36 protein-coding genes, 2 tRNA genes and 3 pseudogenes are annotated in these 50,149 nt (G+C 42.1%); 24 read left to right on the top strand and 17 right to left on the bottom strand.

The window, feature by feature from the left end; genetic code table 11:
• The first annotated feature begins 506 nt into the window (after positions 1 to 506).
• The 7 genes and pseudogenes from betT (at position 507) to H8A87_RS01335 (ending at position 6,814) form a co-directional block, all read left to right on the top strand.
• Positions 507 to 2,501, top strand: a complete 1,995-nt coding sequence (gene betT, locus H8A87_RS01360) for a choline BCCT transporter BetT (protein ID WP_198688231.1) — start codon at positions 507 to 509, stop codon at positions 2,499 to 2,501.
• A 532-nt stretch (positions 2,502 to 3,033) separates the two neighbouring features.
• The gene (locus tag H8A87_RS20375) at positions 3,034 to 3,216 is read left to right on the top strand and encodes a hypothetical protein (protein ID WP_408646855.1); all 183 of its coding nucleotides are present in this window, start codon (positions 3,034 to 3,036) and stop codon (positions 3,214 to 3,216) included.
• Positions 3,192 to 3,472: pseudogene (locus H8A87_RS20370) on the top strand (IS1 family transposase). Before H8A87_RS20375 ends, H8A87_RS20370 begins: the two are co-directional and overlap by 25 nt.
• Before the next feature lie 321 nt (positions 3,473 to 3,793).
• Positions 3,794 to 4,069 carry a PAAR domain-containing protein gene (locus H8A87_RS01350; protein ID WP_198688230.1) on the top strand — a complete coding sequence of 92 codons (276 nt, stop codon included), beginning with the start codon at positions 3,794 to 3,796 and terminating at the stop codon, positions 4,067 to 4,069.
• A 171-nt stretch (positions 4,070 to 4,240) separates the two neighbouring features.
• Entirely contained in the window at positions 4,241 to 4,636 is a 396-nt protein-coding gene (locus tag H8A87_RS01345) for a DUF943 family protein (protein WP_232370015.1), read from the top strand.
• A gap of 302 nt (positions 4,637 to 4,938) precedes the next feature.
• Positions 4,939 to 5,403, top strand: a complete 465-nt coding sequence (locus H8A87_RS01340; protein ID WP_198688228.1) for a hypothetical protein — start codon at positions 4,939 to 4,941, stop codon at positions 5,401 to 5,403.
• Between the two features lie 634 nt (positions 5,404 to 6,037).
• Positions 6,038 to 6,814 carry a type II toxin-antitoxin system HipA family toxin gene (locus H8A87_RS01335; RefSeq protein ID WP_232370010.1) on the top strand — a complete coding sequence of 259 codons (777 nt, stop codon included), beginning with the start codon at positions 6,038 to 6,040 and terminating at the stop codon, positions 6,812 to 6,814.
• A 245-nt stretch (positions 6,815 to 7,059) separates the two neighbouring features.
• On the opposite strand, the gene H8A87_RS01330 is transcribed toward H8A87_RS01335, so the two are convergent.
• The 8 genes from H8A87_RS01330 to pgaA all read right to left on the bottom strand — a co-directional run bounded on the left by H8A87_RS01330 (position 7,060) and on the right by pgaA (position 17,142).
• A complete protein-coding gene (locus tag H8A87_RS01330; protein ID WP_232370009.1) occupies positions 7,060 to 8,034 on the bottom strand; it encodes a cyclic diguanylate phosphodiesterase in 975 nt (324 codons plus the stop codon).
• Between the two features lie 256 nt (positions 8,035 to 8,290).
• Positions 8,291 to 8,776 (bottom strand): OmpA family protein, encoded by a 486-nt coding sequence (locus H8A87_RS01325; RefSeq protein ID WP_198688227.1) that lies wholly within the window; start codon positions 8,774 to 8,776, stop codon positions 8,291 to 8,293.
• The gene (locus H8A87_RS01320) at positions 8,773 to 10,035 is read right to left on the bottom strand and encodes a diguanylate cyclase domain-containing protein (RefSeq protein WP_198688226.1); all 1,263 of its coding nucleotides are present in this window, start codon (positions 10,033 to 10,035) and stop codon (positions 8,773 to 8,775) included. The genes H8A87_RS01325 and H8A87_RS01320 overlap by 4 nt, the downstream gene beginning before the upstream one ends.
• A gap of 5 nt (positions 10,036 to 10,040) precedes the next feature.
• The gene (locus H8A87_RS01315; RefSeq protein ID WP_198688225.1) at positions 10,041 to 10,637 is read right to left on the bottom strand and encodes a YfiR family protein; all 597 of its coding nucleotides are present in this window, start codon (positions 10,635 to 10,637) and stop codon (positions 10,041 to 10,043) included.
• A gap of 207 nt (positions 10,638 to 10,844) precedes the next feature.
• Positions 10,845 to 11,270 (bottom strand): poly-beta-1,6-N-acetyl-D-glucosamine biosynthesis protein PgaD, encoded by a 426-nt coding sequence (pgaD, locus tag H8A87_RS01310; protein WP_198688224.1) that lies wholly within the window; start codon positions 11,268 to 11,270, stop codon positions 10,845 to 10,847.
• Positions 11,270 to 12,598 (bottom strand): poly-beta-1,6-N-acetyl-D-glucosamine synthase, encoded by a 1,329-nt coding sequence (gene pgaC, locus H8A87_RS01305; RefSeq protein WP_198688223.1) that lies wholly within the window; start codon positions 12,596 to 12,598, stop codon positions 11,270 to 11,272. Before pgaC ends, pgaD begins: the two co-directional genes overlap by 1 nt.
• Positions 12,591 to 14,627: a poly-beta-1,6-N-acetyl-D-glucosamine N-deacetylase PgaB gene (gene pgaB, locus H8A87_RS01300; RefSeq protein ID WP_198688222.1), complete on the bottom strand. Its 2,037-nt coding sequence runs from the start codon at positions 14,625 to 14,627 to the stop codon at positions 12,591 to 12,593. The genes pgaC and pgaB overlap by 8 nt, the downstream gene beginning before the upstream one ends.
• A 10-nt stretch (positions 14,628 to 14,637) precedes the next feature.
• Positions 14,638 to 17,142, bottom strand: coding sequence for a poly-beta-1,6 N-acetyl-D-glucosamine export porin PgaA (pgaA, locus tag H8A87_RS01295; RefSeq protein ID WP_198688221.1), 2,505 nt, complete (start codon positions 17,140 to 17,142; stop codon positions 14,638 to 14,640).
• Between the two features lie 1,626 nt (positions 17,143 to 18,768).
• On the opposite strand from pgaA, the gene H8A87_RS01290 reads away from it, so the two are divergent.
• The 10 genes from H8A87_RS01290 (at position 18,769) to H8A87_RS01245 (ending at position 30,385) form a co-directional block, all read left to right on the top strand.
• Complete coding sequence (locus tag H8A87_RS01290) at positions 18,769 to 19,299, top strand: fimbrial protein (RefSeq protein WP_198688220.1); 531 nt, start codon at positions 18,769 to 18,771, stop codon at positions 19,297 to 19,299.
• A gap of 156 nt (positions 19,300 to 19,455) precedes the next feature.
• Positions 19,456 to 20,136 carry a fimbrial biogenesis chaperone gene (locus H8A87_RS01285; protein WP_332460315.1) on the top strand — a complete coding sequence of 227 codons (681 nt, stop codon included), beginning with the start codon at positions 19,456 to 19,458 and terminating at the stop codon, positions 20,134 to 20,136.
• Positions 20,137 to 20,191: 55 nt separating this feature from the next.
• A complete protein-coding gene (locus H8A87_RS01280; RefSeq protein WP_332460314.1) occupies positions 20,192 to 22,813 on the top strand; it encodes a fimbria/pilus outer membrane usher protein in 2,622 nt (873 codons plus the stop codon).
• A 12-nt stretch (positions 22,814 to 22,825) separates the two neighbouring features.
• Positions 22,826 to 23,710: a fimbrial protein gene (locus H8A87_RS01275; protein ID WP_198688217.1), complete on the top strand. Its 885-nt coding sequence runs from the start codon at positions 22,826 to 22,828 to the stop codon at positions 23,708 to 23,710.
• A 273-nt stretch (positions 23,711 to 23,983) separates the two neighbouring features.
• Positions 23,984 to 25,687 carry a 2-succinyl-5-enolpyruvyl-6-hydroxy-3-cyclohexene-1-carboxylic-acid synthase gene (menD, locus tag H8A87_RS01270; protein ID WP_198688216.1) on the top strand — a complete coding sequence of 568 codons (1,704 nt, stop codon included), beginning with the start codon at positions 23,984 to 23,986 and terminating at the stop codon, positions 25,685 to 25,687.
• A complete protein-coding gene (gene menH / locus H8A87_RS01265; RefSeq protein ID WP_332460313.1) occupies positions 25,684 to 26,454 on the top strand; it encodes a 2-succinyl-6-hydroxy-2,4-cyclohexadiene-1-carboxylate synthase in 771 nt (256 codons plus the stop codon). Before menD ends, menH begins: the two co-directional genes overlap by 4 nt.
• Positions 26,455 to 26,466: 12 nt before the next feature.
• Positions 26,467 to 27,324: a 1,4-dihydroxy-2-naphthoyl-CoA synthase gene (gene menB, locus H8A87_RS01260; RefSeq protein WP_198688214.1), complete on the top strand. Its 858-nt coding sequence runs from the start codon at positions 26,467 to 26,469 to the stop codon at positions 27,322 to 27,324.
• Positions 27,324 to 28,319, top strand: a complete 996-nt coding sequence (gene menC, locus H8A87_RS01255) for an o-succinylbenzoate synthase (protein WP_198688213.1) — start codon at positions 27,324 to 27,326, stop codon at positions 28,317 to 28,319. The genes menB and menC overlap by 1 nt, the downstream gene beginning before the upstream one ends.
• Positions 28,310 to 29,713, top strand: coding sequence for an o-succinylbenzoate--CoA ligase (gene menE / locus H8A87_RS01250; RefSeq protein WP_198688212.1), 1,404 nt, complete (start codon positions 28,310 to 28,312; stop codon positions 29,711 to 29,713). Before menC ends, menE begins: the two co-directional genes overlap by 10 nt.
• A gap of 129 nt (positions 29,714 to 29,842) precedes the next feature.
• Entirely contained in the window at positions 29,843 to 30,385 is a 543-nt protein-coding gene (locus H8A87_RS01245) for a YfaZ family outer membrane protein (protein ID WP_198688211.1), read from the top strand.
• A gap of 65 nt (positions 30,386 to 30,450) precedes the next feature.
• On the opposite strand, the gene tyrP is transcribed toward H8A87_RS01245, so the two are convergent.
• From tyrP to H8A87_RS01230, 3 genes are all read right to left on the bottom strand, one after another.
• On the bottom strand, positions 30,451 to 31,656 hold the full coding sequence (gene tyrP / locus H8A87_RS01240) for a tyrosine transporter TyrP (RefSeq protein ID WP_198688210.1): 1,206 nt from the start codon (positions 31,654 to 31,656) through the stop codon (positions 30,451 to 30,453).
• Between the two features lie 568 nt (positions 31,657 to 32,224).
• Positions 32,225 to 32,300 (bottom strand) — tRNA-Thr (locus tag H8A87_RS01235).
• A 6-nt stretch (positions 32,301 to 32,306) separates the two neighbouring features.
• Positions 32,307 to 32,394 (bottom strand) — tRNA-Ser (locus H8A87_RS01230).
• Positions 32,395 to 32,606: 212 nt separating this feature from the next.
• Between H8A87_RS01230 and rcsD the strand changes: the two genes are divergently transcribed.
• Together rcsD and rcsB are read left to right on the top strand one after the other, a co-directional pair.
• On the top strand, positions 32,607 to 35,330 hold the full coding sequence (gene rcsD, locus H8A87_RS01225) for a phosphotransferase RcsD (RefSeq protein ID WP_198688209.1): 2,724 nt from the start codon (positions 32,607 to 32,609) through the stop codon (positions 35,328 to 35,330).
• 1 nt (position 35,331) lies between these two features.
• A complete protein-coding gene (rcsB, locus tag H8A87_RS01220; protein WP_198688208.1) occupies positions 35,332 to 35,982 on the top strand; it encodes a response regulator transcription factor RcsB in 651 nt (216 codons plus the stop codon).
• Between the two features lie 66 nt (positions 35,983 to 36,048).
• Here the strand turns inward: rcsB and rcsC are convergent, their stop codons facing one another.
• Together rcsC and gyrA are read right to left on the bottom strand one after the other, a co-directional pair.
• On the bottom strand, positions 36,049 to 38,919 hold the full coding sequence (gene rcsC, locus H8A87_RS01215; protein WP_198688207.1) for a two-component system sensor histidine kinase RcsC: 2,871 nt from the start codon (positions 38,917 to 38,919) through the stop codon (positions 36,049 to 36,051).
• A 187-nt stretch (positions 38,920 to 39,106) separates the two neighbouring features.
• Positions 39,107 to 41,746: a DNA topoisomerase (ATP-hydrolyzing) subunit A gene (gyrA, locus tag H8A87_RS01210; RefSeq protein WP_198688206.1), complete on the bottom strand. Its 2,640-nt coding sequence runs from the start codon at positions 41,744 to 41,746 to the stop codon at positions 39,107 to 39,109.
• Between the two features lie 194 nt (positions 41,747 to 41,940).
• On the opposite strand from gyrA, the gene ubiG reads away from it, so the two are divergent.
• The 4 genes from ubiG (at position 41,941) to yfaE (ending at position 46,769) form a co-directional block, all read left to right on the top strand.
• Positions 41,941 to 42,675, top strand: coding sequence for a bifunctional 2-polyprenyl-6-hydroxyphenol methylase/3-demethylubiquinol 3-O-methyltransferase UbiG (ubiG, locus tag H8A87_RS01205; RefSeq protein ID WP_198688205.1), 735 nt, complete (start codon positions 41,941 to 41,943; stop codon positions 42,673 to 42,675).
• 391 nt (positions 42,676 to 43,066) lie between these two features.
• Positions 43,067 to 45,358, top strand: coding sequence for a class 1a ribonucleoside-diphosphate reductase subunit alpha (gene nrdA / locus H8A87_RS01200; protein ID WP_198688204.1), 2,292 nt, complete (start codon positions 43,067 to 43,069; stop codon positions 45,356 to 45,358).
• A 12-nt stretch (positions 45,359 to 45,370) separates the two neighbouring features.
• Complete coding sequence (gene nrdB / locus H8A87_RS01195; RefSeq protein ID WP_198688203.1) at positions 45,371 to 46,501, top strand: class Ia ribonucleoside-diphosphate reductase subunit beta; 1,131 nt, start codon at positions 45,371 to 45,373, stop codon at positions 46,499 to 46,501.
• 1 nt (position 46,502) lies between these two features.
• On the top strand, positions 46,503 to 46,769 hold the full coding sequence (yfaE, locus tag H8A87_RS01190) for a class I ribonucleotide reductase maintenance protein YfaE (RefSeq protein ID WP_232370008.1): 267 nt from the start codon (positions 46,503 to 46,505) through the stop codon (positions 46,767 to 46,769).
• A gap of 775 nt (positions 46,770 to 47,544) precedes the next feature.
• On the opposite strand, the pseudogene H8A87_RS01185 reads toward yfaE, so the two are convergent.
• The 4 genes and pseudogenes from H8A87_RS01185 to H8A87_RS01170 form a co-directional block, all read right to left on the bottom strand.
• A pseudogene (locus H8A87_RS01185) lies at positions 47,545 to 47,844 on the bottom strand (ISAs1 family transposase); the annotation flags it as partial.
• A gap of 17 nt (positions 47,845 to 47,861) precedes the next feature.
• Positions 47,862 to 48,338: an IS630 family transposase gene (locus tag H8A87_RS01180; protein WP_332460316.1), complete on the bottom strand. Its 477-nt coding sequence runs from the start codon at positions 48,336 to 48,338 to the stop codon at positions 47,862 to 47,864.
• A 37-nt stretch (positions 48,339 to 48,375) separates the two neighbouring features.
• Positions 48,376 to 48,693, bottom strand: coding sequence for an IS630 transposase-related protein (locus tag H8A87_RS01175; RefSeq protein WP_198688202.1), 318 nt, complete (start codon positions 48,691 to 48,693; stop codon positions 48,376 to 48,378).
• 60 nt (positions 48,694 to 48,753) lie between these two features.
• Positions 48,754 to 49,586: pseudogene (locus tag H8A87_RS01170) on the bottom strand (ISAs1 family transposase); the annotation flags it as partial.
• A gap of 214 nt (positions 49,587 to 49,800) precedes the next feature.
• Between H8A87_RS01170 and H8A87_RS01165 the strand changes: the two are divergent.
• Positions 49,801 to 50,082 carry a hypothetical protein gene (locus H8A87_RS01165; RefSeq protein WP_232370007.1) on the top strand — a complete coding sequence of 94 codons (282 nt, stop codon included), beginning with the start codon at positions 49,801 to 49,803 and terminating at the stop codon, positions 50,080 to 50,082.
• Positions 50,083 to 50,149: the final 67 nt, after the last annotated feature.

Here is a 50,149-nt window from a genome sequence, read left to right as displayed (position 1 = left end):
GGAAATGCACGATAAAGTGATAGGAACTTTTATTGAACGTGAACATTATTTTCAACACCATGATCTAACCATTTAATACATGACCAAATAATGAGAGTAATTTTAGCCAGTTCTTTCCCACCTATAAGATAAAGTATCAAAGGGATTGTAAAAAAACCTAAGAGAGAGCGATTATCTAACCGACGTAAAGCATTAAGTATTTTTTCGTCATGTTTTTTGATTGTATATCTAGACAACGTAATTACCCCAAACTGGTTTGAATGTATTCATTTCACAATGTAACCAACACCTTCAATGTAAATCTATATACCCCTCTGTAAGTACAGTTGCTTTTACTTTTATGTTAAGGTGGCCTTTAGTGTGGGCTGAGTGAATTATGAACACAAGATGCCTGCAAGGTATATAACCCTTTATCAGGATTATATGTATCTTATCGAAATCTCTGCAAAAATTGCTTATTGGAGTAAATAGGAGATAGTGTCGGACACTAATTTTGAAGGATAATTATGAGTCAAGATAATACTGGTCAGGTAAAGACTAAAACTTACATTAACCCACCAGTTTTTTTCTTCTCGGCGTTTTTAGTCATTGCACTGGTGACATTCGCTGGTTTGAAACCCGAACTTGCCGACCGATGGTTTAAAGCTTTGCAGCAGGATATTTTTATTAACGCCAGTTGGTTTTATATCCTTACTGTGGCTTTGATTTTACTTTCGGTCACTTATCTGGGCTTGTCCAGATATGGCAATATAAAACTGGGCCCCGACCATGCTGAACCAGATTTCAGTTATTTTTCCTGGTTTGCCATGCTTTTTTCTGCGGGTATGGGGATCGGGCTGATGTTTTTTGGTGTAGCCGAACCGGTCATGCATTACCTGTCACCTCCGGTGGAGACGCCTGAAACGATTGCTGCTGCGAAGCAGGCCATGAAGCTGACTTTCTTCCATTGGGGGCTTCATGCTTGGGCAATTTATGCCATTGTGGCATTAATTCTGGCATTTTTTAGTTATCGACACGGTTTGCCTTTAACTTTGCGCTCTGCATTGTATCCGATTATTGGCGATAAAATTTATGGACCGATTGGTCATGCCGTGGATATCTTCGCTGTTATTGGTACGGTATTTGGTGTTGCCACCTCTCTGGGATATGGCGTTCTTCAGGTTAATGCGGGTCTTAACCATTTGTTTGGTTTACCTATCAATGAAACCGTACAGGTTGTACTGATTATTGCGATTACTGCTCTGGCGACCCTTTCCGTTGTTTCCGGTCTGGATAAAGGCATTCGCATTCTATCTGAATTGAATTTGGGGTTGGCGTGTTTATTGTTGATTCTGGTTGTTGCTTTGGGGCCAACCGTCCTGCTGCTGAAATCCTTTGTGGAAAACACGGGCGGCTACCTTTCGGAAATTGTCAGTAAAACGTTTAATCTTTATGCCTATGAACCCAAATCCAGCAATTGGTTGGGGGGATGGACATTACTGTACTGGGGATGGTGGTTATCATGGTCTCCATTTGTTGGCATGTTTATCGCGAGGGTTTCCCGAGGCCGGACAATCAGGGAATTTGTGACAGGCGTCTTATTTGTACCCAGTGGTTTTACCCTGATGTGGATGACGGCATTCGGTAATAGCGCCATCGATCTGATTTCTAATAAAGGGGCAAAAGAATTAGCCAACGTAGTACAGACAGATGTCTCTCTGGCGCTATTTAGCTTCTTGGAACACTTCCCGTTTCCGACTGTTCTGTCATTCATTGCCATGGCAATGGTCGTGATGTTTTTTGTCACCTCTGCGGACTCTGGTGCAATGGTGGTTGACACATTGGCTTCTGGCGGTGCTCATAATACACCCGTCTGGCAACGGATTTTCTGGGCTGGCTTGATGGGCGTTGTTGCCATTGCGTTATTGCTTGCCGGGGGCTTATCTGCCTTGCAAACGGTAACGATCGCCAGTGCGCTTCCTTTCTCGGTCATCCTATTGATATCGATCTATGGTTTGCTCAAAGCATTACGGGTTGACGCATACAAGAAAGACAGCCAGCAAATGACTACGATTGCGCCTCCAGCCAGTCGCAATCCGATTCCGTGGCAGCGGAGGTTAAGAAATATCGTCTATTACCCTAAGCGCTCGCAGGTGAAACGTTTTATGAACGAAGTCATCCAACAGGCAATGGGAATGGTGGCTGACGAGCTAGGGAAACAGAACAAAGTCGCTGTGATCAATGATGAAATGGATGGACGAATTCATCTGGAAGTGGACTTTGGCGAAAACCTCAATTTTGTGTACGAAGTTCGTCTAAGAGGTTATATACAGCCTACATTCGCCCTTGCGGGTTTGGAAGATGATGAAAGAAGTGAGGAACAAAAATATTATCGTGCGGAAGTTTACCTTAAAGAAGGTGGACAGGATTACGATCTGATGGGGTGGACTCAAGAACAGATCATTCATGATATTTTGGATCAATACGAGAAACACATTCACTTTTTACATTTGGTTCGTTAATAAATAGTTCGTTAACAAATAGTTCATTAACAAAAAACCTGCAATCCCCAGACTCACAATCTGGGGATTTTTCATAATGTGATTTATATCACTCTATTGATATAAACATAAATTTTAGGATTTTTGGAGAAAGTATTTATATTTAAAAGCCTAATGATTAATGCATGAAATATCCTCTTGCATTAGGCTTATTTTTTTACCTCTATTTTAGTCTATCTCTCTAAATCAGAAATAATTCTAAAATCAAATATCATTAATGATATTTGTATTTTGTTTTTTATTTCATTTGGTGATCGTTTAATATCACTTCTTGGTTTTTAGGTGATGATATCAATTTGCTGATTATGTATAATACCCCTATTTGGAGAATATTCAGATGGCAAAGATTGATGTTGTTTGTCTATCCTGTCGTGCTGTCAAAGGCATTCACCGCAATGGCCGCTCTCGCTCTGGTCATCATCTGCCAATCTTGTCGTCATACCTGGCAACTTGAATTTACTTATACTGCGTGTCACATCAGCAAATTGTTAAGATGGCTATGAATGGCTATGAATGGGTCTGGATGTCGGGCAACCGCGCAAGTGATGGAATTGGACTCAATACGGTGGTGCTTCGCTACTTAAAAAATTCCAGCCAAAACAAGTCACAGAAGCTATTTCTCCTGGCTCGGAAGTCGTTGTTTGCTGCGAAATGGATGAGCAGTGGTCATACGTGAAATCAAAGGGTAAGCCTCGTTGGCGCCTTTCGAAATTGTGCTCTACATGACTGATGGCTGGCAGGGTTATGAAAAGGAACTGGCGGGGAAACTTCATGTCATCAGTAAGCGTTATACACAGCGCATAGAGAGGCATAACCTGAACTTGCGCCAGCATTTGGCAAGGCTGACTCGTAAAACATTTTCTTTTTCAAAATCCATTGAAATGCATGATAAAGTTATTGGGTATTATTTAAATATTCGTCATTATCAGTAAATTGGAATCAGGATCATATTTAATAAAATATGATCCTGAATTAGATGAAAGTAAAATTCACAATTTGTTAGAGGAAATCGTATTTCTAAGGAATTGATAAAAGTATCTAAACTCAATATGAACTGCTATAACCCGATAAAATCAATATATTATTCTGTATTCTTTCCATTAAAAGAGATTACTTAGGTTGATACTGTCAGAAGACAAGGTGTAGAATAAATATTCTTTGAACCAAGAAAGTTGACTAAAATATTTAGGTGTTAAATTCAAATGTGATTAGTTGTTTCACTACAAATTGAACTTAAAACGAGAGGAAATCAAATGGCAAAAGGAAATTTTTTGACAGTTGGAGATAAAACTACGTGCGGTGGTGCGATCTTAACAGGAACCAGCAACATTAAATTTTACGGAAAACAAGCTGCAATTGAAGGTTCTACTGTGACTTGTGGCAGATATTCGGGAAATTATGCCATTGTGGGAGGGGTCGGATCTTTTTTGGATAAAGGAACTAAATTAGCAGGGACTTTGGATAGTCGGGCTACCTGTCCTTGTAGTGCTGGTCTTATCCATTCTATTCCTGATAGCTATCAAAAATAGACTAATTTTATGATAGGCAGTTTCGCATAATAAGAGCAACATTATTACTCTTGAAGTAAACGAGCACGTATTCATAATAATGAATTATATTATTTAAGGAGGTTATAATTCCCATCTATAACAACAGTCATAAAAAATAAAATAATAAAGATTATTAAGAAAAAAGTATTGATGCTGGCTATTTTTATTATCGCCATTTATATTTCTTATTTGTTTATTTTTGCTGTAGAAATAATCGGTGCCCATGATATGACTCCGGGAAGTGGATATCGTGTTGTGTTAGTAAAAAACTTCCCTTTGACAAATTGGGGTAAAGTGCATTGGTGGAATAAGAATAAAGAGATGCTAAAAGAAAGATATGATGTTCCGCGCCCAGATTATGATGGAAGTTATGAAGTCATCTTTGTTGATATAGAGAATGGATATAAGGTTGATAATGGAGAAGATGAAGATTCAGATCTTCTTTGTTTTGATGATATGAATGCTGAAGATAATTGTGTTGAAAAGAGATTTGTTTTCGAACTTTCAATGTCGAAAAATTTAGGGTTTCAGTATAATTTTAGATGAAATATAACTTTAATATATTACAGAGTAAATAGTTTTGATTGATCATTATAAGTTAATATAATCCTATTTAAATGCCCTTGCCCATGTTGCAATAAGACGTTTTTTGAGTTCCTTGGTGAATATGATATTTTCCTTATTTGTGAATTGTAAGATGATCCTATTCAATATCAGGAGCCTGATTATTCTAAAGGGACTCATTCAATGAGCTTAAATGAAGCCAAAAATGCCTTTAAACCAGGTAGAAATATTGAATTATTTTATGTATTGTTAAATAATTTTTTTAAAAATCAAAGGTACATAGTATGGATGGCTATAAAAAGTACACTATGGATAAAGCTGATTTAATATTGCATCCTATTATCGGTGGAGAATTGATATTACTTAATTACGTCGGCTTTGCACAAGAGAATAGGTTTGCATTTTTAAGTAAGATAGAGGGTTGGGAGCGAATGGATGATTCTGAAATATTAGAGAATATCAATTTCAAAAAATACCTTTCCAGTGATGTTTTTATAATTAATGAAGATTCTTATACAAAAGATAAAGTTTATTTAATGGATATAAATAACATCGATGATTTTGTTGAAAGTTATTTTAAGTTGAACTCGAGTTGTTTTTTTGATGGTGATACATTTTTCATATCACCTCTGAATAAAGTTTTGGTTGAATTTCAACATGATGGTTATGTATTTTTACATAAATTACCAATAGTATTGAATGAACTTGGTAAGTCGAGAATATCAAAGAAAGAAATATGCTATATTTAATTTTTCATTGATGTTATGTATAAAAGCTCAAAAGCCCTAATTGGGGAGAGCGGGGTTTGATTAAAAATAAAAAATATAATGCTTTATTCAAGGAATTTGGGGAAAAATAGCTCAGAAATCAAAAAAAGAGTGGGCAATTTATTCAAAAATCTCATAAAAATTCTTGAGAAATCATTATTGCTGTTTGTCATCACCACCGGAGGCAACTCATTTATCTAAAATTGTCATTATGGTGACAATTTGCGTTATAATTACTGCATTATTGTTATAATAGTGACAGGAGTAACTCCAGTGTTTTCTCTCTACACTGCCTATGATGTGCAGCATGAATTAAAAGACTTTATCAAGCGGCAACGTAAACAACAAAAATTGTCCGTTGAAGACTTGGCCAAGCGTTCCGTATAGCACCATTAGGAAATTTGAGCGTACAGGTAACATTTCATTACGGCAGTTTCTTATGTTATCGGAAGCGATTGGTGAGTTACATCCGCTACATGAACTCACTAAAGAATGTAAGCGCGAGCCAACCTCGATTGCTGAGGTACTAAAAAATGCTTAATACTCCATTGAATGTCAAAAGGAAATTTTCTGATGGCAGCAGTATGCTTGTAGGGCAATTGGCTATAATTCCAAAATGGTGACTGCCTTAGAACGGTTGGCTTATATTGGTGAACGATGTTCTGGTGCACTTTACGATGAGCCTGTAACATCTTTTTCTGATACGGATGAGAGAGATATCGATCTCATCACGCTTGGCAAAGAGGCGGTTAAAGAATTTGAAGGTACAGAAATGGATTTTCTTAGGTCCCTTATGGATGCCAGTGGTTCTGGTGGTGCCGGTCTTAAACTCAATGTGACAAAATGCGCTGATGGTCGATTTTCAACCCATGCTGACGCCATTGGGGGAAAATTGATTATTAAATTGACGTCTGATCGATTTTCTTTGAAGCATTCAGAAAGCCTTGTTGAATATGCCTATATGAAAATGGCTAGAAATGTTGGGATTGAAGTGCCTGATTTTGAATTGTTAGATGCGGAAAATGGGAATTTTTGGTTACAGCAAACTCGGTTTGATTGTTTGGCACAGGGCCGCTATCACATGATTTCAGCTTGTGGATTGCTGGATGCACCATTCAGGGAACCCTCTTTGGATTATATTGATTTGGTCAAAGCCACAAGGCACCTGTGTGGTATAGAAGAAGCGCAAAAATTGGTGAAACGTGCTTTGTTTAACTATCTTACCGTTAATCAGGATGACCACGCTAAAAACTTTGCTTTTCTGGCCGATGATGCTGATAATTGGCGGGTTTCTCCATTTTATGATGTGGTATATATGCCATCACATTATGACGAACATATGACTTCGTTTAACGGAAATGGTAAAGTTATCACTCCGGCAACGTTGGAGTAATTAGCGGGGTAGGCAGGGTTTTCCAGCGTAAATCCTTTAGTAAGTATGTTTGAAGAGATTTACGATGAAACTCGCGGTTTTAAGTCGCTTGCCAATGAATTAGGGATAGATAAGCCATTGGCTGCTACGATTGATCAGCATATGGAACAAAAATGGTCGGAGCTGAAAATATGACACAATAGTATCAATACATCAGATTTGGCTATCTTCAAGTTGTGCCAATCATTCTGACAGGGAAACCCCTATCACAACCACTTCTTCACAAACTCTTCCAATGGCACTGGATGATCAAAGTAATACCCCTGCAAATAATCGACAGAATAGTTTTTCAATTGATTGACTTGTTTTTGGTTCTCGATTCCTTCTGCCACAATTTCCAGATTTAATCGCAGAGCAAGGTCAATAATATTCTCAACAATATGTTTTGAAATCATATCTGTATTCATTTTGCTAACAAAGCTATGTCCAATTTTCACTAAGTTAACGTTAAATTTTTGTAAATAATTGTAATTAGAATAACCCGTGCCAAAATCGTCCAGTGCGATTAATACGCCTAATTCATCCAACTTATTGAATAAACTAATTGTATGCTCGTCTGGCTCCAATAATTCTCGTTCGGTAATTTCCAAAATCAGCCTGATGGAATCTTCCGGAAAGGCTTTAATAAAGTTCAGGCAGTTATCCACCAAATGGGTGTCTTTATAATGTCTTGCGCTGATATTGAAATTGAAATGGAAATGTTCAGGTAATTGATGGGCAATAGGCGCGAAGTAATCTTGTACTTGGATGATTAGGTTATGAGTTAAGGGAATAATGAGATCTGATTTTTCAATCTGTGCGATAAATTTATTTGGTGTTAATAGTCCATGAGTCGGATGTTGCCAGCGGGCAAGGATCTCACATCCAATGATATCGTTGTTTTTGCTGCAAATAATGGGCTGTATGTAGGGAATGAATTGCTTGTTTTTAATCGCTTTTTTCAGGCGGTATTCTGGGAGAGTGATAGTTTTGGTGTATTTATAGAAAAACATCGCAGATAAGAGAGTGAGGAGAGATAGCAAAATAAACATACACTCTAATTCCACATCTGGTTGGATATTATCCTGATAATTGGAAAATAATCTCCAGAATATAAATCCTGTGTTGGCAGTGATGGTGATGAATAACATCACAAACATCCAATACAGAGATCGGGATGATTTCAGATTCAGCCCCATCATTTCTCCTTTTTGATAAAGCTCATTACTCAACAGTAGACTTGTTATCTAAATGTGTAAATTTTTATTAACGTATTGCTTACAAAGAAAGAGATTCTCTCTTTGAGAAAACAATGTCGGCTATGTTACAGGAAGAAATTGGAGACAGGAAATAGCTATAGGGTTATACGGCAAGATCTGAGCAAAAAATTTCTTCATTGGCGGAGGTAATCTAAATAAATAGAATGTTGCTGCCGTCCGTGGCAAGGAAGATAAATTATTATGGTGTCGTTATTACAATGGCAACTCGGCGATTTTCTGCCCGGCCTTTTGAGTTCCGGTTATCGGCGATAGGCTGGCTTGGCCCCAATCCACGGGTTATTAGGTTAGAGCGCTGCATACCTCCTTGTGTCAGGGCATCTGCAACTGTGTTAGCGCGTTTCAGAGATAACTGATTGTTGTAACTTACCTCTCCGTAGTTGTCAGTATGACCATCAAGGCGGGCGTGGTGAATGCCAACTTTGGACAAAATACCTGATAGTTCTTTTAGTTTTGCTTCACCTTCTGGGCGCAAATGAAATTGGTTATTGCCAAACAGCACTTTTTCTGACATGCCAAATAACCAACCTTCATCGGTTTGGTGAAATCCTTGTTGTTTGAGTGCGGCGATTTGTGCGGCTGTTAGAGCCCCTTTATTCTGGCAGGCACTGAGGAAAAGGGTGCCAATAAACGCGCAGATAAATATAAAAGAACGATTTTTGCTCATAATGAGTTCCTTGATAGGTAGTTTAATTTTGCTGTATCAGCGGAATGCCAGCCACCGCCTCGTTGTTTAATGTGATACATAGCTGCGTCAGCTTCAGACAGCAGTTGTTCTGCCGTTAAATCACCGTTGGATAAGGCGATGCCAATACTGAGTGTGATACGTAGGTGTGAGCCGTTGGGAAGAAGAATGGGAGTGTCCATGGCATGGATGATATTTTTCGCGACGCATTCTGCATTTTCCAGATTGGCGGAGGGTAATAAGATGGCGAATTCATCCCCACCAAGCCGGGCGACGGTGTCTGTTTTTCTTACCCTTCTTTTTAAGGTGGCGGCGATAGTGACAAGAACGTGATCGCCAGCAGCATGTCCATAGACGTCGTTGACATATTTCAGTCTGTTACCATCAATAAACAATATAGCTGCACTCTCACGCATGAATTTATCATTCATGACGGTTGAAAGGACACGCTCAAAGGTTGCTCGGTTTGGTAAGCCTGTCAGGGAGTCATGTTGTGCCTGCCAGGTTAAAACGGCCTTTTCTGTTTGCAGGTGATGTTGCCACTCTTCCAGTTCTTCGAGCAGATGGTTAAAAACTTGGCTTAGCTCGTGCAGTTCAGCAATATGGGCAGAGGGCACGCGCCGTGAAAACGCTCGGCGTTGCCGGACGTCATGGGCAACGACCGTAATGTTCTGCAAGGCTCTGACAATACCATCGTGCATGCGCAGGGAGAGGTAAAGTGAAATTACAGCACTGAACAACAGGCAGACGAATAGCACCAACAGAGCCTGATAAATAAATTGGATTATGTGGTCGCTGTTGCCAATTAACCAGACTGCCCCTACTTTTTGCTGATGATGGTAAATTGGCAGAATAAGGGGGTCAGGGAAAAGCCAGCGCTCGACTAATTTTTTGAAATTACCAGTACGGGTTTCCTGATTGGCTTGCCAGCTTGCTAACACTTGCTGTTTGGCATCAAAAATCTTAGCTTCTGTAAAACCATCATGAATCGCAATCAAGTTCAATATTTCGGTTGCGGCGGTTTTATCCTGGAAGACTACGGCAGCTTGTGCCGTATGAGCAATAGTTGTGGAGATCAGCTTCAGGTTATTTTCGGCATATTTCTGCATAGCGAGCAATGCCAATAAAGAGAGAAACACGCCCACTACGGATAATATGATAAACGTAATAATCAGGTGGATCCGGTGAAAAGCCTGGCGCAGGGTAGGGCGTGATGGCATCAGTGAATAACGCTTTTTCATACAGATTATTCCACCTTACGTGCCAATTGCAGGACGTTCGGATTTACGCGTACGCCACTGCGTGTCAGAATATCGAAATTAAGGCTAAATGTTGCCTGAGTGCTGTTAATATTAAGACAAAATGCGCTGCCGATTTCACAGTGCGGGTTACTTTCAGCAATAGTAAGCAGTGGCTTGCCATTTTTTTGGCTAATCACTTGGTGTTGGAGTTGTGGCTCGACTTGACCATAGTAAATAACATCACATTTTTCTATTAATTGCTCTACGTTGAAATTCAGGGTTTCTATTTGCAATTCTGTGTGATCAGAAATCATATTAATGTGGGTTAAGACGCTAATGTAATTAGATGGGGGAACCAGGCATAAACGCAGGGCGGTTGGTGTGGCAGGCCAGTGTGTATAACTGATAATCCCAGAAACTACCCGTGCCACATTTTCATTGAGTTTTAGCTTTTCATTGGTGTCAGGCATGGCCATTACTGTTGAATTACATATCATGTTGATTAAGCACAAGGTCGTCAGTACCCGTAGAAATAATCTGGAAACACAACGTTTAAACATAATACGCTTACAAAGATGATGAGTCCGTTCAATCATTTGCATAACGAGTCCCAGTATTTGCCTTTCATATAATGTCAATAATAGTGTTGAAGTTATTGATAAAGTATGTTCTCAGTTAGAACCTATCCCATCCTGGTGTTAGTGATACCGGCTGAGATAGGTTGTAAAAACTATTGCTAACAAAATGGTATTATTTGGAATTAAACTGGTAACTTTGAGGGATAATATCTATTTGTGATTAATAGATTGTTATCTCTGTATTGATGGATTTTCATTGATACCTATTATATGTCCATGATTGTCATAAGTGATACTGGAAACTTTGCTTTGTCTTAAGGCATCTAATAATTTTTTTTCCAAAATAAAACTTTTTGCCATTTCTGCATGAGTTAAAGCGGGTTGATGGCGGCGACGTTCTATACTAAATCGTTGTTGATTGTATTTTGCCCAGCCAATGAGCAAGAGTGCGTTAAATAGGGCAATAGCGATATAAAGAGTAATTGACTCTAGCTCTAAAGTGGATACTGAAGTAAAGGGGCTGGGGCCATTATGGGGGGAGTTAAATAATCCCAGCGTGAATAAATAGATAAAACCAACCCAAGCCAGAATAGTCAGCAGGATATCAATCAGGCGAGGTGATAATCTTTGTTCAGTAAAAATCAATGGATCTTTCATTATTCGATTCTCTCTATTCCCCGATCAGGGCTTTCCCAGCGGGCACGTTTTCTGCGTACCTTGAGCATCACTTTGGGGAAAGATACCAGTGTCGTAAATAGATTTAGCATCCAATAGACCATCGGATACCAAATCACCCAGAAAAGCGATGATGCAACGTGTTTTTCATAGCGTCGTTCAATCACTAAACTGACGGTAAATTGAATCAGGCAGGTAGCTGCCAGTACCAATCCCGTATATCCGGGTGGAAATAGCGTATAGACGCGAATGTTCTCCGGTAATGTGATGAGCATGCCGAGAAAAAATAAAATGATGGAAAGGGCAAACGTAAATGACCAGATAACAGAACAGCAGAATTCCGCAAATAACACCCACATGCGGCGATATTCCCATGACCACAGTTTACGTAGGTTTTTCAGGAAGACTTCGGCTCCACCCTGTGCCCAGCGTAACCGCTGTTTCCACAATCCACGCAGGGTTTCAGGCATCAAGATCCAGCAAATGGCACGGGGTTCGAAGAAGATAGACCAGTGGTGTAACTGGAGCTTCCAACTGACATCAATATCTTCCGTGATCATGTCATTGCTCCAATAGCCAACGTCAGCAAGCGCCCTGCGGTTAAAGGCAGCTACGACGCCAGAAACGGTAAATACTTGGCCATAAACCCGTTGGGTACGTTTGATCAGGCCAATGATGGAGGAAAATTCCCCAACCTGAACGCGCCCGACTAAAGTGGATCGTGTTCGAACACGAGGATTGCCAGTAACTGCGCCAACACGGGGGTGATCAATCATAGGCTTGACCAGCCAGACGGCGGCATCACGATCCAGTAGGGCATCGCCATCAATACAGACCAGATAATCACTGTTAGCTGCGGCAGCACCTGCCTGAAGAGCGGTGGCTTTTCCTTGATTCTGTTTCAGGTGTATGACTCTCAAGGTTTGATGCTGCTTCGCCATGGCATTGAGTTCATCAGCGGTACTGTCGGTTGAACCATCATTGATTGCGATCACTTCAATATTGGGATAGCGCTGGTTCAATGCTGCCAGCAGTGTTTCGCGAACATTTGGTCCCTCATTATAGCAAGGGATTAAAATTGAAATCAGAGGCTCACCTGCAAGATGCAGGGTTTCTTTATCAACGATTTTCCAATGTCTTTCCCGATAGAACCAGAAATAGATTCCCCCTGAGATCCAAATGGCAGACATGAACAGCGGCCAGAAAAAGACAAAGTTCAGCATGACTTCACCGGTAAAGGTCACAGCAATACCAAGAGGGATGCTCAATACAAGGCAGAGCACGATAAAAGCAAGAATACGATCAATCATTAAGTGGATACCATTCTGGAGAAAGAACAGGGCGAACCTGGTTTATTTCTGGTTGATTATTGAGAAAGTCATCAGGGTAGTAACCAAAACTCTGCGCACCATTGAGTTGTAATTGACGCATCCATTCTGTTAATTGATGTCCGGGTATCGCTCTTTTATTCATCGGCTTGCGCCAATCTACGGATTGGAGTTCAAAAACGGTTTTGTCTAGCGCTTGTGGGCGTTGTGCAATGATTTTCACCAGGCGGGATAGCCATTGATTGCTTTCTGATAGAGGCACATTTTCCATCAATGGCATCGCCATCGGGGCAACCCAATCGTAATGAGCGAGGAAATCATCCAGATTTTGGGCAAACCACTCTTCGCTGTCCGGCTCCAGAATCGGCATGGCAAAAATATTGCGTGCGGTTTTGATCTGATAACCCCGTATTGACTTGAGTTCCTGAGTTAGTTCATGGGTAAAGGCAACCAGATATTGGCTTTTGAAACGAGTCCAACGAGTGAATTGTTCAGGATCCTGACGAATGGCTGGGATGGAAGCAGGTAAGCCAGCCGCTTGATAAGCCTTTATGGCATCTGGGCCGGCATCTTCAAAATCCGACATGACCGCATCATCGTGATACAGGATGCCCTGAAAAATGGCATGGGCAGCCAAATCCTGATAAATCTCTTTAATTTTCTGGCGGTTATCTGGGTTATAGGGAGACAGGCGACGGTATTGCGTTGGATTCACAAACAGCTTGTTATTACTTTCGTCATAGCTCATCACACGCGGGTGTGAAGGTTCTAGCTCAAATGCCAGAACTGGCATCCACGCATAAACGTCAATATTCAATCGACTGTGCAGTTGCCAAGAGACGCGGTTAAATAAATCTGCCCGCATCGGTAGCCAGCGATTAGGGAAGTAGAGCTCACGCACATTGCCATCGCCTTTGGGATCGGCAAAGGCTTGCAGAAAAACGGTATTGACGCGGAGATCGGAAATACGCTGTACGAGTTTGTCAAGATTGCTGGCCTGTTGAACGGGATCAGGATCATAAACATAGTCCAGATCAATGTGGGCAATCCGCAAGATGCGCTTATTCTGCACCTGAATCACCTGTTCGGCGAACTCTTTCAGAGAAGGGTTATTGGTGAGCAATATACGGGGAATGTTATCAAGGTCGTTGACATCCGCCAGCCCATTGTCCAGCGTCAATGCCATCTTGTAGCCGTAACGTTTGGCTATCTCCAGTGTAACACCGTTATCCATGCCATAAGGCCAGACCCAGACGCGTGGCTGCTTGCCAGTGGCGGCGACGATCCTTTGAGTGATCGTGGATATGTCCTTTTCCATCCGTTGGCGAAACGCGTGATCACTTTCATATTTACCTGTTTTCGGATCGTAAATACGAATGGCAGCGGCAGGCTCTGTATTTCCTTGTGGATTACCGGCCGCGCCATAATGATGCTGATAGGTGTGGGAACCTATTTCCACTAAACCAGAGCGAGACATTTCGGAGACTTGTTCCCATGTGGTGAAACGTTCCCGTGGCACCATCAATCCACCAAAATTAACGGGCTTTCCGGCGGGGGCATCGATCCAGATCCCTACAGGAGCCAGAATTGCTGGCCAATTATAGGCTTTAAGTAAAGGAAAGACTCGGCGGTAAAAGCTGCTATAGCCATCATCGAAAGTCAGCAATACCGCCTTGGGAGGCAACGGAGTACCTCCCTGATTGGCGGTAAGGATTTGATCGACTGTAACAGGTTGGTAGCCATTTTCCCGCAACCATGCAAATTGATCGTTCAGTGCGCTGGTACGGACTGACATAAAACGTTGGTCAGCACCATCATCCTCAATATCATGGTAAGCCAGAACCACGTAACCATTTTGTGGCCAAGGGCGTTCGTTCATGGAAAGAGAGCGTTGTGCTGGTGGAACGAAGTCAGGTTTTTCTGCATATGCCATCATGCGGAGCTGGGGAATGAGCAGGCTAATCAGCAGTGCCAATATCATCAACCAATGGCGAAAAACGTTGTGTGTCATAAAAAATCCTTTAGAACCGATAGATTAAGTCAAAAGCAGCTTGCAAATTACTTTCTCGTTTACCGTCGTAAGGTCGTTTATCCAGCGTGATCCTCACTCCTGCATCAATGACGTCATTCCATTTAATGCGCTGGCCGTATCCCACCATTGTGATCAAGCCATTGCCATGATCTTGCTGCCAATATTGCCCCACACCTGCCATCAATTGCTGACTCCAGACGGTTTGATAATGCCGGTATATGATGTGATCGGCTTCCAGTTCAGGCAGGAACGAAAAATCGCTTTTGGGATTGAAATAAGGGGTATTTTGTTGATGGCTATTGTGAGTTGTGCTCAGTTCCAACGTCGCATTAAGCTTAAGGTAAGGTGTGGTATATAGGCGCTGGAGGCCGTTGATACCATATTCAAACCGATGATTGCCATCAGAGAAAAATGAAGGGGCAAAACGCGCTGTCCATTGACTGCGTTCGCTGTATCTCCAGCGAGTATAAATTTGACCACCATTGGCGTGAATATTATTACTCAATGCGCGCAGGGGGGTGTTACGGGCAAGACGTTCTGCCGAGCCGCCCAGACGCCATTGGTCATTGAAATCATGCCATCCCGCAATGCGTAAGCTTACTTTGCCACCATGACGGTAGTCACGAGCGGCAACTTCTCCTTCTAGCCAAAGATCCCGTGAACGCCACTCCACGCCACCACGCAAATCACGGTTCAAACCTTGGCCTTCTGAAAATTGACTGCGGTTGTAAGCACCACCGGCAAATAAGCGCCAATTATCATTAATAGGCGGGCTATAGAGTACAACATCAATATCTGAACTGTGCTTACCGCTTTTCGGACTATCGGAATCAATGCCCCGATTGACCTTGAGGCGCAGTTCTGACATATGATGCACATTGCGCAGGCGGTCAAAGCGTTTAGCAAGCATATTTTCTGGCGCGCGGGTGATGACATCATCGGCCAGCAGATCCATCTGGTGCCATTCTTGCAGAGTAAGTGCGGTATAACCCTGTTGGATTTCCAGCGATAGGTTGCGGGGATCCAGTCCTTCAATCTGTTTCAGTTCGCTTTCTGCACGGTGCGGCCAGCCACGATCTAGCCAAATTGCGGCCAAATCAACCCGCAATTTCTGATTACCGGGAGCGGTACGGGCTAAATGGGTAAAGCGTTTTTCTGCTTCAGGAAGGTCTTCACGTAATTGTGCGGACTCAGCCAAAAACTGCTGACCTTGTAGCCAACCATCATTAGGGACGCGAAGGGGGGAGCCAAAAACATTGACCATATAAACATTGCGTTGCTTGATATGGGTTGCAAGCTGCTGTGCTTCATCTAGATGTTCGCTTTCCACATCAGCGTAGAAAAGGACGATGTCATCCTCTGGAGTGATATGGGATAACGATGCTTTTCCAACCGACGATACTTTCTCCCCCGATGGAATGCTCCCATTGGGGTAATTCAAGGAGCGCAAAATATCCCGTGCTTTGTCAGGCTGACGTAGATTCAGATAGGCTGAGGAGGCCCATTTCTGCGCATATTCCGGGATATTTATCCCCTCTTTTTCTAAGGTCTGATATTCATCGATGACTTCTTGCATCCGATAGCGGGCGAGCAGGGCACCGAGACGATCAATACGTGTTCGTTGGTAATCTTGTTGTGCATCAGGTAGGGAACGCCATTGATTGAGCATATGTTCGTAGCGTGCAAGTGCCCTGTCGGCGATATCAAACCGCTCCTTTTCGCTACGATTGGGAATCATCGATAGGCGAACCAATTCTGCTGCTGCGTCGGTTTCTAGCCTGCGCAGATGTTCGGAGGTAAATTGCGTAGAGTATTGTTGTCCTAAGTGCCATGCAGGGCCACTTACTCGACTGTTTTTCAGGCTAAATAGATAGTCCTGCGTCACGTCTTTATTGTCGGAAAACTGCTCATGAGCGGTAGAGAGCATTTGCATGGCATCCCATCGCCGACCCGCAGCGTGATCAACATAGGCCATTAAACGGTAATTGGCGGCGTTGGGTTGGTGCGCCAGTAAATCCTTTGCCAGACGGCGGGCTTCTTTGTCCTGTTTGGCATCAGCGAGTGTCATGATAAGGCCAGCTTTTATGTCACTGTTTTGTTCTTCGAAAATTAGGGCTGTGCGCCACAGTTGAAGCGCTTGCGGCCATTGACGTTGATTGCGATAAGCTCGTGCAGCGGCCGTAATCCCTCTGACGGGGATAGCCATTGACCGGTAACGTTGCCAGAGGGAAATGACTTCGTCGTCATGTCCGGCCCAGCTTGCAACTTGTAACCCATCGGCAATTTGTGAGGAAGAAAGATGATGCCGTTTTTCTTCCTGACGAATATATTCAAGCACGGGGATAGTATTACCATTTCTGGCTTGTTGAATTAATGCATCGTAATCCGCTTGTGCGGCTTTTGTTGTTATTAAACAACCTAGTGATATAAATAACGATAACAGTTTATACCGATATCTATGATAGCCCATCGGCCGGAAATAAAGATATGACACGGTATCCCCTTTTTATACTGCTTATTGATTTTTCAAGCAGCAGAACTAGACGGAATGAGATTTAATTTTGATTAAGAAAAACTTTTTGTTTCTTCATTTTTGAAGAGGCAGAATAATACGTATTGCGTGAATTTATATCAATGGGAAATTTTCAGAAAATAATTTCGTATATTTGATTTTAATATGACATTATATCCATCAATAATAATACTAATGGATTATTTTGTTGTTATGTTATAAGAAATTAATTTATAAATCATGTGGTTGTGTATTTTTTTATGGCGGAATTTATAAAATTAAAAAAATAAATTACAGTGATTTTGCTAATTTCAATAAAAAATACCCAAACTGAGTATGAATATTTTTCATTGCCATCATAGTTCAGTCAGCAATAAGTGTTTCTGCTAACCTTTTTTCCTATATCCCAATTATTTTTATCCGATTTTTATTACCCCTATGTGAATATCATTTGAAGTTGATATTTTCAGTAAAAAATAAATAACAGGAGCTAAATTGATTGATTGTATTTCAGTATTTAAATCTGCTTTATTCGTCGTGTAATGGTTATATTTTGAAGTTAAATTCTCTTTTTATAGGTGTAATATAATAGATTATATGATTGCATCAATTCTATTGATTAAAATTATGCTTCTTAGCAGTAACTTGGGATAAAACAAATACGTCTAAAAAACCTTATTAATGATAAGTGTTTTCATAATTCGTGGTGGTTCGTATTATTCTGTTTTTTATCATGTTGTTCATGAGGAAGGTATGAATCAGATTGTCGGTATTATCGCTGATGTATGTGAATCTTAGGGTGCCGGAAATGTTAGTGAAATTGGCATTCAATCATTCTCCAGCATGAAAATCTGATTGTTTTCGATGATATTTGTCAGCGTTTGCAGGGAGCCTCGCTTCGGTGGATGTTCCTCCGCCTGATGTGATTCGTTTGCAACCAACGGCCGAAGGATTGCGTATATTACATTACTGTCCGGTATAATTTATGAGTAAATTATTTACCTTTCATCATTTCAAATCTATTAGATGTATCAACGACCATTTATCTTACTTTAATCAATTAATTCTCATCCATTTGATTCTTTGTTTTTATTGTTATCGATATGAATTATAAAGGATAAATCAACATTAAAAACATATTTTAACGTAAAGAAAATATAACTTAATTAATTATTTCATTAGTGAAAAAAACCATAGTCAAAATGTACATAATGATAATAATTATTAGGTTGCTAATTATATATTATTTTTTAATTTATGAATTTTTAGCATGATATTCATTGATTTCATCTATATATAATGTCATTTAGTAAACATTTAGGAAGATTATAGAATAAAGTTCTGTGTATGTATTTTATTCGAATTATTATGTTGATCTATGTAATATTATGGCTATTATGATCTAGTCTTATCCTAAATGTGCGAACGAACCCCACAAAAGGCCACGTAGGGGGACGTAAGCCTGTTTTATTTGGATGAAAAGGCAATTGTTGTAGATGCGTGATGTGTTGCGTTGAAACTGTCTATCAAGTAAGTGAACTTATTTCCATATCGTCTGTAATCAGTCGTAGGAATGTTTTTGTATATTGACTAATGGGGTTTAATTTAATGAAATCTAAGCTGCTTATTTCTTCTCTTTTTGTGTCTTCTTTATTTGCTACAAGTGCAAATGCGGCGGATGGGACAATTAGATTCGAAGGAGAAGTAATACAGAATGCTTGTAAGGTTCATGGCGACTCTGCTGATCAAACCGTTAATATGGGCGTCGTTAGTGCAGATTCATTTAAAAAAGTAAATGATACTGCTGCACCAACAAGATTCCAGATTAAATTGGTTGATTGCCCGGCAGATATGAAAGAAAAGAATGTCACTATTAAGTTTGATGGCCCTAGTGATAGCGATAACAGAGATCTTTTGTCTTTGACTAAAGTAGATAATGCTGCAACGGGTGTCGCCATTGGTATTTATGAAGCGGATACTCATACTCGCGTTTCTGTAGCGGGAGCTTCTGAGCATAATCTGCTTCATAAAGGCGCTGACCAAGAATTAAGTTTTATTGCCAAGTATGTTGCTACGAAGGAAAAAGTAGGTCCTGGATCTGCTAATGCGGTGACTAATTTTACCGTAGTTTATAATTAATAGTTCGATATTCTGAATATTATATATCTACCAGATTTCAAGTTGCAGTGTAACCAATAAAGCTGCAACTTGAAAAATGAAGGGGATAAAACCTAGCAAGGATGCTTGGGTTATTCAATTGAATATAACCAATCCTGAGTGGGCGGAGAAATGACCGTGTCGTGTTACCGTATATTGTTTGTTATTTTTTTATATTTTTTTAGTTGTAATATTGCCGCTGCGGGCGTGATTATTGGTGGAACTCGAATTGTTTATTTAAGCAACAAAAAAGAAGTTTCTATTTCTATTAATAATCCAGAGAAAGAGGCTGTTTATCTAATACAAAGCTGGATTCAGGATGAAAATGATAAAACAAAAACGCCCTTTGTTGTAACACCACCTTTATTTAAATTACCGGCAAACAATGAAAATATTTTACGTATTGTTAAAATCGGAAATCAATTGCCAATGGATAAAGAATCTATATTTTGGATTAATGTCAAGTCAATTCCTCAAACGTTGAATTCAGATACAACTCTAAATCAGTTGCAAATTGTCGTGAATTCACGCTTAAAGTTGTTTTATCGTCCTGTTCAACTGAAAGAAAAGGCGGAGATTGCTTATAAGGAAATAAAATTCAAACAAGAAAACGGTTTGTTGTTAGCAGAAAATCCTACACCTTATTTTATCTCTTTTTCATCTCTTAATGTTGATAATCATGATATTAAACGCGCAGGTATGATTAAGCCTTTTGGTCAAGTAAGTTGGCCTTTGCCGCTAAATAATGCCCGAAAAGTGAGCTGGAAAGTGATCAATGATTATGGTGGCGTGACACAGGCAGAATTTGCGGATCTTTAGCTTAGATCCTACTGAGATAGGCTCTTAGAATCTATACCTATGCCCGATAGATTTCATGTTGCAGCCAACAAGGCCAATTCATCATATTGTTAGAAAATTAAATATGTCAAAGCATATCAAGCATAATCTTGCCAAACGATTATATCGTGGCAGGAATTATAGATTTTTAATTTCCATATTCATTATGGCAGGAAATTTATTTTCTCATTTAACTGCACATGCAGAAAATAAATTTAATATTCATGCACTGAAAATTGATGGGAGCTTGCCTGATGATATTGATCTTTCTATTTTTCAAGACGGTTTTCAACCACCAGCTACTTACTGGGTGAATATTTATTTAAATACAAAGGAGGTGAGTGAGGAAAATATTGAGTTTATTTTAAAGGACGAAAAGTTACAGCCAGAAATCACAGTTAAAAAATGGCAAGATATGGGTGTGAAAATTGATTCATTTCCCGCTTTAGCCAATTTAGCCCCAGAAACTGTGATCACAGATATTGGCAAATATATTCCATCTGCAAGTACAGATTTTGATTTTAATCGACAACGATTGAATATCAGTATTCCTCAGGCAGCTTTGAATTATCGCTCTAGAGATTATGTTTCGCCTAAATTGTGGGATCAGGGGTTAACAGCATTGCTGATTAATTACAGTTATAATGGAGCCACTAATTGGCAGGATAACCACAATTCAACACAGCATAATTATTTGCATTTAAGATCAGGAGTGAACTGGCATGCCTGGCGTTTGCGCCATGACTCCAGTTATTCTGATAATCAAAATCAACGTTGGAAAAGTATCAGCACGTATTTGCAGCGTGATATCCACTTCCTTAAGGGACAATTGACACTCGGTGATAGTTTCACGCCTAGCGAGCTGTTTGGTGGCATTGGATTTCGTGGGATCCAGCTTGTGTCTGACGAGAATATGCTGTCGGATAGCCAAAGAGGTTTTGCGCCTATTGTGCGTGGCATTGCTCAAAGTAATGCACAAGTGACAGTTAAACAAAATGGTTATGTTATTTATCAGACTTATGTTGCACCCGGCGCATTTGAAATTAGCGATCTCTATCCAACGGCATCCAGTGGTGATTTGAACATTATCATCAAAGAGGCTGATGGTCAGGAACGCAGATTTACTCAGGCATTTGCTACCACACCCACGATGTTACGGGAAGGTAATCTCAGATATGCACTGGTGATGGGGCGTTATCGTGCTGTCGGTAATCATAGCCGCAAACCTTATTTTTCGCAGGGAACGTTGGCTTATGGTTTTCACAATAGGCTTACTGCTTATGGTGGCACAATTTTATCCCGTGATTATCAGTCTGTTTTGTTAGGTTCTGGTGTGGACTTGGGAAGTTTCGGATCATTTTCTCTTGATGCTACTCATGCCAATAATGAATTACCATCAAACCACAAATCCACCGGACAGGCTTATCGTCTGCGATATGAGAAAGATTTTTCACTGACTGGAACGCATTTAACATTGGCGAATTATCGATATTCGACGGAAGGGTTTTATGATTTCAGTGAAGCTAGTCGTGTTAGGGATGCTCGTATTGGCAATGCTAGTCAGCTATTTGATCGTTTTAAGCAGAAAAATAAACTGCAACTGCAAGTTAATCAAACGTTGGGGGATTTTGGTGAGGTCTATTTTACGGTATTGCAGCAGGATTACTGGAAGAAAAGCGGTCATGAGCGTTCATTCAACGCGGTTTATAACATTAGCCACCAAGGGATCAGCTATGGGCTGAATTATTCCTATAACCTGCGCTCAAGTTCTGATGAAAATGAACAAATGTTCTTATTCAGCATCCATGTTCCCCTCGATCGCTGGTTGAAAAACAGCTGGGCGAATTATAGCGTTAATCTCAACAGAAACGACAAAATTTTACAGCAAGTCTCCCTGAATGGAACGGCGCTTGAAGATAATAACTTATCCTACAGTTTGCAGCAGGGCTATGCCAATAAAGGCGAAGGTGGGAGTGGAAATATCCGCGGAGAGTATAAGGGAGCTTATGGCCGAATTAATGCAGGTTATAACTATCAATTTCCTAACTATCAATCTCATAGCAGGCAACGTAATAGCAGGCAATTAAATTATGGCATGAATGGAGGCATTGTCCTTCATCCATATGGACTGACTTTATCTCAAGAATTGGGTGAAAATGCGGTTTTGATTCGGGCGCAGGGCGCAAAAGGTATCAAAGTTGCCAACAATACAGCCGTTGCCACGGATTGGAACGGTTATGCGGTTGTGCCGTACGTCAGCAGTTACCGTAAAAACCGAGTGGCACTGGAACCCCATTCATTTTCTGATGATGTCGATATTGACGTGAATACGCAATCTGTTGTGCCAACAAAAGGCGCTCTCGTTCTGGCTGATTTTCAGACACGAATGGGAAATAGGGTATTGATGTATCTGGTTTACCGTGGCAAGCCAGTACCTTTTGGTGCCAAGGTTACATTGGATAAATCGGATGAGCTTGATGAAACCCATGGTGCGATTGTCAGCAGTGAAGGTCAAGTGTATCTCACGGCGCTGCCGGATAGTGGCAGGTTACAGGTCAAATGGGGGGCGTTAGATACCAAAACCTGTGTGGTTAATTACACCCTACCGGAAAAAAGACCTCAATCTGGCGTATACACCTTGGATGTGAATTGCGATTAGGATCAGGCTCATATGTTTATTATCCATAAGAAATACCGATTATTATTAGCGGCCAGCAGTGTGTTGATTGGAGTGTTTACCAGTAATGACAGTCACGCAGAATCCTGTCATTTTGGGACTGGGTTTACGGAGCAAAAAATATCTGTCTCATCTGATTCGTTTCTTGTACACAGGGAAATGAATGTTGGGGCAGTTATTGGGACTTATTCTGTAAATACTATAGGTATCAAGAATTATTCTTGTGATGGCTCGGAAAAGATGGAATGGGAATTCATGGGCTATCCCCTTACAGGGGGAAGCAGAAGTGATGATATTCATGATGCAGGTATATCTGGTATAGGATTACGGATGAATGCTCAAGCGGGAGAGACGAAGGTCGAGTTTGTGAAAACAAAGCCTAAAACCGGTTCTGGTGTTATCGTTTCTGGTGTGATCACTGCGCGTTTGGGGGGAACGGCAGTATATTCTTTTTCCCTCAATAAAATAAGCTTTATTACGCCCGGTTGTTCCCTGGGTAAGAAGAATATTTTTGTTCCAATGGGCAAGATAGGAAACACACAGTTTTCGGGTATCAATAGCACTGCGGGAGAACGTCATTTCGATATCGATTTGACATGTAATACCGATGCTCCCATTGAATTAGTATTGAACTCAATTGCTCCAAGCCGTGTTGACGATGTACTGGGGCTGGATCAAGACAGTAATTCCGCGGGTGGAATTGGTCTTCAGGTTTTGTATCAGGATCGGCCTCTCATATTTAACTCGCCGGTCAAGCTTGGCACGAGCGTGGATGGAATTTATTCTATCCCTTTCAAAGCGCGTTATATCCAGACAGAAAATCGCATTACCGCTGGCAAAGTCAGTGCCACCGCAACACTGAATATTGTTTATCCCTAAGTCCTTTCAACTATATGACCAGCCATAATCTATTCTTGTGGCTGGTTTTCCCTTTTCTATCACGTAAGTTCACTTTTTGATGTGGAAAACCCCCCGCTTTATTGTCAATTGGCTTTATACTTCCCATTTATAGAGAAGATATTGCCAATTAAATGGCAATTCCTTGAACTAAGATAAGGAAATCGTTTTTACAGGCATTAGGCATAGCAAATGCCTTATATAATACCTTTTATTTTTGGCATCATTTTTTGAAAAGAAGTTCTTGGGCATCATATGTCAAACAGCGCACTGAACCGCCGTTGGGCGGAACTCTTATTGGAAGCATTGACCCGACATGGATTGCGTCATGTCTGTATTGCTCCCGGTTCCCGTTCGGCGCCATTGACATTGGCTGCCGCCAAAAATCATAAGCTGATCTGCCATACCCATTTCGATGAGCGTGGATTGGGACATTTGGCCCTGGGGTTGGCAAAAGCGGGCAAAGAACCTGTGGGGGTGATTGTGACGTCGGGAACAGCGGTCGCTAATTTGTATCCTTCCTTGATTGAAGCTGGATTGACAGGAGAACGATTAGTGTTTCTCACTGCTGATAGGCCACCAGAATTAATCGATTGTGGCGCGAATCAGGCTATTCGCCAGATAGGCATGTTCGCCTCCCATCCCACCCAAACCCTTGCACTGCCACGACCAACCATGGAAATCCCTGCCAGCTGGCTGGTTTCCTCTATCGATAATGGGATGTCAAACCTGAAACAAGGCGCACTGCATATTAATTGTCCGTTTGCTGAACCCTTGTATGGCAATCATGTGACGGCGTATCAAGATTGGCAGCAAACATTGGGGGAATGGTGGCAAGGAAATGAACCGTGGCTGAGTCAGCCTGAAACTCATACCACCGTTAAGGTAGCGGATTGGGATCTCTGGCGGCAAAAACAGGGAATTGTACTGGCTGGGAGAATGAGCGCCAAAGAGGGTAAGCTCGTAGCTCAGTGGGCAAAAGAAATGGGCTGGCCATTGATTGGTGATGTACTGTCTCAGACTGGGCAACCGTTGCCGAATGCTGATTTATGGCTGAATCATCCCCGTACTCAGGCGATTTTGGCACAGGGGCAATTGGTGATTCAATTTGGCGCCAGTCTGACAGGAAAACGACTGTTGCAGTGGCAAGCTAAATGCCAACCAGAACAATACTGGATTGTTGATCCAATTATTGGCAGGCTTGATCCCGCCAATCACCGAGGGCGTAAGTTTACTTGCTGGGTCGTTGATTGGTTACGGGAACATCCCGCACATGCTACACATTATTCTGCTCATGCTTCATATACTCAATCATCTTGGGCAGATGAATTGGGTATATGGTCAAAAAAAACATCCGAATGCGTTGAAGCAAAACTAGCGGGAAAATTCAGTGAGGCGGCAGTGGCACATCAGCTGCATCAACTGTTGCCAGAGCAGGGGCAATTGTTTGTTGGCAATAGCTTAATTGTGCGCTTGATTGATGCCTTGGGGCAGCTCCCTGCTGGTTATCCGGTTTACAGCAACCGAGGCGCCAGCGGCATTGATGGATTGATCGCGACTGCATCAGGCGTCCAACGAGCAACCAATAAACCGACTCTGGCGATTATCGGCGATATCTCAGCCCTCTATGATCTGAATAGCTTGGCCTTATTACGCAATCTTTCTTCTCCCATGTTGTTGATTGTGGTCAACAATAATGGCGGCCAGATTTTTTCATTGTTACCGACACCACAGGAAGAACGTCAACGTTTCTATTGTATGCCGCAAAATGTCAATTTTGACCATGCAGCCGCTATGTTCGGCCTGCATTATGCTGCGCCACAAAATTGGTCAGAATTAAAACAATACGCCGAACAAGTGTGGGAGCGTAAGGAGACAACATTGATCGAATTAAACGTCGCTGGCAGTGAAGGGGCGACGTGCTTGCAAGAGTTACTGAAACAGGTGGCTATGTTGTGAAACTAAATTGTCAGGCGCTTCATTCACATAATCAGGGAGCCTGGCTGGTTTGGTTGCATGGTCTATTGGGAACAGGTGACGATTGGCTGCCACTGGTGAATGCTTGCGATCAATACGCCTCATTGATGATTGACTTACCCGGTCACGGTAAGTCCGCTGATCTTACCGTGACCGGAGGTTTTGCTGAGATAAGTGAGTTGTTGAGTGCAACTTTATCTGAGCATCAGATCGACGATTATTGGCTGATGGGGTACTCACTGGGAGGGCGCATTGCCATGTACCATGCGACTCACGGTAAACATGACGGATTGCGGGGATTGCTGGTGGAAGGGGGAAATCCCGGACTATTTTCCCAGCAGGAGCGTGATGTGAGATTGCAGCATGATCGGCATTGGGCGCAGCGTTTTCGTCAAGAACCTTTGGTGTCTGTCTTAGCGGATTGGTATCAGCAGCCGGTATTTTCTGATTTAACGCTGGTGCAGCGTGAACAATTTATTCATCTCCGCAGTCAAAACAGGGGAAACCGCATTGCCGACATGCTGGAAAATACCTCTTTAGGGCATCAACCTTGGTTGGTGCCTGATTTGCAGCAAATAACCACACCTTTTGCCTACTTATGTGGGGAAAATGATCGTAAATTCCAGAACATAGCAAGGCAGTATACACTGCCGTTAAAAACCATCCCTCGGGTTGGGCATAATGCTCATTATAGCAATCCTGCGGCTTTTTCTGCCGCAGTGAACCATTTTTTATCACTTTTTGGTTAAGGAAACTCAGTAATGCGTTACCCAAGCGAAGAAAAATTGTATGCCTCCATTGAATGGCAAGATTGTTCTCAAGGGCTTGAAGATATTCTCTACCATAAATCCGCAGATGGTATTGCCAAGATTACGATTAATCGTCCGCAGGTACGCAATGCGTTCCGTCCCCTGACTGTCAAAGAGATGATTCAAGCACTGGCAGATGCCCGTTATGATGATGAAATTGGCGCTATTATTCTGACGGGAGTGGGAGAAAAAGCTTTTTGTGCCGGAGGAGATCAAAAAATCCGGGGCGATTACGGTGGTTATAAAGATGACGGCGGGGTACATCATCTGAATGTATTGGATTTTCAGCGCCAAATTCGCACTTGTCCAAAACCCGTAGTTGCTATGGTCGCGGGGTATGCCATTGGTGGTGGGCATGTGTTGCATTTGATGTGTGATCTGACCATCGCGGCGGATAATGCCATTTTTGGTCAAACTGGCCCTAAAGTCGGTTCCTTTGATGGTGGCTGGGGAGCATCTTATATGGCGCGGATCGTAGGACAGAAAAAAGCCCGCGAAATCTGGTTCTTGTGTCGTCAATACAATGCCAAAGAAGCACTGGATATGGGACTGGTTAATACTGTTGTGCCTTATGCTGAACTGGAGAAAGAAACGGTACGCTGGTGCCGTGAAATGTTGGAAAACAGCCCCATGGCGTTGCGCTGCCTGAAAGCGGCACTGAATGCAGATTGCGATGGTCAGGCTGGTTTGCAGGAGCTGGCGGGGAATGCGACTATGTTGTTCTACATGACAGAAGAAGGGCAGGAAGGGCGCAATGCGTTCAACGAAAAACGTCCCCCTGATTTCAGCAAATTCAAGCGTAATCCGTAATGCGTAAAGCTGCCTTATATCAATTCAGCCTGCCAATGGAGGCAGGTATTATTCTGCGTTATCAACGTCTAAAAACCCGTGATGGGTTTTTAGTTCATTTGCAGGAAAATGGGCGGGATGGATGGGGAGAAATTTCTCCATTGCCAGAGTTTAGCCATGAAACTCTCGAACAAGCTAAAACCGCCACCGTGGAATGGTTGCAACAATGGTGCTTGAATAAACGGTGCTTGAACACTCAATCAGAAGAAAGTGAGCTTCCCTCCGTTGCTTTTGGGCTCAGTTGTGCGTTGGCTGAATTGCAGGGAGAATTACCCGCAGAGGCCGATTATCGCAAAGCACCATTATGTACGGGCGATCCTGATGATGTGATTCTGCGTCTGGGAAATATGACTGGCCAGAAGGTTGCGAAAGTAAAAGTCGGGTTATATGAAGCCGTACGCGATGGCATGGTTGTGAATGTTATGTTGGAAGCCGTTCCCGACCTCCAGTTGCGATTAGATGCTAACCGTAGTTGGACACGCACAAAAGCAGATGGTTTCGCTAAATATGTTAATCCAGATTATCGGCAGAGAATTGCTTTCCTCGAAGAACCTTGTAAAACCCGTGAAGAGTCTTTGGCGTTTGCCCGTGAGACTGGTATCGCAATTGCGTGGGATGAAAGTGTGCGTGAAGCCGATTTCACGCTGGAAGCACAAGAGGGCGTTTCCGCCATCATCATTAAACCGACATTGGTAGGCAGTATTGCCCGTTGTCGTCAATTGATCGCGGAGGCGCATCAGTTAGGGCTGGAAGTGGTGATTAGCTCCAGCATTGAAACCAGCTTTGGTTTGACGCAACTGGCTCGTCTTGCTCATTGGCTGACACCAGGTTCACTCCCAGGTCTGGATACGCTGGATCTTATCCAGTCACAGCTCATCCGTTGCTGGCCAGACAGTGATATTCCGTGTGTCACGCTGGATAAGCTGGCAACGGTGTGGAGCCATAAATGCCTGTAACAAAATGGACTCAGTGGCCGTGGCAGCATTGGGCTGCGATCCATCCTAAAAAACAGGCTATTCAGCTATACGATGAGCAATTAGACTGGCAGCAACTCGCGCAAAAAATCAATGTCATTGCTGCTTGTTTCCATCAACAGGGGCTTTCTGAAGGCAGCGGTGTGATCCTCCGAGGCAAAAACAGTGCGGAATTCCTGCTGTGTTATCTTGCAGCCCTGCAATGTGGTGCAAGGATATTGCCTCTTAATCCTCAATTACCTGATCGATTGCTGGTGGAATTGCTGCCTCATCTTAATATGGCTTATTGGGTGGATTTTACAGAGTTGCCTTCACCTGCTATTCAAGCCAAAGAACTTAACTGGCAACGAGAATTGCCAGTGGTACTGGATAAATGTGTACCGTGGGAACCTCATCGTCCTGCCAGCATGATTTTGACTTCCGGCTCTTCTGGACTGCCCAAGGCCGCAGTACATTCTATCTGCGCTCATCTTGCCAGTGCACAAGGTGTTCTTTCCTGCATGGATTTTCAGCCAGATGATAGCTGGTTGCTTTCGTTACCGCTGTTTCATGTTTCCGGTCAGGGGATTCTTTGGCGTTGGTTGCAAACAGGAGCAAAATTGGTGCTGCGGGATTTATACCCACTGGGTAGGGCGCTATCAGGTTGCACTCATGCATCACTGGTACCTACTCAATTTTGGCGTTTGCTGGAGCAGCCAAACGAATATCAACTGACGTTAAAAGAAGTGCTATTGGGGGGCGCAATGATACCAACAGCACTGACCCAACGGGCTGAACAGCTGGGCATTCGCTGTTGGTGTGGTTATGGCCTGACAGAAATGGCATCGACTGTCTGTGTAAAACGGGCAGATGGGTTGTCTGGTGTGGGCCACTCGCTTCCTGGAAAATCCATTCGTTTGGTGGATGAAGAGATTCAGATCCGTGCTGATAGTATCGCCAGTGGTTATTGGTTTGATGGGGAGTTGAAACCACTGACAGATAAAGATGGATGGTTTTCGACTCGTGATCGAGGTGTATTTGAACAGGGCGAATTACGTATTTTGGGGCGTCTTGATAACCAATTTTTCAGCGGTGGTGAAGGTATTCAGCCAGAAGATATTGAGCGGATCATTAACCAACATCCCCAAATCGAACAAAGTTTTGTTGTTCCCGTTCCTGATATTGAATTCGGCCATCGTCCGGTAGCCGTGATTGAAACACAATATCCTAATCTTACAAAAACACTTGTTGATTGGCTTTCGGATAAACTCGCGGTTTTCCAGCGCCCTGTCGCCTGTTATTTATTGCCGCCACAGTTGCAAAATGGTGGAATAAAAATTTCACGTCAGCAGGTTAAGCAATGGCTATTGGAAAAGGATAGCGCAAATGATGAATAGTCACGGTATTTACATATCTTGATAAATCTAGATGTTTCATTGCTTCCGTCAGCTATGGTATCACGCGGATTTCAGTAAAATGTCTCAAGTAGTGGTATTGGCATTCATCCATTAAGAAGAGAGAAGAGTATGAAAGGTTTTATTGCTATCAGCGCAGCCAGTTTGCTTTTTGTAGCTGGCGCGGCAAATGCTATCTCCATGAACGTACAGGTAGGAAAGCACAACACCAGTACGTCTGTGGGGGTGGGTGATAAAAATGCGGGGCTATCTTTTAATGGCAACTGGACTCGCAGTGATCATAATGGTCAACTCGGCAGTTTGGGAGCCGCTTTCGGTCTGCCTATCGGGCCATTCACGGCAACTGTTGGTGGTAAGGCACTTTACCTGTCTCCAAAAGTGGGGAAAGATGGTGCAGCATTGGCAGGAGGTGTCGGTCTCAGTTGGGCGGTGATACCATCCCTGTCCTTGTATGGTGAGGCTTATGGTGCGCCATCAAGCTTGACGTCAGGAGTGGATTCTTATACTGAGGCTACAGGGGGAGTGCGTTATACTCCGTTCAAACCACTGACTGTCGATGCTGGTTACCGTGTCATTGATATAAAAGGAAAAAGTGGTCACCGTAACAATAAAGTCTCCGATGGTTTTTACGTCGGTGCAGGTTTGAGTTTCTAGTGAATAGAATGCTTCAAGATTATCCGCGTCAATATTGACGCGGATAATCTTAAACAAGGTAGAAATTATCCCACTTTTGGCAGTATGCCTGTGACAATGCCAACTTGAATGGCAATAACCGCAATCCCACACAGGAAGATAAAGACTAAGACGGGTTTCCCCCCTTTAACACGATATCCTCCCTTGTTTTCTTCACGACTGCGCCAAACTAGCAGACAAGGTAATATCAGTGCCAGAATGGAAAGGGCAACAGCCGCAAATGTCAGTGCCATAACAAAATTAGGGTAATACAATGCGCAGAGCAATGGCGGAACAAAAGTCATTAACCCCGTCTGCAAACGCCCTTTGGCATTGTTGCGGCGTTTTAGCAGGTCAGCAAGATAATCAAACAGACCCAAAGAAACACCAAGGAAGGAAGTTGCTAGCGCAAGATCAGCAAACAGATGGACGGCAAGTTCTACTTTTGGTGAGGCGACAACTTCTCTGACCGCTTGTAATAAACCCTGCAGGCCAGACTGCTGTGCAAGAATATCAATAAAGGTATTGGAAGAAATGGCACCGAGAGTCACCACCTGCCACAGTATATAGGCGATCAGTGGAATAGCACTACCGATGACAAAGATCTTCCGTAGCTTGTTTGTATCCCCTCCCATATAGGCAACAAGACTTGGCACGCTACCGTGAAACCCGAATGAAGTAAAAATCACCGGAATAGCCGATAATACTAACCCTTGCTCGATGGGCATGGATATCAAGTTGATTTTATCAACATGCGGCATCATAACGCCGAGTACGATCACCAAAAAAACGATTTTGGCGCTAAACAGCAGGCGATTAATCAAATCGACGGATTGGGTTCCGATACAGACAACCCCGCCCGCAATAATGGTAAAAGTGATAATTCCAGCAGAAATAGAAATGGGTTTATCTAACCATGAAGAAAGGCTAGTCGCTAGCAATTCTCCCGCACCACTAATATAGGCCGTTGTCAGGGCATACATCAGAAAGAGCATACTGAAACCAGCCAAAACCTGTCCACTGAATCCAAGATAGTGTTTCGCAATAGTTCCCAGCCCAGTATCAAACTTATTATATTGATAAACTTCCACGAGCAGGAGTGCTGTATAACTCATCAATGCCCACAGGGCGACTAACATAGCAAATGTAGTTCCAAACCCTACACCTGCTGCTGCCAATGGCATTGCCAGCATCCCCGCACCAATTGTCGTTCCAGCGACAATAAAAATACTGCCAACAGTGCGATTCTTCACGCGATCCTCATTTCTGAATATGTTGAAAAATAGTTATAAGATTGGCAGGTTAAATGATTGATTTATATCTGTCAAATCTATGGTACACAATGTGTAAATAAATAATTACATCATTTAATAACATTGGATGAAAATAAAAGTGACTTAATGCCTCAGTTTTGTTTTATCTAAACGACACAACTCTATCCAATAGATTTTAATTTGCAGTGCGGCAGTAACCAAATGAATTCTATAGCGCATAGATAACGTGTAGCTGGACTATGTGATTAGGGAGAAAAACAACCAATACAGTAGGGAATTGAAAGGTAGAGTATTATTACTCCGGATCAATTTAAGATGACGTTAGATTTATATTAAGTTAAAAAATGCTCAGAAGCCCCTTTGTTGAATAACATAATTTATTAGTATGTCTAAATAACTAGGTGGTTGAGATGAGTGAGTGCAGCTAACAAAGCAGCCACTTAAAGATGAAGGAGATAGATGTGTTCAGATACAGGATGCGTATATGTCTGGAAAGTAAAAACCCGCTATCTCACCGAATGGTTACGGGAAATAACGGGTTTTTGTATGGTGCCGGCTACCGGAGTCGAACTGGTGACCTACTGATTACAAGTCAGTTGCTCTACCAACTGAGCTAAGCCGGCGAAATTTGGCGGAAGGATAGAGATTCGAACTCTAGGATGGTTTCCCATCGGCGGTTTTCAAGACCGCTGCCTTCGACCGCTCGGCCATCCTTCCATGGCGCGAGATTATGCCTATGTCGTTTTAATGTGTCTAGCCCCTAAAGAAAAAAAATTGCGTTTTTTTTACTGTTTGCTCAATCTTCGATCTGTAATGGCCTTTTCATTCGCTAACCTGCTAGTATTAAGCCCAGTATACTGGCTTATTTATCTACGGGTTGATATCGCATTGACCAAAATATATTCATACTAAAGGCAATTATCCAAAGAATGTATAAACAACCACCTATCAAGCCATCCGCTATTCCTCGTTTTTACGCGTTATTTGTGACTCTGCTTTTTACGTCTCTATTTTTATTCGGGTATAACTATTTTGATATTTGGCTGATGGAGAAAAAGTATGCTATCAGTAGCGTAACGGCTAAGATGAGATTGCAGATAGGAGATTATCGCTACCACGCAAATCATATCTTTGAGCAATCTAATACTCTGTCAATCTCCTCTCAGGAGACAACGTCATTGTTAAAACTGCGTCCCGATGTATATTGGTTGGAAAATCGTGATCAGGCCGTTGATGCAATTATTTTTGGTCAGTACAACGATTCGAGTATTCAACTTGCCCAGCGATTGTCTGACTATCTGGAAATTCTCTGGGGAGCCCGCAATGAATACTTATCTATGTATTATCTCAATGGACAGGACAATAATTTACTACTGATAACAAATCATTCGATCTTAAAACCAGATATCAGATTCAAGGAGAGTTATTTGACTCTGGCTCCTGAGATCAGACGTACTGAGATGTTGGATCAATCTATTACATTAGAGGAAAAAGAAAGCATTTCTCCCATCAATGTATTGCGTGGTGAGAATATTTATTTCTATACTTATAAAGCTGCATTTAATGCAACTGGGCAATTAACCACCATTATTGCTTTTGATTTGCCCATTAATAATCTTTTACCGGTTGATATGTCACCAGCAAATTTTCGCCTGAATGCAACCAATTTACATGATATTGACAATGCCAATAAAGTTGAGGTTTCACTGACCGGTTTTTGGCTAGAGTTCTCTCAACCTCTGAATAGCATGCCGTATAAATTGATTTATCAGATCCCATTAAAAACACTGATTGTGGATTTGTTGTTCAGGAATGTCTGGCTTCTACTTTCAGTATTGCTTTTCTTTCTGTTTTCATTGAGTGGATTATTTTATATCCGCCGACGATATATTGCACCGAATGCCTCTATGGATCATGAGCTGAAAATTAAGGATTCCCTGAATAATGATATTATCACCAATATTCCTATCGGATTGGTGATCTACGATTTTGAATCCAACCAGATAATTACGAGTAATAAAATCGCAGAGCAGTTGATACCTCATCTAGATTTGAATAAAGTTAGGATGATGGCGCAACAACATCATGGTGTAATTCAAACATCCATTGATGAGGCGATTTATGAAGTAAAAATGTATAACAACAACTTATTACCAGAGACTTATCTATTTTTACTGCAAGACAAAGATCAGGAAGTCATGGCAAATAAACGATTACAACTTGTTCATCGAGAATATGATAAAAGTATTCAGGCCAGACGTTCAATGCTTTCAAATATTAACAATGAAATAAAATTCCCAATTAAGAATTTGAATGATATTGCAGCTCAATTGAAGCAGTTATCACAAGATGAAAATGAGCAGAAGTTACTGGATAAGTTATTGGTTAAATCGGAATACATCACTGAATGGGTTGAAAACATTTCACTACTCAATGAGGTGGAGTTAGGCGACTGGCAGCCAGAGAATGAAGTATTTTCTCTGTCTTCACGATTGGAATATATTCTGAAAGTCTTTTTGCCGACTTTAAACGCCAAAGGATTGAGGGCTTATTATCATTTTAATATTCCTCATGAATCTTTATTCATTGGAGATGGTGTTGCGCTAAGTAAAATCATCACGCTGCTATTTAATTATGCAATAACGACGACCAGCTATGGCAAAATATCGTTGACAGTTAATAGTTCTGGTAAATATGACAACCATACTCAGATTGAACTGATGGATAGTGGCTCTGGTTTAAGTGAAAGAGATTTGGCCAGTTTGAATTATCCTTTTCTGAGCAAATCAGTAGAAGATAAGTTTTCTACCAATTCTGGTATGACTTTTTATTTATGTAGTCAGTTATGCAAAAGAATGGGAGGGAGCCTTGAGATTAAAAGTAAGTTGGGATTAGGTACACATTATGTTATCAATCTGCCTTTGCAGCATGATGATGAAAATGGTGAAACGCCTCAACTGTTGGAAGGGATTAAGGCTCTAGTTGATATCAATAACCCTGAGATCAGCAAAATCATCCATACTTACCTCAATAATTATGGTGCAGCATACTTCGATAAAAGCAGAGAGAGCGTTACGGAAGAATACGATATTATCCTTACGGATAAACAGTACAAAGAGGAAAAACCAACTATATTATTAGTAGGTAGTTTAGCAGGGTTCAAGCAACTGAAACCGGGTTTGGTTCAGTGCAATTACAATCTTGTTGACGCTGTTATCAATGCAATATCGTTTCTGATTGAAGAAAATTTTGGTTTAGATGAATCCAGAGAACTTACCGAAATCGTTAAACCAGCATGCGATCTCACTGAGAAAGTTGATTTATTCAAGTGTATTGATAGTGATATTTGCAATATTCTCAAAAGTTATCACATGCAGTTGGAAAACAGTGACTACAGGAAATTATTTATAGAGACAGTACCTATGGATATTACTAAACTGTATACTGATATGGAACAACATGATTTGATATCACTTTCGCAAACGGTACACCGCCTTAAGGGTGCGTTTGCTATGTTAGATTTAAAATTTCTTAGGTCATCATGTGAGGCGTTGGAAAAGCACATAGCAGACAATAATGAAGTAGAAATCAAAAATAGCATCAGCCTCATTGATTCCTTTGTCACAAAGCTGTTGCAGCAAGGTAACCAATAATATGAATAGCCTTAATGTCATTATTGCCGATGACCATCCCATCGTTTTGTTTGGCATCCGCAAGTCACTTGAACAAATTGAGTGGATTAATGTGGTCGGTGAATTTGAAAATTCAACTACGCTCATTAATAGTTTGCCACATATAGAAGCAGATGTTCTCATAACTGATTTGTCAATGCCCGGGGATAAATATGGTGATGGCATCACCCTGATAAAATATATTAAACGCCATTATCCAACTTTGGCAGTCATTGTTCTTACAATGAACAACAATCCGGCAATTTTAAGTGCTGTACTTGAACTGGATATTGAGGGAATAGTGTTAAAGCAAGGGGCGCCAACTGATTTGCCCAGAGCACTTTCTGCTTTGCAGAAGGGTAAACAATTTACGCCTGAAAGCGTTTCCAAGTTATTGGAAAAAGTGAATGCCAATGGCTATGGGGATAAACGCTTATCTCCGAAAGAGAGCGAAGTTCTGCGTTTATTTGCCGAAGGTCTTCTTGTTACTGATATTGCCAAAAAACTCAATCGTAGTATTAAGACTATCAGTAGCCAGAAGAAATCAGCCATGTTGAAACTGGGAGTTGATAACGATATTGCGTTGCTTAACTATTTATCCTCTGTCACCATTGACAAAGATTTTGGTAAATAACCAATGGGTTATCTTCTTTAATAAAAAATCGGTAGCAGTGGTTACCGATTTTTACTATCCAATCGGTCAATGGATGTGATTTTTAATATTACTATATTGTATTAATACTTCTTTTAATGTTGCCAGTGATACAGGTTTTGATAAACAATCATTCATCCCCACATTAGCACAGCGTTGCTTTTCTTCTGCTAGCGCATTGGCAGTAATGCCGATAATTGGTTTTGTATAGCCTTTGTTCCTCAAGTATTGTGCAAGCTCGTATCCATCCATATTTGGCATATTAACATCTGTTAGAATAATATCAGTTGGATTGTTTTTCAGATGCTCAATCGCATCAACTCCATCATTTGACATTGATGCCTTGAATCCTATTGAATTCAATTGATCGACCAACAAATGCCGATTAATAGGATGATCATCAACAACTAATACTTTAACTGTATTTAGGTGGCGGTCAGCTTGCATGGCTTTAGTTGAAGTTGGGGTCGTTGATACAGGAATAGTAGAAACAGGAACAGCCGATATGAAATGATGTTCCGCTAGTAGGCTATCCAGCATACTATCCAGATCACTCAGTTCATAAGTGTTATATAGCCAATAGTTTTCTCGAATTTGCTCCGGTGGGCCAATATGTTTTTCTGATATTTCTATACGATAATGTACAGAAATATTTGGTTCATTAGGTTGATCGCTAATTAGCAGTTCTGTGCCATCTATTTTGCCTTCGTCATATAGTGCGACTTGAAAATGATTTTGAGAAAGAAAATTCTGTAAGTACTTCTCCAGAAAATGATTGCAAATAGCCAGTAAAATTTTTTGATTAGCACGTTGTTTGGATAGTTGTTTTGCATGAAATTTCGCCCCATACAAAGGGAGGCGTATGGAAAAAATACTACCAACATATTTTTGTGAAACGAATTCAATATCACCATCCATCAAGTTGATGAGTTTTTCACAAATAGCCAGCCCTAATCCTGTACCTTGTGAGGAGCTTTCTTTGTTGGCACTAATTTGGAAGAACGGCTCAAATAATTGAAATTGTAATTTATCTTCTATCCCAAGCCCCGTATCTTTGATGCCGATATACAGGTAACCATGTCTTGATGTAATTTCAATGACAACGCAGCCAGATGCTGTGAATTTGATTGCGTTGTTCAGCAAATTGGAGATGATTTGTTGTAATCTTACCGGATCATTGCGGATGATGTCGGGAACTTCTGGTTCAATATAACAGTATAAACCCAACCCTTTTTTTGCAATGAGAGGGAGATAGTTTGAAATTACATGCGAGATTATCTCCTTGCAACTGAAATCCTTAGGTTCAATTTTTAACTGCTTGGATTCTATTTTAGAGAAGTCGAGAATATCGCTGATGATTTTCAGTAATAGTGATGATGAGTTATTCATTGTTGCAAGTAACCGTGCAGACTCTGACGGCAATGAATGGGATTGAATGAGCTCTAGATTACCGATAATGCCATACAGTGGCGTTCTTAATTCATGGCTGACTGTTGCAAGGAACATCGATTTTGCTTGGTTAGCCTGTTCTGCGGCTGAAGCCATTTCCTGCAATGATTTTTCCATTTTTACACGGGTGCTGACATCTATTAGCACACAGATTGCGACTTCTTCGTTACGATAGCGCGAGTGTACAAAGCTAATTTGCAGATGATTATTGTTACCGGTTACGACATCAATATAGCTACTGGTTTTATCGCAAATGATATCGACAATGCGCTTTTGGTCCTCGTATGTCAGCATTCGGGTGTAATTATGAGCTAACTCATTACTCAGGATATTCGCACCATCACTGACTCTTAAGATACTGATCCCCACAGGGGCAGAAGCGACAATTTTATGGTTAAACTGCTCATGTTCTTCAAGGCGGATAGCATTATCTTCAGCTGGAGCAAACATTTTCCGTTCAAACAGCCAGACAAAAAAGATAATAGCAATCGCAGAAATAATATTCAATATGACACTATTAATAATATTGACTTTGAGTTCATCGTAAATATTTTTTAGTGGTAATGAATAGATAATGTGTAGTGTCGAGGGGGATAAACGCCGCATTAATAACAAGCTGGTAAAATTTTCATCGTAACCAAAGTAAGCCGATTGCTTATTGAAAATTACGGTTGCCTGTTTACCATTGCTTTTTGCTGGATACTGTAATTCAGGTTGATTTGACTCGTTTAGCAGCATGATAGTGATAGGTCTATCTTGTTTTTGCAGAAAAGTTTCTAGCCTGATAGTTTTCTCGATACCTATGATTCCTATCATTTGATCATTAATATAAATTGGCGTAAAAACATAAAGATTACCGCCATCCGCCTTTGCGTTGGGCTGAATCCAAAAGATAGTCTGTTCTCTTCCCTGTTCTTCCATATTGACTAGCCTGCGGCTATTCTCATAGATCACTTTTTTTAGTGAGCTAGGTTCTATTATATCGCTACGAGAGGAAAATCTCGCCATGCACATGCTTTGTGCTCCAACGATAAAGACCTGATTTACCCCACGCATAGCAGCAATATTACTGCTCCAAAATGACATCAATTGATTCAATGAGTTTAAATTATTATGTGTGCTTTTACGTAAAAGGTCACAGTTGGAATTCGGATTCAAGGAAATGTACGAGAAAATGCTGTTATTATGAGGCAGGGTTATTGTCAGATTTTTATCATTATCTTGTGATAAATGTTTCTCCGCCATAAATTGAATATCCCGTAGGATATTGGCGATATGCCGCATATGAGAAAATGCTATATCGTAGTTGGAATTATATTCTTGACGAATATCTGATTTGACTTCATTAAAAAGATTTGCCAAATAAAAACTGGTTAATAAGGCGCCGAGTGCCCATAACATAAATCCAAGCACCCGAAAAAGATAACGGGATATCTTTAATGACGTCCGGAAAGAAGATAGATATCTCAAGAGATCGCCTGACGAAAAACATGATTAATAATAACTGTTCACAGCATATACTAGTGTAGCAGGGAATACAAAGTAGCATTTGGTTCTTGCTAATTCTTCGTCAAAAAATTGCGCAAAAAAAGCAGGCATCGAAGTGCCTGCTTTATTGATGATGGATATACAGCAGAATCAGAGCAGAATAAGAGAATTACACTTGATCTGCTGACTCGCCATGGCCTTCTTCAGAAGAAGCCGCTGTATTGTCATCTTCATCTTCATCATCAGGTTCTGCTACACGCTGCAAGCCAACGACTTTTTCGTCTTCTGCTGTACGGATCAGAGTGACACCTTGCGTATTACGACCAACAACGCTAACCTCAGAAACTCGGGTTCGTACCAATGTTCCCGCATCAGTAATCATCATGATCTGATCGGTTGGTTCTACTTGAATTGCACCGATCACATTTCCGTTACGTTCGCTGACCTTGATGGAAATGACCCCTTGGGTAGCACGGGATTTTGTCGGGTATTCGTTCTCGGCAGTACGCTTGCCGTAACCATTTTCGGTGACGGTCAGGATCTCTCCTTCGCCACGAGGAATGATCAAAGAAACGACTTTATCGCCTGCGCTGAGTTTGATACCACGAACTCCAGTTGCGGTACGTCCCATCGCACGAACACCTTTCACGCGAACAGTACCATCTTCCAGCGTTTCTTCCCCTTCTTCAAGGAAACGAACGACTTTGCCTTGCGCGGAGAATAGCATGACTTCATTGCTACCATCCGTCAGGTCAACACCGATCAACTCATCCCCTTCATTCAGGTTCACTGCGATGATACCGGCACTGCGTGGACGACTGAACTCACTGAGTTTGGTCTTTTTAACGATACCGCTGGCGGTTGCCATGAAGATATTCAGACCATCTTCATATTCACGCACCGGTAAAATAGCTGTAATGCGTTCGTTTTGATCCAGTGGCAGTAAGTTGACAATCGGACGACCACGGGCACCACGGCTCGCTTCCGGCAACTGATATACCTTCATCCAGTACATCTTGCCCTTATTTGAGAAGCAGAGAATGGTATCGTGGGTATTGGCCACCAGTAGACGCTCAATGAAGTCTTCTTCCTTGGTACGTGCGGCTGATTTGCCTTTACCACCACGACGTTGAGCTTCGTAGTCGGATAATGGCTGGTATTTGACGTATCCCTGATGGGATAGTGTTACCACAACATCTTCCTGGGTAATCAGGTCTTCAATATTGATATCCGCTGAATTTTCAGTCAACTCAGTCCGGCGGGCATCATTATATTGTTCCTTGATAGCCAGTAGCTCTTCACGAATGACTTCCATCAGGCGTTCTGGGTTTTCCAGAATGAACAGCAGTTCAGCGATAACTTTCAGCAGTTCACGATATTCATCGAGCAGTTTTTCGTGCTCTAGCCCTGTCAATTTTTGCAGGCGTAGATCTAAAATAGCCTGTGCCTGTTGTTCGGTCAGATAATATTTACCGTCACGAATGCCATACTCCGGTTCCAGCCATTCAGGGCGGGCGGCATCGTCGCCAGCTTGTTCCAGCATGGAAGCAACCGTGCCCAATTCCCACGGTTGGGAAATCAAGCTGGCTTTGGCTTCAGCAGGGGTGGAAGCGCGACGGATCAATTCGATGACAGGATCGATATTCGCCAGTGCAATGGCCAATGCTTCAAGGATATGGGCACGTTCGCGGGCTTTGCGCAGTTCAAAAATCGTCCGGCGGGTGACAACTTCGCGGCGATGGCAAACAAACGCAGAAAGAATATCTTTCAGGTTAAGTAACTTAGGCTGTCCCTGATGCAGGGCAACCATGTTAAAACCAAATGAAACTTGTAACTGAGTCAATGAATACAGATTATTCAGGACAACTTCGCTGACGGCATCACGTTTCACTTCGATAACAATGCGCATCCCATCTTTATCGGATTCGTCACGCAATGCACTGATTCCTTCAATACGCTTCTCTTTTACCAGTTCAGCGATTTTTTCGATCAGTCGGGCCTTGTTGACCTGATAAGGGATCTCATTAACGATAATGGTTTCGCGGCCATTTTTTTCGTCAGTTTCAACTTCTGCGCGGGCACGAATATAAATTTTGCCGCGACCCGTACGGTAGGCTTCCTGAATACCACGACGTCCATTGATAATGGCAGCCGTAGGGAAGTCAGGGCCAGGGATATATTCCATCAGGCCTTCGATACTGATGTTTTCATCATCAATATAAGCCAGACAGCCGTCAATCACCTCAGATAAGTTATGGGGCGGAATATTGGTTGCCATACCCACCGCAATCCCTGATGAACCATTCACCAGCAGATTAGGGATACGAGTTGGCATTACCGCAGGGATGTGCTCTGTGCCATCATAGTTAGGCACAAAGTCGACAGTTTCTTTTTCCAAGTCTGCCAGCAATTCATGGGCAATTTTTGCCATGCGTACTTCGGTATAACGCATCGCTGCCGCAGAATCGCCATCTACTGACCCAAAGTTCCCCTGACCGTCAACCAGCATGTAACGCATGGAGAATGGTTGTGCCAGACGAACAATCGTGTCATAAACAGCGCTGTCACCATGTGGATGGTATTTACCGATAACATCCCCAACAACGCGGGCAGATTTTTTATAGGGTTTATTCCAATCATTTCCCAATACATTCATTGCGAAAAGTACGCGGCGGTGTACTGGCTTCAGTCCATCCCGAACATCTGGCAGTGCGCGTCCAACAATAACGGACATCGCATAATCCAGATACGAGCTTTTCAGCTCTTCTTCGATATTGACCGGTGTGATTTCTCTGGCAATGTCGCTCATGGAGCCACTGTCCCTCATACTCCGAATTCAAAGGCTTAGAATTATACCACAAATTGACAGTTTTATAAAAACCTGATGCGGGTATTTCAAGATTAAGGCATGTATAATAGTTTTCTATCACACATCCCCATAATACTGTTACATTTTCTGTGTACCAGTTTTCTGTGAACCAGTTCCTAGGAGCGATATTGCTGATGAACGTCAAAACCCCTGATTCAACCATTCAGTCCCATACCAATGTGGATCAACAGGAAATCGAAAAATTTGAAGCCGTTGCTTCCCGTTGGTGGGATCTTGAAGGTGAATTCAAGCCATTGCACCGTATCAACCCACTGCGTTTGAGCTACATTCTGCAACATGCTGGTGGCCTTTTTGGTAAAAAAGTGCTGGATGTTGGGTGTGGCGGAGGCATTCTGTCAGAAAGTATGGCGCGTGAAGGTGCGGAGGTCATGGGGTTGGATATGGGTTTTGAACCCTTGCAAGTTGCCCGCCTGCATGCACTTGAATCCGGCATTCCCGTCTCTTATGTCCAAGAAACGGTAGAAAGCCACGCAGAACAGCATCAGTATGCTTATGATGTCGTAACATGCATGGAAATGCTTGAGCATGTGCCAGATCCCGAGTCAGTGGTTCGCGCTTGTGCCAGATTAGTAAAACCCGGCGGTCATGTATTTTTTTCAACGATTAATCGTAATCGAAAGGCCTGGTTGATGGCGGTTGTTGGTGCTGAATATATTTTGAACATGGTTCCCAAAGGGACACATGACGCGAAAAAATTTATTCGTCCTTCGGAACTGATTCATTGGATTGATAAGACCTGTCTGAAAGATCAACATATTATCGGTTTACATTACAACCCATTGACAGATAAATTCCGACTTGGACACAATGTAGACGTGAACTATATGCTTCATACCCAATCGGTCTAACATAAGTCACTAAGGGATTAATAAAGCGGCAACTAGATATTATTTTTAAGATTTTATTTTCCCTGTTTCGCCGATAGCCTTATGAAAGTAACACCAAGTAACTACGCAGGTTATCGGCTTTTTGGCAAAATTAATCCTCAAGTTATCCACAAAACTACCCGATTTTGTACACTTGATAAAAACCGAATTTAACATTATCTTGTTATTACCGTTTTAATTACCCACTATATATTGTGTTTCTTGTCATCCTATAGTAACGAGTAGTAGTGAAATAGTCGTGGATAGTAACGAAGTTCCCAACTGGCCCTTAGCCATTCTGGGTGTATCGTGCTGTCGATAGGTCAAGAAAGGCAATATAGGCGAGATACAAAGAGAGAAGGTGTTTTTCCCCATGAACCAGAGTCTGCTAGTTACCAAACGTGATGGGCATAAAGAACAAATTGATCTTGATAAAATTCACCGGGTTGTTACCTGGGCTGCCGAAGGTCTGAAAAATGTCTCAGTGTCACAAGTAGAACTGCGTTCCCAGATTCAATTTTACGATGGCATCAAAACATCCGATATCCACGAAACCATGATCAAAGCTGCGGCTGACTTGATCTCTGCCGATGCGCCTGATTATCAGTATCTGGCGGCACGTTTAGCGATCTTTAACCTGCGTAAAAAGGCTTATGGTCAGTTTGAGCCACCTACGTTGTATGATCATGTTGTACGCATGGTAAATTTGGGCAAATACGACAAACATTTGCTGGAAGACTATTCCAAAGAAGAATTAGAGCAAATGGACAGTTTTATTAACCATTTGCGTGATATGAATTTCTCCTATGCAGCGGTCAAACAGCTGGAAGGAAAATATCTGGTACAAAACCGTGTTACCGGTGAAATTTACGAAAGCGCTCAGTTCCTCTACATGCTGGTTGCTGCGTGCCTGTTTTCCACTTATCCAAAAGAAACGCGCTTGGATTATATCCGTCGTTTCTATGATGCGGTTTCCACCTTTAAAATTTCGTTGCCAACGCCAATCATGGCGGGGGTTCGCACCCCAACTCGACAATTCAGCTCCTGTGTTCTGATTGAGTGTGGTGATAGCCTGGATTCTATCAATGCAACCTCCAGCGCGATTGTAAAATATGTCTCCCAGCGTGCCGGCATTGGCGTAAACGCAGGTCGTATCCGTGCATTGGGTAGCCCAATCCGTGGTGGTGAAGCCTTCCATACAGGCTGTATCCCATTCTACAAACATTTCCAGACGGCGGTGAAATCCTGTTCTCAGGGTGGCGTTCGCGGTGGTGCGGCAACGTTGTTCTATCCGCTGTGGCATCTGGAAGTAGAAAGCCTGCTGGTACTGAAAAATAACCGTGGTGTTGAAGGCAACCGCGTTCGCCACATGGACTACGGTGTGCAAGTTAACAAATTGATGTATGGGCGTTTGATCAAAGGGGGAGACATTTCTCTGTTCAGCCCGTCCGATGTTCCGGGGCTGTATGATGCATTCTTTGCAGATCAGGATGAATTTGAGCGCTTGTATACCCAGTATGAAAATGACAGCAATATCCGTAAAGAGCGTATTAAAGCGGTTGAGTTATTCTCACTGATGATGCAAGAACGTGCTTCAACTGGCCGTATTTACATCCAGCACGTTGACCACTGTAATACTCACAGCCCGTTTGATCCGGCCATTGCACCTGTTCGCCAATCGAACCTGTGTTTAGAAATCGCACTGCCAACTAAGCCAATGAACGATATTAACGATGAAAATGGCGAAATTGCATTGTGTACGCTGTCTGCGTTCAATTTGGGTACTATCGAAAATCTGAATGAACTGGAAGAACTGGCGGAATTGGCGGTTCGTGCCTTGGATTCCCTGCTGGATTATCAAGATTACCCAATTCTCGCTGCGAAACAAGGCTCAATGGGGCGTCGTACGCTGGGTATCGGGGTGATTAACTTCGCTTATTATTTGGCGAAAAACGGCGTACGTTATTCCGATGGCAGCGCTAATAACCTGACTCACAAAACGTTTGAAACTATTCAGTATTACCTGCTGAAAGCCTCAAATGTGCTGGCAAAAGAGAAGGGTGCTTGTCCGTGGTTTGGTGAAACCACGTATTCACAAGGTCTCCTGCCGATTGATACTTACAAAAAGACATTGGATACACTGACCAGCGAACCTCTGCACATGGATTGGGAAGCTCTGCGCCGTGACATTCAACAGTATGGCCTGCGCAATTCAACATTGTCTGCATTGATGCCATCAGAGACTTCTTCACAGATCTCTAACGCGACCAATGGTATTGAGCCACCACGTGGTTATATCAGTGTTAAGGCATCAAAAGACGGTATTTTGCGTCAAGTTGTACCGGATTACGATCTTCTGAAGGGGGTTTATGAGCTGCTGTGGCAAATGCCAGGCAACGATGGCTACCTCCAGCTGGTAGGGATCATGCAGAAATTCATCGATCAGTCAATTTCTGCCAATACTAACTATGATCCGGCACGTTTCCCTAATGGTAAGGTTCCGATGAACCAATTGCTGAAAGATTTACTGCTCGCTTACAAATATGGTGTGAAAACATTGTATTACCACAATACCCGCGATGGAGCAGAAGATATTCAGGGTGATCTGGAAGAAGTTGTTGAATCTGCTGATTCCGATTGTGAAGGCGGCGCGTGTAAGATTTGATTTGAGGAAGCTATGTCCTATACTACTTTTTCGCAAGTAAAAAATGACCAGTTACAGGAGCCGATGTTTTTCGGCCAGTCTGTTAACGTGGCGCGTTTCGATCAGCAGAAATATCCTATTTTTGAGAAACTGATTGAAAAACAACTCTCCTTCTTCTGGCGTCCAGAAGAAGTGGACGTTTCCCGTGATCGCATCGACTATAATGCGCTGCCGGATCATGAGAAACACATTTTTATCAGTAACCTGAAATACCAGACGCTGTTGGATTCCATTCAGGGCCGTAGCCCGAATGTCGCTCTCCTGCCGCTGATTTCCATACCGGAACTGGAAACATGGATTGAAACGTGGTCGTTCTCAGAGACGATTCACTCGCGTTCTTACACGCATATCATCCGTAATATCGTTAACGATCCTTCTATCGTGTTTGATGATATTGTGGAAAATGAGCAGATTTTGAGACGCGCGAAAGATATTTCCGCGTATTACGATGATCTGATCGAAATGACCAACTACTACCATCTGTTGGGTGAAGGGATACACGATGTTTCAGGCAAAGCAGTCACCGTTAGTCTGCGTGCATTGAAAAAACAGCTTTATTTGTGCCTGATGAGCGTTAACGCTCTGGAAGCCATTCGCTTCTACGTCAGCTTCGCGTGCTCATTTGCTTTTGCTGAACGTGAATTGATGGAAGGTAACGCTAAAATCATCAAACTGATTGCCCGTGATGAAGCACTACATTTAACGGGAACCCAGCACATGTTGAACCTGCTGCGTTCTGGTCAGGATGATCCTGAAATAGCGGAAATTGCCAAAGAGTGTGAACAGCAGTGCTATGATCTGTTCGTACAGGCAGCAGAACAGGAAAAAGAGTGGGCTGACTATCTGTTTAAAGACGGCTCCATGATTGGCCTGAATAAAGACATTCTGTGCCAGTACGTAGAATATATTACCAATATTCGTATGCAAGCGGTTGGCTTGAAGTTACCGTTTGAAACGCGCTCTAATCCAATCCCATGGATCAATGCGTGGCTGGTTTCTGATAACGTTCAGGTGGCTCCACAGGAAGTCGAAGTCAGCTCTTACTTGGTTGGTCAGATTGATTCGGAAGTCAATACTGAGGATCTCAGCGGTTTCGAACTCTGATATGGCTGATTACAAAGTCACCCTGCCATCACGGCAGGGTTTATACGTCCATTATTCTTCTGGTTTCCACGGTAATTTGCTGGAAGCACTAGAACACGGCAAAGTACAGCTTGAATACCAATGCCGACAGGGATATTGCGGCTCTTGTCGTGTTCGTTTGGTGAAAGGGAAGGTGGGGTATTCTTGTAAGCCATTGGCGTTTGTTAATGAAGGGGAAATTTTACCTTGTAGCTGTTATCCACTGACAGATATTGAAATTGAGCTGTAAGTTTCCTTTAAAACAGGATTGAAGCGTGTACATATAATGTGTGGTGTTATCTTTATAGTGGCTTTGTTAATACTGCCGTTCACGATAAATATTGTCTTTTTATGGATTGATATCATTATATTAGGTGCATTTGGTGGAGGTATTTATACCCTTTCACTGGTTCGGTCGGAAAAGTTTATTCAGGGCAGGTCTTGGTTGCTGTTAATGTTCTGTTTGGTGTTATTTACCATTTCACATCTTTTGCCACAGCGTTTCATTTATCAAAAGTGAACTTCTTTCATTTTTCAAGTTGCTGCCTGATTGGTTGCAACTTGAAATTTATTTTGACCTTATTAATAAACACTTAATTGTTGCATTCTTAACATTAAAAATTATTAATTGATATAATATATGTTATACATAATCTAATTGACATTATTTTTTACTGTATATTTTAAAATGTTTAAGATAAAAAATAACGTTCCTATTTTTGCCTTTAAAGTATAAAAAATATCATCTAATTCATCTCATTATAAGACATATTATCTTTAGCTAGTCTTACTATTCCATTTATAAATTGATTGTAATCTCTGTGATTAATTTAGGTTCATATTACATATTTAACCTAAATAAACCACAATTACCTGAAAAGCTTCATCATTTTTAACAGCGATAGTCACAGAGATTATCTCTGATTTTTTTAAAGGCATGTAATAATAATGAGGACTAAAATGGATAAAGCCGAACAAAACGCAGAAAGTAAGTTGGTCTATGATCAGGGTAAGAGCATGAATGTTTATTTCTTACCCAAAGCCGTCAAACCGGCAATTAATACCTTATCCAAATAGTCACTACTCATGCCGGCTATTTTTCGTTTACGTCGGATGCTCGCTTTTTTGCTGGTTTCTGCCCGCAACATATTGAGAGACAGATGTCTCATACAGGCCAGAATTTCGGCGGATTCACCACGACGAATAACACTCGCATCTTCGTTCATTGACACGTCAAGCACCCAATGGAGACCATTTTCAATTTGCCAATGGCTGCGCACCGCCGCCGCAAAGCGCGTCGATTCCAGTTCCGCTGAACTGATGTATAGCAGAATCAGTATAATCAGACATAATTCACGTGTTCTTTGAACAGTTCATCAATAGAGCATCTTTCTCGCCTTCTTGTGGCCTTTGTTTCCGCCCATTTGGATTCGATAGGATTTAAATCCGGGCTGTAAGGCGGTAACCATTCCAATTGGCATCCGTGGTCGGCTATCGCTTGTAGCGTGTCATGTCGTTTATGGAATGAGGCATTATCCATGATAATCACGGTTCCGCTTGGGAGCGTTGGCAACAAATCTTGTGTCATCCAGGCATGAAAAACGTCCGAATTAATATTCCCGGCAAATAAGCTTAAGGTCACAAAGGTATTTTTAATGATGGCACCGATGACATTAATACGGCCTTTGACCTGCCAGTCGTGTAGACCGAAACAACGCGTCCCTTCTAACGAATAACCATGCGTGCGTGGCATAGATTGGGCAAAACCGCTTTCATCCAGATAAACAATTTGTTTGCCCGCCAGCTCATGATGGCGGATACGTTCGCTAAATGCTTGACGAGTCTGTTCGTTAGCGTCAGGGTGTTTTAGCGTTTTTTTTCAAGGTGAGCTTCAGCCGTTTCAAGGCGTAATGGATAGCTGATTGTGAGACGCCCAGACGTTTTGCCCTTTCCCATTGATAGTCATCGGGGTAATTTCGGACATCGGCGATAAGTGCCTCGTCACGAATTTTAGTGGGTGGTTTATCACGCGTTATACAGGGGGCTATTTTGTGATGCCACCGAAACAAGGTGCGGATAGAAACCTCAAAATGAGCGCTTGTTTGCTCGAATGTCAATGAATGTTTGTCTTTGTATGCCAGTACTCTTTTTCGGAAATCCAGACGGTAACCCATCTCAATTCTGCCTTGTTATTGGAAGTCACAGACATTATGCCATAGTATTATGATTCTGCTATAGTACCGATATGCCATCGATTCTTTTTTACTCGATTTTTCAAGGCGGTAATCAATAGCCACCCCGATGCTTTTGAGCCCTTTCCAGGCGGGAAACTGCGACACCAGTTCCCCTGCGGGTAAAACGTGATATTCACGGACTTCAATACGTCCATGACTTTGTTCTATCGTGACATTCTCAGCGGGACTGGCCACCGTGATTTTTTCAGCCAAGGCTTGTTTAACCGCGCGATGCAGCGTTTCCTGATTATCTTTCACTGCCAGCAGGTAATCACCGCCCTGATGAATAATCTTTTCGGCACTTTTGGTTTGGCATCCCATCGCATCAATCGAAATCAAACACCCTTTGATATCCAGCAACGCAATCAATTTGGGAATGGCGGTAATTTCATTGGATTTCTTGTCGGTTTTTAGCTGCCCCATCACCACACCATTAGCCGTGGCAAAGGCGCTAACCATATGAATCGCCGATATTCGTTTGTTCCCGTTCCCCGCAAGACCTTGCCATCAATGGCAATTAATTCGCCTTCGGTACGGTCACACACAGTCTGAACCCAGCGAATGAAGCAATGCTGAAACTGGGCGGGATCAAGGCGAGAAATGACACGCGCTATCGTATCGTGAACAGGTAATCCCATCGGGAACAGTTTTTTCTTTTGCAGCCAGTCGAGATGGGTTTCTCCAAAATCTTCAATATCTTCCCATCCTTCAGCCCCCGCGATAACTGCACACATCGTCAGGAAAAGCACGTCAAACAAGGGATAACTGATTTTGGCAGACTGGCGAGAGTCTTGTAACTAGCTGAAATATTGAGAAAAAACATCGATAATCATTGAGGCACTTCCGAAAAAAGGAGTATAAGATCACAACTTAATTCGCGGGTCAAATGGATTAATGTTGATTAAATAACGTTCGTGATCTCACCCTGGGTCTATGATAGTGATCCGGGATATCAGCATCCGGGACAGCTTCAAGGTTATGGAAAAGGGGCAACGCAGAAAACGTATCTAACTGAACAATTATGATCCGGCAAAAAGCACAGATATCTTGACCTACACTTCCCTTGAAGCCTTGCCGGTCAGTAAAAAAGCAGCTCCGGAACGATATGAGCATTTTAAGGCGCTGTATGATGAAAACATCTCATCAACAGAACAACAGGTGATAGAACTGCAATCCCAATCATCTCCGGCATTGCTGACGGCTCAAACTCTACGTACCAGTGCGGCTGCATTGGATATGGTGCCAAATATTTTTGGACTGGCGGTAGGGGGATCGCGTTGGGGAGCTGCATTGAATGCTGCTGCTGAAATCGTCATGATCAAACACTAGGTGTTGTTGACGTTTTATGTTCATAAGTCAATCAACCCACATTGATAGCCAGACAATGATAAATGCC

It is taken from the genome of Xenorhabdus lircayensis (assembly GCF_016306625.1).
GTDB lineage: Bacteria > Pseudomonadota > Gammaproteobacteria > Enterobacterales > Enterobacteriaceae > Xenorhabdus > Xenorhabdus lircayensis.
The sequence above is the reverse complement of the archived record's forward strand: the minus strand, read 5'-3'. Positions and strand labels throughout refer to the sequence as shown.

Coding starts and splice junctions, on each gene's coding strand:
- gyrA (WP_198688206.1), bottom strand. CDS start 41,746: ATGAGCGACATTGCCAGAGAAATCACACCGGTCAATATCGAAGAAGAG.
- nrdA (WP_198688204.1), top strand. CDS start 43,067: ATGAACCAGAGTCTGCTAGTTACCAAACGTGATGGGCATAAAGAACAA.
- pgaB (WP_198688222.1), bottom strand. CDS start 14,627: ATGACACACAACGTTTTTCGCCATTGGTTGATGATATTGGCACTGCTG.
- betT (WP_198688231.1), top strand. CDS start 507: ATGAGTCAAGATAATACTGGTCAGGTAAAGACTAAAACTTACATTAAC.
- pgaC (WP_198688223.1), bottom strand. CDS start 12,598: ATGATTGATCGTATTCTTGCTTTTATCGTGCTCTGCCTTGTATTGAGC.
- H8A87_RS01275 (WP_198688217.1), top strand. CDS start 22,826: ATGTTTATTATCCATAAGAAATACCGATTATTATTAGCGGCCAGCAGT.
- rcsD (WP_198688209.1), top strand. CDS start 32,607: ATGTATAAACAACCACCTATCAAGCCATCCGCTATTCCTCGTTTTTAC.
- H8A87_RS01315 (WP_198688225.1), bottom strand. CDS start 10,637: ATGCAAATGATTGAACGGACTCATCATCTTTGTAAGCGTATTATGTTT.
- pgaD (WP_198688224.1), bottom strand. CDS start 11,270: ATGAAAGATCCATTGATTTTTACTGAACAAAGATTATCACCTCGCCTG.
- H8A87_RS01245 (WP_198688211.1), top strand. CDS start 29,843: ATGAAAGGTTTTATTGCTATCAGCGCAGCCAGTTTGCTTTTTGTAGCT.
- yfaE (WP_232370008.1), top strand. CDS start 46,503: ATGGCTGATTACAAAGTCACCCTGCCATCACGGCAGGGTTTATACGTC.
- H8A87_RS01290 (WP_198688220.1), top strand. CDS start 18,769: ATGAAATCTAAGCTGCTTATTTCTTCTCTTTTTGTGTCTTCTTTATTT.
- H8A87_RS01350 (WP_198688230.1), top strand. CDS start 3,794: ATGGCAAAAGGAAATTTTTTGACAGTTGGAGATAAAACTACGTGCGGT.
- H8A87_RS01175 (WP_198688202.1), bottom strand. CDS start 48,693: ATGGGTTACCGTCTGGATTTCCGAAAAAGAGTACTGGCATACAAAGAC.
- ubiG (WP_198688205.1), top strand. CDS start 41,941: ATGAACGTCAAAACCCCTGATTCAACCATTCAGTCCCATACCAATGTG.
- menD (WP_198688216.1), top strand. CDS start 23,984: ATGTCAAACAGCGCACTGAACCGCCGTTGGGCGGAACTCTTATTGGAA.
- H8A87_RS01340 (WP_198688228.1), top strand. CDS start 4,939: ATGGATGGCTATAAAAAGTACACTATGGATAAAGCTGATTTAATATTG.
- rcsB (WP_198688208.1), top strand. CDS start 35,332: ATGAATAGCCTTAATGTCATTATTGCCGATGACCATCCCATCGTTTTG.
- H8A87_RS01325 (WP_198688227.1), bottom strand. CDS start 8,776: ATGAGCAAAAATCGTTCTTTTATATTTATCTGCGCGTTTATTGGCACC.
- H8A87_RS01345 (WP_232370015.1), top strand. CDS start 4,241: ATGCTGGCTATTTTTATTATCGCCATTTATATTTCTTATTTGTTTATT.
- H8A87_RS01330 (WP_232370009.1), bottom strand. CDS start 8,034: ATGATGGGGCTGAATCTGAAATCATCCCGATCTCTGTATTGGATGTTT.
- H8A87_RS01335 (WP_232370010.1), top strand. CDS start 6,038: ATGGTGACTGCCTTAGAACGGTTGGCTTATATTGGTGAACGATGTTCT.
- nrdB (WP_198688203.1), top strand. CDS start 45,371: ATGTCCTATACTACTTTTTCGCAAGTAAAAAATGACCAGTTACAGGAG.
- menB (WP_198688214.1), top strand. CDS start 26,467: ATGCGTTACCCAAGCGAAGAAAAATTGTATGCCTCCATTGAATGGCAA.
- H8A87_RS01280 (WP_332460314.1), top strand. CDS start 20,192: ATGTTGCAGCCAACAAGGCCAATTCATCATATTGTTAGAAAATTAAAT.
- H8A87_RS20375 (WP_408646855.1), top strand. CDS start 3,034: ATGGCTATGAATGGCTATGAATGGGTCTGGATGTCGGGCAACCGCGCA.
- menE (WP_198688212.1), top strand. CDS start 28,310: ATGCCTGTAACAAAATGGACTCAGTGGCCGTGGCAGCATTGGGCTGCG.
- H8A87_RS01320 (WP_198688226.1), bottom strand. CDS start 10,035: ATGAAAAAGCGTTATTCACTGATGCCATCACGCCCTACCCTGCGCCAG.
- menC (WP_198688213.1), top strand. CDS start 27,324: ATGCGTAAAGCTGCCTTATATCAATTCAGCCTGCCAATGGAGGCAGGT.